The following is a 55,271-nucleotide window of genomic DNA, read 5'->3' on the forward strand; positions in this document are numbered from 1 at the left end:
GGTAATTCATGTGTACGTACCCGGGTTGGGGCGGTTGGCCCCTTTGGCGCGCCCCCCGCCGGCGCCCACCCCGGGCGCGGGGGGGGGGTGCGGCGCGGGGTGGGCCCGCGAAAGGGCTGCGAAGCAGCCCCCAGGTGCTACGGCGTAAATGGAGCCGCCACGGGTGCCTCGAGAATGCGCACATCCGGCAGGTTCATCGCAGCCGCCTCCTCCTGCAAGAACTGACTCAAGCGCCGCAAACGCTCCCCACCCGGCCGCGTCCGAGGCCACACCAGGTAGTAATCCATGCCACTGGGCACAGCCGTCGGCCACGGCAGGCTCAACCGCCCCTGGGCGACATCCTCGGCGACCATCAGCAAGTCGCCCATGGAAATGCCATAGCCACGTGCCGCCGCGATCATGCCCAACTCCAAGGTATCGAACACCTGCCCGCCTTTGAGCGAGACCTTGTCGGCAAGCCCCATGCGCGCCAGCCAGGCACGCCAGTCGCGCTTATCGGGCGTGGGATGCAGCAACTCGATACCCGCCAGGCGCCGTTCGTCCCAGGGCCCGTCCTTGAGCAGGTCGGGCGCCCCCACCGGGATCAACAACTCCGAGAACAGCCGCCGCACTTCCCAGTCGGCCGGGAACACCCCGTCGCTGAGCAGCACCGCGCAATCGAAGGGCTCCTGGTTGAAGTCCACGTGGTCCACATCCATCCAGGCACTGGTCAGTTGCACTTCGTTGCCCGGCTGCTGGTGGCGGAACTGGCTCAGGCGCGCCAACAGCCAACGCATGGTCAGGGTCGAAGGGGCCTTCATGCGCAGGATGTCGTCCTCGCCGCGCAAGGTATCGCAGGCCCGCTCCAGCGCGCTGAAGCCATCGCGCACACCTGGCAGCAGTACCCGCGCCGCCTCGGTGAGCTGCAGGCTGCGCCCGTTGCGTACGAACAGGCGGCAGGCGAAGTGCTCCTCCAGGGTGCGGATGTGCCGGCTGACCGCACTCTGGGTAATGGACAGCTCCTCGCCGGCCCGGGTGAACGAGCTCAGCCGGGCAGCGGCTTCGAATGCGCGCAACGCATACAGCGGGGGAAGCTGACGGGACATTTCGCACCTGCCCTGCGGGAACACCAATGGAATGCAATGGATCATACATACATGAGTTCAACTCATGCCAACGATCGCTTTTATCCTTTTGTGCAAAGTTGACCGAAGCCTCAGAATCGATGCCTCGCTCAACAGGCCCCGGAAAAAGGACACCTCCATGCACGTCGCGCCCACCACCGAACTCAAGGCTCTGCTGCGCCTGGCCGGCCCGCTGATCGCCTCGCAGTTGGCGCACATGCTGATGGTGCTGACCGACACCCTGATGATGGCCCGCATCAGCCCCCAGGCCCTGGCCGGTGGCGGCCTGGGCGCGGCCAGCTATTCGTTCGTGTCGATCTTCTGCCTGGGTGTGATTGCCGCAGTCGGCACACTGGTCGCCATTCGCCAGGGCGCAGGCGATGTGCCCGGCGCGACCCGGCTGGCGCAGAACGGGCTGTGGCTGGCCTGGGGCCTGGCCTTGGGGGCCGGGCTGGTGCTGTGGAACCTGGAGCCGGCCCTGCTGCTGTTCGGCCAGAAGCCGGAGAACGTCGCCTCGGCCATGGAGTTCCTCACCCTGCTGCCTCTGGCCCTGCCCGGCTACCTGACGTTCATGGCCCTGCGCGGCTTCACCAGCGCCCTGGGCCGTTCGACGCCGGTGATGGTGATCAGCCTGGTGGGTACGGTGCTCAACTACCTGTTCAACCACGCCTTGATCGAAGGCATGTTCGGCCTGCCCAAGCTGGGCCTGATGGGCATCGGCCTGGTCACCGCCGTGGTGTCCATGGGCATGGCCATCGCCTTGGCGCTGTATATCCGCTGGCACAAGGCCTATGCCGACTACCCGCTGCGCAAGGGCCTGTCGCGGCCTTCGCTGCCGGCGCTGCGCGAGCTGTGGCGCCTGGGCCTGCCGATCGGCGGCACCTACATGGTGGAGGTCGGCCTGTTCGCCTTCGCCGCCCTGTGCATGGGTGTGCTGGGCAGCACAGAGCTGGCGGCGCACCAGATCGCCCTGCAGATCGTCTCCACGGCGTTCATGGTGCCGACGGGGCTTTCCTATGCCGTGACCATGCGTGTGGGCTTGTACTACGGTGCAGGCAACCTGTTGGCAGCACGAAGTGCCGGGCGGGTGGGAATCGGCTTTGGGGCAATGATCATGTTCGCCTTCGCGGCGCTGTTCTGGCTGCTGCCTGAGGCACTGGTGGCGTTGTTCATCGACCGGAACGACCCAGCCTTCGCGGCGATCTTCCAGCTGGCCGTGAGCCTGTTGATGGTGGCGGCCTGGTTCGAACTGTTCGATGGCATGCAAACCATCGCCATGGGCTCGATCCGTGGCCTGAAGGACGCCAAGACCACCTTCCTCATCGGCCTGTGCTGCTACTGGCTGGTGGGCGCGCCCAGCGCCTGGCTGTTCACCTTCACCCTCGGTGGCGGTGCGGTGGGTGTGTGGTGGGGCTTGGCATTGGGCCTGGCCTGCGCGGCAGTGGCACTGACCATCGGCTTCGAATGGCGGACCCGGCGGTTGCTGGGCAAGGCGCAACGGCGTGAGGGGGCTGTGGCCTCCGCCTGAGCAGATCGCGGGACGAGCCCGCTCCCACAGGTTCTCGATAGCCTCGTGGAAGCGGGTTTAGCCGCGAACGTTACAGGCCTGCGGCCCCGTTGCCCGCTGCAGGTAGTTCACCAGCTCGTCCACCGGCAACGGTTTGCTGACCAGGAAGCCCTGCACCTGATCACAGCCAAACCCTTGCAGCAACGCCAACTGTTCCTGCGTTTCCACCCCTTCGGCGACCACCTCCAGGTTGAGGTTATGCGCCAGGTTGATCATGGCATGTACCAGCTTGCGGTTCTCCTCGCGCAGCTCCATACCGGCGACGAAGCTCCGATCGACCTTGAGCAAGGTGATCGGCAGGCTGTTCAGGTGCACGAACGATGAAAAGCCCGTGCCGAAGTCGTCCAGCGAGAAGCGCACCCCCAGGCGCCCCAGGGCGTCCATGGTCTGCTGTACCAACTCGTTGCGGCGCATCACCGCGGTTTCGGTGAGTTCGAATTCCAGCCAACGTGCGTCGACGCCATGCTCGATGATCAGGCGGCTCAAGGTGGCCAGCAGCTGGCTGTCCTGGAACTGGCGGAAACTCAGGTTCACCGCCATGTGCAGCGGCGCCAGGCCGTCTTCGCTCAGGGCCTGCATATCGCGCAGGGCGCGGGAAATCACCCAGTAGCCCAGCGGTACGATCAAGCCGCTCTGTTCGGCCAGGGGCACGAACTCGCTCGGTGGCAACAGCCCGCGCTCGGCGTGGCGCCAGCGTACCAGGGCCTCGAGCCCGACGATCCGCCCGTCGGCAAGGCTCAGCCGCGGCTGGTAATGCAGCTCCAGTTCGTCGCGGCGCAGCGCTCGGCGCAGCTCGCCTTCCAGGTCGGCCAGGCTGCGTGCGTTGCGGTTGATCCGTTCGTTGAATACATGAAAGGTACACCCCTGGCTGCCCTTGGCCTGGCGCATGGCGATATGGGCATGCCACATCAGCGGGTCGGCGCCGGCCTGGGCGCGGGCGTGGGCCAGGCCCAGGCTGCAACCGAGCAGCAGGCTTTCGCCGTCGATCCAATAGGGCTCGGCCAAGGCCTCGACGATGCGTTCGGCCACCCATTCGGCGCGGTTGGCATCGCGCCGAGTGTCGATCAGCAAGGCGAACTCGTCGCTGCCCAGGCGGGCCAGCTGGTCGCCAGCCTCCAATTGCTGTTTCAGGCGTGCAACCACCTGCAGGATCAGCCGGTCGCCGCCCTGGTGGCCAAGGGCATCGTTGACGTGGCGGAAGTTGTCCAGATCCAGGTGGCCGAGGGCGACACCACGGCCTTCGTTCTGCGCCAGGCGCGCGGTCAACAGGGCCTGGAAGCCCTGGCGATTGGCGATGCCGGTCAACGGGTCCTGCTCGGCCAGGCGCTGCAGCGTAGCCACCAGCACACCTCGTTCGCGAACATGCCGCAGGGAGCGGCGCAGGGCATCGCTGTTCAATTGCCCGCGCACCAGCCAGTCGCTGACCGCTGCCGGCGGCGTCTCGGGCTCGTGGTCGAGCAGCAGGATGGTCGGCAGGTCGCAGCGGCCTGGTGCCGGCTGCAGGGCTGGGGTGGCCAGCACTACAGCCTGGCGATCATGGGCGAACAGGCTGTCGACCGACTCCCAGTTCGGTGCGGTCAGCAATACCGCGCTGCCCGCCAACGGCTGCAAGCACTCGCGCAGCAGGGCGGCCCATTCCGGCTCATCGGCCAACAGCAGCAAACGCAACGGTTCGACAGGCGTGGACAAGCGGGCTCCTCAGGCTTGGACGGTAGAACGGCGAGCGCAGGCATCCCCACCTCATGAGTGAAAATGATTTTTACTCCAGGTGCCATTCCTTGGCCAGCACCCCGACGCATTATGTCGTGCATCCTGCGCGAAACCGACGAAAGCGGCAAATCTGATTCATGCACTGCGTCACACTGTCAGACGGTCGCGCCACAACCGCCCCATGCCTGCTAGAATGCGCGGCTATTTTCTGGTGACCCCCGGTTTCTAGCATGTCCCGACTCAATCCCCGGCAACAGGAAGCCTGTGACTACGTCGGCGGCCCTCTATTGGTGCTCGCCGGTGCAGGCTCCGGCAAGACCAGCGTGATCACACGCAAGATCGCCCACCTCATCCAGAACTGTGGCATCCGTGCCCAGTACATCGTGGCCATGACCTTCACCAACAAGGCGGCGCGCGAGATGAAGGAGCGGGTCGGCACCCTGCTGCGCCCCGGCGAAGGCCGCGGCCTGACCGTGTGCACCTTCCACAACCTGGGCCTGAACATCATCCGCAAGGAGCACGAACGCCTGGGCTACAAGCCTGGCTTCTCGATCTTCGACGAGACCGACATCAAGGCATTGCTGTCGGACATCATGCAGAAGGAATACTCCGGCGACGACGGCATCGACGAGATCAAGAACATGATCGGTGCCTGGAAGAACGACCTGATCCTGCCGGCCGAGGCCCTGGAAAAGGCGCGCAACCCACGCGAGCAGACCGCCGCCATCGTCTACACCCATTACCAGCGTACGCTCAAGGCGTACAACGCGGTGGACTTCGACGACCTCATCCTGCTGCCGGTGAAGCTGTTCGAGGAACACAAGGATGTCCTGGAGCGCTGGCAGAACCGCGTGCGCTACCTGCTGGTGGACGAGTACCAGGACACCAACGCCAGCCAGTACCTGCTGGTGAAGATGCTGATCGGCATGCGCAACCAGTTCACCGTGGTGGGCGACGACGACCAGTCGATCTATGCCTGGCGCGGCGCCCGCCCGGAAAACCTCATGCTGCTCAAGGAGGACTACCCCTCCCTGAAGGTGGTGATGCTGGAGCAGAACTACCGCTCCACCAGCCGCATCCTGCGCTGCGCCAACGTACTGATCGCCAACAACCCCCACGCCTTCGAAAAGCAGTTGTGGAGCGAAATGGGCGTTGGTGACGAGATCCGCGTGATCCGCTGCAAGAACGAGGAAGCCGAGGCCGAGCGTGTGGCCATGGAGATCCTCACCCTGCACCTGCGCACCGACCGGCCCTACAGCGACTTCGCGATCCTCTACCGAGGCAACTACCAGGCCAAGCTGATCGAGCTCAAGCTCCAGCACCACCAGGTGCCCTACCGCCTCTCCGGCGGCAACAGCTTCTTCGGTCGCCAGGAAGTCAAAGACCTCATGGCCTACCTGCGCCTGCTGGTCAACCCGGACGACGACAACGCGTACCTGCGGGTGATCAACGTGCCGCGCCGGGAGATCGGCTCCACGACCCTGGAAAAGCTCGGCAACTATGCCACCGAGCGTGGCGTGTCGATGTATGCCGCCAGCGATGAGCTGGGCCTGGGCGAGCACCTCGATGCCCGCTATACCGAGCGCCTGCAGCGCTTCAAGCATTGGCTCGACGGGGTGCGCCAGCGCGTGGCCCTGGAAGACCCGATCGCCGCCCTGCACGACATGGTCCGCGACATCGACTACGAGAACTGGATCCGCCAGAACACCGCCAGCGACAAAGCCGCAGAGTTTCGTATCAGCAACGTCTGGTTCCTGATCGATGCCCTGAAGAACACCCTCGAGAAGGACGAAGAGGGTGACATGACCATCGAGGACGCCATCGGCAAGCTGGTGCTGCGCGACATGCTCGAGCGCCAGCAGGAAGAGGAAGAAAACGCCGAAGGTGTGCAGTTGATGACCCTGCATGCCTCCAAGGGCCTGGAGTTCCCTTACGTGTTCATCATGGGCATGGAGGAGGAAATCCTCCCGCACCGCTCCAGCATCGAGGCCGACACCATCGAGGAAGAGCGGCGCCTGGCCTACGTGGGCATTACCCGCGCGCGCCAGACCCTGGCGTTCACCTTCGCCGCCAAGCGCAAGCAGTACGGCGAAATCATCGACTGCACGCCCAGCCGGTTCCTCGACGAACTGCCGCCGGACGACCTGGCCTGGGAAGGCCTGGACGATGCGCCAGTCGAGGTGAAGGCCGCTCGCGGCAACAACGCACTGGCCGACATCCGGGCAATGCTCAAACGCTGACCAACCCTTACTCTTTAAACCTTTGTCGCGGCCCTGGCTGCGGCCACCTTTGCTACATCGAGGAATACCACAGTGGAAGCACTGCAGCAGAAGATTCGCGAAGAAGGCATCGTGCTTTCCGACCAGGTTCTCAAAGTCGACGCGTTTCTCAACCATCAGATCGACCCGGCGCTGATGCAGCTGATCGGTGACGAGTTCGCCCGCCTGTTCGCCGATTCGGGCGTGACCAAGATCGTCACCATCGAAGCGTCCGGTATCGCCCCGGCGGTGATGACCGGCCTGAAACTGGGCGTGCCGGTGATCTTCGCCCGCAAGCACCAGTCGCTGACCCTGACCGAGAACCTGCTGACCGCCTCGGTGTACTCCTTCACCAAACAGACCGAGAACACCGTGGCCATTTCGCCACGCCATCTCAACAGCAGCGACCGCGTGCTGGTGATCGACGACTTCCTGGCCAATGGCAAAGCCTCCCAGGCGCTGATCTCGATCATCAAGCAAGCCGGCGCCACCGTTGCTGGCCTGGGCATCGTGATCGAGAAATCGTTCCAGGGCGGCCGTGCCGAACTGGATCGCCAGGGCTATCGCGTCGAGTCGCTGGCCCGGGTGAAGTCGCTGGAAGGTGGCGTGGTCACGTTCATCGAGTGATGACCCTAGGGGCCGCTATGCGGCCCTTTCGCGGCACAAGGTCGCTCCTACAGAAGATCGCGTTTCCTGTAGGAGCGGCCTTGTGCCGCGAAAGGGCTGCACAGCAGCCCCGGCCATTCATCAGGTTGCCGCCAACCCTGCCAGCAACAGCCGCTGGTACAACTCTTCCTTGAGCCCCTGCGGCTGCTCCAACCCCATGCGCGCCAGCTGCGCCGCGTAGGCTTCCGGTGCGGGCGCGTCCAACGCGGCCTTGCCCAGCTCCAGCACTTCGCTCAGCTTGAACTTGCTCTTGAGCCAGTTCAGCGCTCGTAGCAAATCCCGCTCTTCGGCCGTGAAGTCGCACCCCAGTGGATACTCCGGGAACAACCGCCCATGTTGCTCGCGGATCTTCTCCAGGCGCTCGGGCGTGTTGTCGGTGAAGCGCGCATCCAGCTGGAAGTTTTTCGGCAGCTTGCCCGCTGCCTTGGCCTGCTCCATCAATTGCGGCTGGAAGCGTGAGTCGCTGATCGCCAGCAACCTGGCGATCACCTCGCTGTCGGTCTGCCCGCGCAGGTCGGCGATGCCGTACTCGGTCACCACGATGTCGCGCAGATGCCGAGGGATGGTGCAATGGCCGTAGCTCCAGAATAGATTGGAAGTGACCTCGCCCCCTGTCTCGCGCCAGCTGCGCAGCAGCAGGATCGAGCGCCCGCCTTCCAAGGCATGGGCCTGGGCGACGAAGTTGTATTGCCCGCCTACGCCGCTGAGCACCCGACCGTCCTCGAGCTGATCGGCCACGCCAGCCCCCAGCAAGGTCATGCCGAACACCGTGTTGACGAAGCGGGCATCGCGGCGCTGACGGCGCTTGAGCGCTTCCTGGCCATACAGCTCGTTGATGAAGCCGATGCCGGTCATGGCGAAGCGCCTACGTTGCTCGAGGGACATTTCCCGCAAGCGCTGGTAGAACGCCTGCGGGCCCAGGAAGAACCCGCCGTGCACCAGGACCCCGCGCTCATCGGCCGGGCGCCGGATCACCCCTGCCTCGACCAGCGCCAGCAGGCCATTGACGAACATTTCGCTGCAACCGTAGAGCCCCTCGGCGAAGGCATCCAGGCCTCCCTCACGGTCTATCAGAGCCTGCCAAGAGGTGACGTCCAACGCCTGGAGCACTGCACGATAACCGGCGTTGTCCCCCTGGCGGGCCAGCAGCGCGGCAGCCACCGCATCGCCCATGGCGCCGATGCCGATCTGCAGGGTGCCGCCATCGCGTACCAGGGCACTGGCATGCAGGCCGATGCAGTGGTCCTGGGTCGATACCGGCATGTTCGGCGTGGAGAACAACCGCCGCCGCTCGGGCGCCTCGATCAACAGGTCGAAGTCGTCCTCGCCAAGCTCGGCATCGCCAGGCATGTAAGGTAGCTCGGTGTGCGCCTGGCCGAGCAGCAGGATGGTTTCGCCCGCCGCACGGCGGCGGGCCAGCATCGGCAGCAAGTCAAGGGTGATGTCCGGGTTGCAGGCCAGGCTGAGCTGGCCGGGGCGCTCGGGCGTGGTGGCCACCAATTGGGCGACCAGGTTCAAACCCTTGGCGTTGATGTCGCGCGCCGCATGGCTGTAGTTGCTGCTGACGTAATCCTGCTGCGCCGCTTCGCTGTGCAGCAGGCTGCCCGGCTGCAGGAAGAACTGCTCGATGCGGATGTTCGCAGGCAGGGTGTCGTTGCGCAGGTCGGCGAGGTAGTCGAGCTCTTCGTAGTCGGCGAAGACCCGCTCGATGAACGGCTCCAGGAAGCGCCGCTGCAACCCATCGCCCAGCGGCGGTCGGCCGAGGCTGAGAGCGGTATAGATCGTCAGCTGGCGCTCGGGGCATTCGCGTATCCGGGCGTAGAGCGCGTTGACGAAGGCATTGGGCTTGCCCAGGCCCAGCGGCAGGCCCATGTGGATATGGGCTGGCAGGCGGGCGAGGACCTGTTCTACCGCCTGGTCGATGGAAACGCATTGCGTCATCTGAGCCTCCTGTGAACATCCGTGCATACAGGGATTGGACATGGGCTTTGGACAGGTTGCTGAACATGCCGGCCCATCGCGGGACAAGCCCGCTCCCACAGGTTTCGCGCCGCTCTGGAGGGTAGCATTGAACCTGTGGGAGCGGGCTTGTCCCGCGATTGGGCCGGCGAGCCCTAGAATACAAAGCCCGCCATGAAAGGCGGGCTTGCGAATATCAGGCTCGGCTCAAAGCCCCGACATTTTCTTGATGGCGCCCTTGAGCTCTTCATCGGAGCAGTCGGCGCAGGTGCCTTTCGGCGGCATGGCGTTGATGCCGGTGATGGCCTTGGCCAGGATGCCGTCGAGGCCGCCTTGGTGGTCCGCGCGTTCCTTCCAGGCGGCGGTGTCGCCGATCTTCGGTGCGCCGAGCAGGCCGCTGCCATGGCAGGCGTTGCAGTGCTTGGCGATGATCTCGTCCGGTGTCTTGGCGCCGCCGCCCCCTGCAGTGGCAGCCACGGCCATGCCTTTGCATTCCTGGCCCTGGACGCACACCTGGCCGACCGGCTCGAGGCGCTTGGCAAGGTCGTCGTTGGTCGCAGCGGTTGCGCTCATTGCCCAAAGGGCGAATACGGCTGCTGGTACGGCCAGCATCTTCTTGATTTGGTTCACGCGAACACCCTCATGGTGGCTAATCACGCCCGCGGCCACGGATCTGCGAGCGTTTGAAAGTATAGCGGGAACCCAGGGCCCGTGAAACGACCCCACAAGGGAAAGGGATATTGCCGCAACAATGCACTGCGCTGGATCAAAAGTTCGATGGTGTCGCTGCGCTGATCAGCCGGGCAGGCTCGTCGAAGGGGTTGCGAAAACGGTGCGGCCGGGTGCTTTCGAAGTAATAGCTGTCGCCTGCTTCGAGGACGAAGGTCTCGGTACCGACCACCAGCTCCAGGCGCCCTTCCAGCAGGATGCCGGTTTCCTCGCCGTCATGGGTGAGCATTTCCTCACCGGTGTCGGCGCCAGGCGGGTACACCTCATTGAGGAAGGCGATGGCCCGGTTGGGGTGCGACTTGCCCACCAGCTTCATGGTCACCGCACCGTCGGAGATGTCGATCAGCTCGTGGGCCTTGTAGACGATCTGGGTGGGGCTTTCGGGGGCGAGCTCGACAGAAAAGAATTCCACCATCGACATGGGAATGCCACTGAGCACCTTGCGCAGGGAGCTGATCGACGGGCTCACGCTGTTCTTCTCGATCATCGAGATGGTGCTGTTGGTAACGCCCGCGCGCTTGGCGAGTTCACGCTGGGACAGGCCCTTGAGCTTGCGGATGGCTTGCAGTCGTTCACCGACGTCCAAAGCTGGAGCCTCCTGAAACGGTCGAGGTGGGAGCAAAGTGTGAACGATATGATGGCGATGCCGTTCAGTATTTACAACACTTTACCCCGCAGCCTGTCCGCTTCGGCCGCTTATTCGCCGATATAGTCCAGCGGTACGCGCTTGAGGTTGCAGAAGATCTGATACGGGATCATGCCCGCCTGGGCAGCCACCTCGCTGGCCAGCACCTGCTTGCCCCACAGCTCCACCGGGCTGCCGAGGGTCGCCTCGGGCACGTCGGTCAGGTCGATGCAGAGCATGTCCATGGACACCCGCCCGACCAGTTGGCTGCGCTTGCCGGCGACCATCACCGGGGTGCCGGTGGGCGCCTGGCGTGGGTAGCCATCGGCATAGCCCATGGCGACCACGCCGACCCGGGTCGGTCGTGGGGTGATGAACTTGGCGCCGTAGCCCACCGGCTCGCCGGCCGGCAGTTCACGCACGCCGATGACGCGCGATTGCAGGGTCATCACCGGTTGCAGGCGCTCGGCCTGGGGCTGGGAGACTTCGAAGGGCGTGGCACCGTAGAGCATGATGCCCGGGCGTACCCAGTCGCTCGGTACCTGGGGCCAGCCCAGGACCGCGGGCGAATTGCGCAGGCTGCATTCGGCGGCCAGGCCCTGACGGGCGGCTTCGAACACCGCCACCTGCTGCGACGTGGCGTCCGCGTCCAGTTCATCGGCCCGGGCGAAGTGGCTCATGAGCACGATGCGTGCGACCTTGCCGCTGGCCAGCAGGCGCTGGTAGGCCTCCTGGTAGTCCTTCGGGTGCAGGCCGACACGATGCATGCCGGTGTCCATCTTCAGCCAGACAGTCAATGGCTTGTGGACGGTTGTCTGCTCGATCGCCTCCAACTGCCACAGCGACTGCACCACGCACCACAGGTCGTGCTCGGCGATCAGCGCCAGCTCGCTGGCTTCGAAGAAACCTTCTAGCAGCAGCACCGGCGCCTTGATCCCGGCGGCACGCAGCTCGAGCGCTTCCTCGATGCAGGCCACCGCAAAGCCATCGGCTTCGGTTTCCAGGGCCAGGGCACAACGCACTGCGCCATGCCCATAGGCATCGGCCTTGATCACGGCCAGGGCCTTGGCACCGGACAGTTCACGGGCCAGGCGATAGTTGTGGCGAAGGGCTTGGAGGTCGATGAGGGCACGGGCGGGACGCATGGCGGCAGCCTTATGGTGGTTCAGGTTGAAATCGGTTTTTCCTTGTCACCGGCAAACCGGCTCCCACACAGGGTTGGCGTGGGAGCGGCTTGCCGGTGACAGGGCCGGTGAAGCAGGCCAATTACTGATGCACAGGCTCAGCCTGGCCGTGCTTGGCCACTTCCCGGTTGTTGCCGTAACGGGAAATGTCGAGGCCTTCGGCACTGATCTGCGGCTTCTTGCGCGCGATCAGATCGGCCAGCAGGCGACCGGAGCCACAGGCCATGGTCCAGCCCAAGGTACCGTGACCGGTGTTCAGGAACAGGTTGCGGTACGGGGTGGCGCCCACGATCGGGGTGCCGTCTGGGGTGGCCGGGCGCAGACCGGTCCAGAAACTGGCCTGGCTCAGGTCGCCGCCGCGAGGATAGAGGTCATTGACGATCATCTCCAGCGTTTCGCGCCGGCGCGGGTTCAGCGAAAGGTCGAAGCCGGCGATCTCGGCCATGCCGCCCACGCGGATTCGGTTGTCGAACCGGGTGATGGCGACCTTGTAGGTTTCATCCAGAATGGTCGAGGTCGGCGCCATGTCGGCATTGGTGATCGGCACGGTCAACGAGTATCCCTTGAGCGGGTAAACCGGCGCCTTGATACCCAGCGGCTTGAGCATCTGCGGCGAGTAGCTGCCCAGGGCCAGCACGTAGCGGTCGGCGGTTTCCAGCTTGCCGTCGATCCATACACCGTTGATGCGGTCACCAGCGAAGTCCAGGCGCTGGATGTTCTGGTCGAAGCGGAACTCCACGCCCAGCTTGACCGCCATTTCGGCCAGTTTGGTGGTGAACAGCTGGCAGTCGCCGGTCTGGTCGTTGGGCAGGCGCAGGGCACCGGCCAGGATGTTCTTCACCCCGGCCAGGGCAGGTTCGACGCGGGCGATGCCATCGCGGTCGAGCAGCTCGTAGGGCACGCCGGACTGTTCGAGCACGGCGATATCCTTGGCGGCGGCATCCACCTGCGCCTGGGTACGGAACAGTTGGGTGGTGCCCAGGGAGCGGTTTTCGTAGGCGATACCGGTTTCGGCGCGCAGTTCGTCGAGGCAGTCGCGGCTGTACTCGGACAAACGCACCATGCGCTCCTTGTTCACCGCGTAGCGGTTGGCCGTGCAGTTGCGCAGCATCTGCGCCATCCACAGGTACTGGTCGACATCGCCGGTAAGCTTGATAGCAAGGGGGGCGTGGCGCTCGAGCAGCCACTTGATGGCCTTCAGCGGCACGCCAGGGGCGGCCCAGGGCGAGGCATAGCCGGGCGAGATCTGGCCGGCGTTGGCGAAGCTGGTTTCCATGGCCACCGCTGGTTGGCGGTCGACCACCGTCACTTCGAAACCTTGCCGGGCCAGATAGTAGGCACTGGCGGTTCCGATCACACCGCTACCAAGTACCAGAACTCGCATTGTTTATCCCTCGCACGCGGTCAACCGCAGACTTTTGTTGAAATGGCTGGATGGGCGCAGTATATGGAGGAACAGCCAGTGCATTTCACTATATAAAAGCCTATATTTGGCGAGAATTCTCGGCAAAATCGCCTTTCACGGAGGGGCATCCCCTATGAGAACCCAGCACCAGAGCAAACGCGAACTGGACAAGATCGACCGCAATATCCTGCGCATCCTGCAGAACGACGGGCGCATCTCGTTCACCGAACTGGGCGAAAAGGTCGGCCTTTCCACCACGCCTTGCACCGAGCGGGTTCGCCGTCTGGAGCGCGAGGGAATCATCATGGGCTACAACGCCCGGCTCAATCCGCAACACCTAAAGGGCAGCCTGCTGGTGTTCGTCGAGATCAGCCTGGACTACAAGTCCGGCGACACCTTCGAGGAGTTCCGCCGCGCGGTGCTCAAACTGCCCCACGTGCTGGAGTGCCACCTGGTCTCCGGCGACTTCGACTACCTGGTGAAGGCGCGTATCTCGGAAATGGCCTCCTATCGCAAACTGCTTGGCGACATCCTGCTCAAGCTGCCGCATGTGCGCGAGTCCAAGAGCTACATCGTCATGGAAGAGGTGAAGGAAAGCCTCTGCCTGCCGATTCCGGAATAAGGTTCAGACCAGCACCTGGCGGGTGCTGGCGATGAACTGATGCACCAGTTGCTCGGCCTCGGGTTCGATCATCTGTTCGGGCCCCCGCCCCCGCGGGCAGGCCAGGCGTGGCGTGGTGCCGAACAGGCGGCAGATCATCGGGCGCTCTTCGTAGACCGTGCAGCCGTTGGGGCCCAGGTGCACACAGTCCAGGCGCTCCAGCGCAGCATCCTGCTCGGCGCGGGGTTTACGCGGCAGGCGGGCCATCTCTTCGGCCGAAGTGGTGACCGGGCCGCAGCAGTCATGGCAGCCAGGTTCGCATTCGAAGGATGGGATCAGTTCGCGCAGGAAATGGATCTTGTGGCTGTTGCAGGACATGGTCGGGTACAAAGCTGGGAAATTGACGAGATTATATAGCGCCGCTCCTACAGTTGACCGCGTCAACCTGGGTTGCCCACCCCAGAGCCCCGGCTTATCCTCCTCGCCTAGCCCACCTGCCCCAGGACCCAGCCCGATGATCCACAGCGCGCAGCACGCCGCCTCCTACTATGCCGCCAGCAGCGCGCCCCACCCTGACCACGCCTTCCTGCAAGGTGACCATCGCGCCGACGTCTGCATCGTCGGTGGCGGTTATTCCGGCCTCAATACCGCCATCGAGCTGGCCGAGCGCGGGCTTTCGGTGATCCTGCTGGAGGCACGCAAGATTGGCTGGGGCGCCAGCGGGCGTAACGGTGGGCAGTTGATCCGCGGGGTCGGCCATGGGCTGGAGCAGTTCCTGCCGGTCATCGGCGAGGACGGCGTGCGCAGCATGAAGCTCATGGGCCTGGAGGCTGTGGACATCGTCCGCGAGCGCATCGAGCGCCATGCCATCGCCTGCGACCTGACCTGGGGTTACTGCGACCTGGCCAACAAGCCGGGCGAACTGCAAGGCTTTGCCGAAGACGCCGAAGAACTGCGCAGCCTGGGCTATCGCCATGAACTACGCCTGGTGCAGAAGGACGATATCCACAGCGTGGTCGGCTCCGACCGCTATGTCGGCGGCCTGATCGACATGGGCTCGGGGCACCTGCACCCGCTGAACCTCGCACTCGGCGAAGCCGCCGTGGCCAGCCGCCTGGGCGTGGGCCTGTACGAACAATCGGAAGTCGTTCGCATCGACTACGGCCCCGAAGTGACCGTGCATACCGCCCAGGGCCGCGTACGTGCCAAGACCTTGGTGCTGTGCTGCAACGCCTACCACAACGACCTGAACCGCGAACTCGGGGGCAAGGTGCTGCCCGCCGGCAGCTACATCATTGCCACCGAGCCGTTGGGCGAGGAGCGTGCCCGCCAGTTGCTGCCGCAGAACATGGCCGTGTGCGACCAGCGCGTGGCCCTGGACTATTACCGGCTCTCTGCTGACCACCGCCTGTTGTTCGGCGGCGCCTGCCATTATTCCGGCCGCGATCCGCAGGACATCGCCGCCTATATGCGGCCCAAGATGCTCAAAGTATTCCCTCAGCTGACCGACGTGCGTATCGACTACCAATGGGGCGGCATGATCGGCATCGGTGCCAACCGCCTGCCCCAGATCGGCCGCCTGGCCAGCCAGCCGAACGTCTATTACGCCCAGGCCTATTCCGGCCATGGCGTGAACGCCACCCACCTGGCCGCGCGCCTGCTGGGCGAGGCCATCAGCGGCCAGCACAGCGGGCGCTTCGACCTGTTCGCCAAGGTGCCGCATATCACCTTCCCCGGCGGCAAGCTGCTGCGCTCGCCGCTGTTGGCCCTGGGGATGCTCTGGCATCGACTGAAAGAGCTGGCCTGACACCCCTTTGTAGGAGCGGGCTTGCCCCGCTCCTACAGGAGACCGTGTTCAACGTTTCCAGAAGGGTTTGCGTCCTTCCTCCCGCGCCTGCGCCCGACTGAGCCCGATATCCCAAAGCTGGGCATCGTCGAGCTGCAACAAGTGCCTGCGGGTGCGCCAGCGATGCACCATCAAACCCCACCGGCCCAGGCCCGCCGGTGCGCCATAGACCTTGTCCCGCTGCCCGGCGTCCAGTTCCTTGGCCAACAGTTGCAAGCGCACATCGCTCATGCCGTCCATCGCTGCCCTCTCCCGATCAGTTGATACTGTAAGCGAAGCATGCACGTCGGCACCCAAGGCCATACAGATCCAATACGAATTTATTATTTCCATACAGAATTGGCTGAGCGGGCCCTGAATGCTGTATTTTCAGCCGATCTGTACTGGTCTGCATGCCCACTTGACGAAGGAGTATGCCGTGACGCTCTACCTCAACCTCGCCGAACTGCTCGGCGCCCGTATAGAACAAGGCCTGTACCGCCCCGGCCAGCGCCTGCCCTCGGTGCGTGCGTTGAGCCTGGAACATGGGGTCAGCCTGAGCACGGTGCAGCAGGCCTATCGCCTGCTCGAGGACAATGGCCTGGTCTCGCCGCGGCCCAAGTCCGGCTATTTTGTCGCCGAAGACCGCAGCCTTCCTGCCCTTCCCGCCGTCAGCCGCCCGGCCCAGCGGCCGGTGGATATCTCCCAGTGGGAGCAGGTGCTGGAACTGGTGCGCAGCACACCGCAGAAGAATGTCATGCAGCTGGGTCGCGGCATGCCCGACATCGACAGCCCGACCTTGAAACCCCTGCTGCGCAGCCTCGCCCAGCTCAGCCGGCGCCAGGACATGCCAGGGCTGTACTACGACAACATCCACGGCAACCTCGCCCTGCGCGAGCAGATCGCACGGCTGATGCTGGATTCCGGCTGCCGTCTGGGCTCGGCCGACCTGGTGGTGACCACGGGATGTCATGAGGCGCTGTCTACCAGTATCCGCGCCGTGTGCGAGCCAGGCGATATCGTTGCGGTGGAATCGCCCAGCTTCCATGGCGCCATGCAGACCCTCAAGGGCCTGGGCATGAAGGCCCTGGAGATCCCTACCGACCCGCTCCAGGGCATCAGCCTGGAGGCCCTGGAACTGGCGCTGGAGCAATGGCCGATCAAGCTCATCCAGCTCACTCCCAGCTGCAACAACCCCCTGGGCTACATCATGCCGGAGGCGCGCAAGAAAGCCCTGCTGAACCTCGCCCAGCGCTATGACGTGGCGATCCTCGAGGACGATGTCTACGGCGATCTGGCCTACACCTACCCTCGCCCGCGGACCATCAAGTCGTTCGACGAAGACGGCCGCGTGCTGCTGTGCAGTTCCTTCTCCAAGACCCTGGCGCCGGGGCTGCGGGTTGGCTGGGTGGCACCCGGGCGCTACCTGGAGCGGGTGTTGCACATGAAGTACATCAGCACTGGCAGCACGGCCTGTCAGCCGCAGCTGGCCATCGCCGACTTCATCGAGGCCGGGCACTACCACCCCCACGTAAGACGCATGCGCAGCCAGTACCAGCGTGGCCGCGACCAGATGAGCGACTGGGTCACCCGCTACTTCCCCGCAGGCACCCGCGCCAGCCGGCCCCAGGGCGGCTTCATGCTGTGGGTCGAATTGCCGGAAAGTTTCGACACGCTACGCCTGAACCGGGCTTTACTGGAGCAGGGGGTGCAGATTGCGGTTGGCAGCATCTTCTCGGCGTCGGGCAAGTACCGGCACTGCCTGCGCATGAACTTTGCCGCACGGCCCACGCCGCGGATCGAAGACGCTGTGCGCAAGGTGGGCGAAACCGCCCTTCGTCTACTGGAAGCGGACGAAAGCCCAGCGTAACTTTGCGCCGCCCCCCACGGTCCAACCCATAGGCCTTTGCTGTACAGGACGTTCTACCCTTGAGACTCCAGCGAGCTCTGCCTCTCTTGCTGGCGCTGTTGCTTGGCCTGTCGGGCTGCGCCAGCGTCGGCACACCACGCCAGGTCAGCCAGGCGCTGCCGGCCAGCGATTCGGCCTTCGGCCGCTCGGTGCAGCGCCAGGCAGCGCCTTACGAGGGGCGCTCAGGCTTTCGCCTGCTACCCAACAGCAACGAGGCCTTTCGTGCCCGCGCCGAGCTGATTCGCAACGCTCAGGCGAGCATCGACCTGCAGTACTACATCGTCCATGACGGCCTGAGCACCCGCGCCCTGGTGCATGAACTGCTGCGTGCCGCCGACCGCGGTGTGCGGGTACGCATCCTGCTCGACGACACCACCAGCGACGGCCTGGACACGCTGATGGGCACCCTGGCCGCCCACCCGAACATCCATATCCGCGTATTCAACCCCCTGCACCTGGGACGCAGCACGGGGGCCACCCGCGCCGTGGGCCGGCTGTTCAACCTGTCGCGCCAGCATCGGCGCATGCACAACAAGCTGTTCCTGGTGGACAACAGCATGGCCATCGTCGGTGGGCGCAACATCGGCGACGAATATTTCGATGCCGAGCCCAACCTGAACTTCACCGATATCGACCTGCTCGGCGTGGGCCCGGTGGCCGAGCAGCTCGGGCACAGCTTCGACCAGTACTGGAACAGCGCCCTGAGCCGGCCGATCGGCGACTTCCTCTGGCGCCAACCAGACGCCGCCGATCTGCGCGCCAGCCGCAAACGCCTGGAAATCTCCCTGGCCCAGGCACGGGTCAAACACAAAGCGTTGTACGACCGACTGATGGCCTACCAGTCCCGCCCACGCCTGGACACCTGGCGCAACGAGCTGATCTGGGCTCACAGCCAGGCCCTGTGGGACTCGCCGAGCAAGGTTCTGGCTCAGAACGAGCCGGACCCGCACCTGCTGATGACCCAGCAGCTGGCACCGGAGTTGGCCAAGGTACAGTACGAACTGATCCTGGTGTCCGCGTATTTCGTGCCGGGGGAGTCCGGCCTGCTGTACCTCACCAGCCGAGCCGATGCGGGCACCTCGATCAAGCTGCTGACCAACTCCCTGGAAGCCACCGACGTGCCGGCGGTGCATGGCGGCTACGCCCCCTACCGCCGTGCCCTGCTCGAACACGGCGTGCAGCTGTACGAGCTGCGCCGCCAGCCAGGCGACCCCAGTGCCTATCGCAGCCTGAGCTTTCGCGGCAGCTCCGACTCCAGCCTGCACAGCAAGGCAATCGTCTTCGACCGGCGCAAGACCTTCATCGGCTCGTTCAATTTCGACCCGCGCTCCGTGCTTTGGAACACCGAGGTCGGCGTATTGGTGGACAGCCCGGAACTGGCCGAATACACCCGGGAAATGGCTGTCGAAGGCATGGCGCCAGCGTTGAGCTATCAGCCAAAGCTGGTGGGGGACCAACTGGTGTGGGTGACCGAGGACAACGGCAAGCGGCGCATGCTGACGTCTGAGCCTGGCGGCCTGTGGCGGCGCTTCAATGCTTGGATCAGCAAGGCGGTGGGGCTGGAGAAAATGCTGTGAGCCGCCGCCATTCGCGGGTAAACCCGCTCCCACAGGTACAGCGCTGTCATTGAGAGCCCTGCATAACGTGTGGGAGCCGGTTTACCCGCGAATGGGCGCAAATTCCTTATCAGGCCGAAGCAGGCTCGAAGGCATCCCGCCGGCGGGTCAACACCACCAGCCCTGCCGCCCCCGCCGCCATCAGCCAAGGCAGCGCATGCCCGCTGATCCACTGGCTGCCAGCCCCTGCGATGAGCGGCCCCAACAGGCAACCGATCCCCCAGAGCTGCGCCACATGTGCATTGGCGCGCACCAGCTCATCGTCCCGGTAACGCTCGCCGATCAACACCAGCGACAAGGTGAACAGGCCACCGGCACTGGCGCCGAACAGCACCCATACCGGCCAGATCGCAGGCGTGTGCAAGGCCAGCGGAATCGCCAGGCTGGAAACGAGCAAGGCCAGGGCACAGCCACTGAACAGGGTCCGGCGCGACATGCAGTCGGCCAGGGCACCGATCGGCAGCTGCAGCACCGCATCGCCCACCACCACGGTACTGACCATGAACAATGCCACCTCCGCCGTGAACCCTTGCTGCAGGCAGTACACCGGCAACAGAGTCAGGATCATCGCCTCGAACGCAGCGAACAGGGCAATGGCCCAGGCGATCACCGGCAGGCGCCGACAGAAACCGAACAGGTCGCCAAAGGTGACGCTGCACGCTTCGGTGCTCGGCGCACCACCGCGCCTCAACAGCAGCAACGGCGCACACAGCAGCAAGACCGTCGCGACCCAGAAGCCGAAATCGTCGCCCGAGCCCAGCAGCCCCAGCACCAGAGGCCCGGCCAGCTGGCTCAACGCGTAGCTGCTGCCATACAGCGCCACCAGCCGTCCCCGCCACTGCTCGATCACCAGCTGGTTGATCCAGCTTTCGCCAAGGATGAATACCACGGTCAGGGCCATGCCGATCGCCAGGCGCAGCGCCAGCCACAACGGATAGCTGGGCAACAGCGCCACCAGGCCGATCGACAAGGCGCCGCCCCACAGGCACAGGCGCATGGCAGCCGGCACGCCGACCCACCCGGCCAGGCGACTGGCCAGGCTGGCACCGAGCAGCACGCCGAAAGCTGGCATCGCCGCCATCACGCCGATGGCGAACCCACCGTAGCCCCAGCCCTCCAGGCGCAGGGACACCAACGGCATGCTCACGCCGAGCGCGAGCCCAACGCTGAGTACCGAGGCCAGTACGGCAAAGTAGGTTCCCCAACGCATGGCAGCCCTCCTAGGCCCAGTTTTCAGAACCCCATTCGCGGGTAAACCCGCTCCCACAGGTACTACGCCATTGTTAAGGGCGATATGAAACCTGTGGGAGCGGGTTTACCCGCGAAGCGTCCGCGCTGAATTACAGCTTGATCCAGGTCGCCTTCAGCTCGGTGTACTTCTCCAGTGCGTGCAGCGACTTGTCACGGCCATTGCCCGACTGCTTGAAGCCGCCGAACGGCGCGGTCATGTCGCCGCCATCGTACTGGTTGACCCACACGCTGCCAGCGCGCACAGCGCGGGCGGTCTGATGGGCCTTGGAAATGTCCGAGGTCCAGATGCCGGCAGCCAGGCCGTATGGCGTGTCGTTGGCGATGGCCACGGCCTCTTCTGCGGTGTCGAAGGTGATCACCGACAGCACGGGGCCGAAGATCTCTTCCTTGGCGATCTTCATGGCGTTGGTCACGCCGTCGAAGATGGTCGGCTCGACATAGGTGCCGCCGGTTTCCTCCAGAGTGCGCTTGCCGCCAGCCAGCAGCTTGGCGCCATCCTGGTGGCCGGCCTCGATGTAGGACAGCACGGTATTCATCTGCTGGGTATCGACCAACGCACCGACAGTGGTCGCGGGATCCAGCGGGTTGCCCGGCTTCCAGGCCTTCAGGGCCTCGACCACCATCGGCAGGAACTGGTCCTTGATCGAGCGCTCGACCAGCAGGCGGGAGCCGGCAGTGCAGACTTCGCCCTGGTTGAAGGCGATGGCGCTGGCAGCGGCCTCGGCGGCAGCCTTCAGGTCAGGCGCGTCGGCGAACACAATGTTCGGGCTCTTGCCGCCGGCTTCCAGCCAGACACGCTTCATGTTCGACTCGCCCGCATAGACCATCAACTGCTTGGCGATCTTGGTGGAGCCGGTGAACACCAGGGTGTCGACGTCCATATGCAGGGCCAGAGCCTTGCCCACGGTGTGGCCGTAGCCAGGCAGCACGTTCAGCACACCAGCCGGAATACCGGCTTCGATGGCCAGCTGGGCGATGCGGATGGCGGTCAGCGGTGACTTTTCCGACGGTTTGAGCACAATGGAGTTACCGGTGGCCAGGGCCGGGCCGAGCTTCCAGCAAGCCATCAGCAGCGGGAAGTTCCACGGCACGATGGCACCCACCACACCCACCGGCTCGCGGGTGACCAAGCCGAGCTGGTCGTGCGGGGTCGGGGCGACTTCGTCGTAGACCTTGTCGATGGCTTCGGCGGTCCAGTGGATGGCGTTGGCGGCACCTGGGATATCGATGGTGGAGGAGTCACCGATCGGCTTGCCCATGTCCAGGGTTTCCAGCAGGGCCAGCTCTTCGACGTGCTCGCGCAGCAGGCCTGCGAAACGGATCAAGGTGGCCTTGCGCTTGGCCGGGGCCAGGCGCGACCAGACGCCGGATTCGAACACGGCGCGGGCATTCTCGACGGCACGGTTGGCGTCGGCCAGGTCGCAGCTGGCGACCTTGGCCAGGAAGCGTCCGTCCACCGGGCTCAGGCAGTCGAAGGTTTCACCGGATGCGGCGTCGGTGTATTCGCCGTTGATGAAGGCGCGACCTTCGATCTTCAGTTGTTGGGCACGCTGTTCCCAATCCGCACGAGTCAGGGTGGTCATACGAAACTCCTCCTCTTGTTAAGGTGCAACGCCGTACTGAGGACATCACGACGTTGTCGAAAATTCTGACAGGGCGACAAGCGCATACTGGCACCCGACACCCTAAACCAGCCGGGTGAAACTATCAATATATTTGACACGAAAGGCCTAAAAGCCTACTGATGTGCATTTTATTAAACAACAGGAGGACTTCACCATGACCATCAGCAGCATCATCGATTTCGCCCAGGTGCTCACCGAGGCAGAACGCTATCGCCCAGCGGCGGAGAAAATTCTCAAGGGCGAACCCGACCAGGCAGTCTACAACCACTACTCAAGCCCCTGCGGCCAGTTCGCCGCCGGTGTATGGGAAGGTGCGGTCGGCCAATGGACGGTGAACTACACCGAGCACGAGTACTGTGAAATCACCCAGGGTGTCTCGGTGCTGCGCGACCAGGACGGCAATGCCAAGACCCTGCGTACCGGTGATCGTTTCGTGATCCCTGCAGGCTTCAAGGGCACCTGGGAAGTCCTCGAGCCTTGCCGCAAGATCTACGTCATGTTCGAACAAAAGTAATAGTTAACGCAGGCGCAGGCTCCCCTGGCGAGAGGATGGCCCGGCCCATCCGGGCAATCCATCAACCAAGGAGTATCCCCATGACCAATGAAGAAGTCGTGCAAGCGCTGCAACACCTGGTCGGCATTCCCTATGAAGGGTCGATCAAAACTGCCATCACCCAGGTCACCGGTCGCACACGCGTGGTAGGCCCCAATGAAATGTCCACGCGTGAGTTCGACCCCGAACGCGTGCATGTACGTGTCGATGCAAGCGGCGCGGTTTCGGGCTTCGCGTTCAACTGAAGCTGAACGCCGGGCATAAAAAAACCCGCTTCCTCACGGAAGCGGGTTTTTTTTAGGTCGCCGATCAATTACTTGATCTTGGCTTCCTTGTACACCACGTGCTTGCGAACGACCGGATCGTATTTCTTGATCTCGATCTTGTCCGGGGTGGTGCGCTTGTTCTTGTCGGTGGTGTAGAAGTGGCCGGTACCGGCACTCGAAACCAGACGGATCAATTCACGCATGATGTTCTCCCTTAAACCTTGGCGCCAGCGCGACGGATGTCGGCCAGGACGGCATCGATACCGCGCTTGTCGATGATACGCATGCCCTTGGCGGAAACGCGCAGACGCACGAAACGCTTCTCGGATTCAACCCAGAAACGGTGGTGCTGCAGGTTCGGCAGGAAACGACGACGGGTTTTGTTGTTTGCGTGGGAAATGTTGTTCCCGGTTACCGGACCCTTACCGGTAACTTGACAGACTCTCGACATGCCTCAGCCCTCTAAAACCACATGCCCAACCCGGCATGGGTTGGCCGCTTAATCTCTCAGTCTATGGCGCCAGGCGCCGTGTTTCCGGGGTCTTATCGACCGGATCCGCTTGCGCGACAGACCGTGCCCCTAGAAAAGAGCGCTGCTTTATACCAGAAAGACTCGGCCACAACAACAGAAGATGCGTTTCCTGAACGGGCCGAGCGCGCCAGGCCAGCATAGCGACAAGCCCTGCGCGCTGTCGACCGCTCGTCGCCGTACCCATGAAAAAGAGGGTGGTCATTTAGCGATGCGCACACTAGGGTAGGACGTTTCCGACTGCATAGATAGATAAAATGGGCCATCTGGCCAGCCAAGGAGCCACCATGCGTGCCGCCGCCCTTTCGTTGTTGTTCGCTTCCCTGTTCGCCACGGGCCTCGCCCAGGCAGCGCCGCTTGCCGTCTGTACCGAGGCCAGCCCTGAAGGTTTCGACGTGGTCCAGTACAATTCGTTGACCACCACCAATGCCTCGGCAGACGTGCTGATGAACCGCCTGGTGGAGTTCGATGCCAGCCTGGGCAAGGTGGTGCCCAGCCTGGCCGAAAGCTGGACGGTGTCCGATGACGGCACGGTCTACGACTTCAGGCTGCGCAACGACGTGAAGTTCCATACCACGCCCTGGTTCAAGCCCAGCCGCACGCTGGATGCCGACGACGTGCTGTTCAGCTTCCAGCGCATGCTCTACCCTGCCCATGCCTGGCACAAGACCGCTGCGGGCGGCTACCCGCACGCCCAGTCGCTGCAACTGGGCAGCCTGATCAAGCTGATCGAGGCACCGGAGCCGCACACCGTGCGCTTCACCCTGACCCACCCGGACGCCACCTTCCTGGCCACCTTGAGCATGGGCTTCGCCTCGATCTACTCCGCCGAGTACGCCGACAAGCTGCTCAAGGCTGGCACGCCGGAGAAGCTCAACAGCCAACCGGTGGGCACCGGGCCGTTCGTGTTCCAGCGCTTCCAGAAGGACGCCGTGGTGCGCTACCGCGCCAACCCCGACTACTTTGCTGGCAAGCCAACCATCGACCCGTTGATCTACGCCATCACACCAGACGCCAACGTACGCCTGCAGAAAATCAAGCGTGGCGAATGCCAAGTGGCCCTGTCGCCCAAGCCGCTGGATATCGCCGAAGCCGGCAAGGACGGTAGCCTCAAGGTCGCCTCCACCCCAGCCTTCATGACCGCCTTCGTCGCGCTCAACAGCCAGCATCCGCCACTGGACAAGCCCGAGGTGCGCCAAGCGATCAACCTTGCCTTCGACAAGCCCGCATACCTCAAGGCGGTGTTCGAGGGCACCGCCACCGCAGCCAACGGCCCCTACCCACCTAATACCTGGAGCTACGCCAAGGACCTGCCCGGCTACACCCTGGACCTGAAAAAGGCCAAGGCGCTGCTGGCCAAGGCCGGGCTGGCAGACGGCTTCGCCACGACGATCTGGACCCGCCCCTCGGGCAGTCTGCTCAACCCAAACCCGAACCTGGGCGCGCAGATGCTCCAGGCTGACCTTGCCAAGATCGGCATCAAGGCCGAGATCAAGGTCATCGAGTGGGGCGAGCTGATCCGCCGGGCCAAGGCTGGCGAGCATGATCTGCTGTTCATGGGCTGGGCAGGCGACAACGGCGACCCGGACAACTTCCTCAGCCCGCAGTTTTCCTGCGCGGCGGTAAAGTCGGGGACCAACTTCGCGCGCTTTTGCGACAACCGCCTGGATCAGTTGATCAGCGCCGGACGCACCACCAACGACCAGAGCGTGCGCAGCCGCCTGTATCAGCAGGCGCAGACGCTGATCCACCAGCAGGCCCTCTGGTTGCCGCTGGCCCACCCGACTGCGGCCACGTTGCTGCGCCAGGGGGTGGAGGGGTACCAGGTAAGCCCGTTCGGGCGGCTGGACTTCAGCAAGGTCTCCGTCAATCGCTAAAGCCCTGTAGGAGCGGCCTTGCGCCGCAAAAGGGCCGCAACGCGGCCCCAGGGCTCTACTGCCCACCGCGAGGCAAGGGGCGGCTGGGGATAGCTAGGTTACGAGCCACCCCTGCTCGACCATCGACAGCGGCTCCCCGTCGCCAATGATGATGTGATCCAACACCCGCACATCGATCAACGCCAGCCCCCGCTTCAGCGAAACCGTCAGGTGCACGTCATCCTGGCTCGGCTCGCTGTTGCCCGAAGGATGGTTGTGGCACAAGATCAACGCCGCCGCATTGTGCAGCAATGAGCGCCGCACCACTTCACGGGGGTAGACGTCCGCTCGGTTGACCGTCCCTCTGAACAGGATCTCGAACGCAATAGGCCTGTGCTTGGTGTCCAGAAACAGGCAGCCGAATACCTCGCTGACCTCATGGCGCAGCATGGATTTGAGGTAGCGCCGCACAGACGCCGGGCTCTCCAGGGCCGGCTCACGCTCGATGGACTCACCCAGATAACGCCTGCCGATCTCCAGCAAGGCTTGCAACTGCGCGTATTTCACCGGCCCCATGCCTGGCTCTCGCAGTACGGCTTCGCGGCCGGCCTCGAGAAACTGCCTGAGCCCGCCAAAGTGCGCCAACAGCCCGCGCGCAAGGTCCAGCACGTTGCGCCCGGCTACAATACAGCGAGCAATTCGGCATCGGACAGCACGGCCGCACCGCGTTGCAACAGCTTCTCCCGCGGCCGTTCATCCGCCGGCCACTCCCTGATGTTCATACCCCTCCTTGCGTGTTACTGCGGCCCGTTTCGGCCCTGTGTTAATCTATCCCGCTCCGTAGATGCGACGTTCTGCCGCAGGCAGTTGTCGTCGCCGCCCGCTTTCACTGGAAAAAGGCAAGCCTATGCAGCGGCTGTATCGCAAGCGCATCGTTCTCGGCGTGGGTGGCGGCATCGCCGCCTACAAGAGCGCCGAGCTGATTCGCCGACTCCTGGAACACGGCGCGCAGGTGCGCGTCGTCATGACCCGAGGTGGTGCCGAGTTCATCACCCCGCTGACCCTGCAGGCGCTGTCCGGCCACCCGGTGCACATGGATCTGCTCGACCCCGCGGCCGAAGCGGCCATGGGGCACATCGAACTGGCCAAGTGGGCCGACCTGGTATTGATCGCCCCGGCCACCGCCGACCTCATGGCACGCCTGGCCCAAGGCATGGCCGACGACCTGCTGACCACCCTGGTGCTGGCCACCGATGCCACCGTGGCCGTCGCCCCGGCGATGAACCAGGCCATGTGGCGCGACCCGGCCACCCAAGCCAACCTCGAACTGCTCAAGAGCCGCGGTATCCAGGTGTTCGGCCCGGCCTCCGGCAGCCAGGCCTGCGGCGACGTGGGGCTGGGGCGCATGCTCGAGGCCACGGACCTTGCCTGGTGCGCAGCCGAGAGCTTCAAACGCCAGGCACTGACCGGCAAACACGTGCTGATCACCGCCGGCCCCACCCAGGAAAACATCGACCCGGTGCGTTACATCACCAATCATAGTTCGGGGAAGATGGGCTTCGCCCTGGCCGAGGCGGCCGCCGAAGCCGGCGCTCGGGTGACCCTCGTCACGGGTCCTGTGCACCTGCCGACCCCCGACCGGGTCAACCGGATCGACGTGGTCAGCGCACGGGACATGCTCGCGGCGTGCGAGGCGGCCATGCCGTGCGATCTGTTCATCGCCTCGGCCGCGGTCGCGGACTACCGCCCGGAAGTCGTCGCCCCGCAAAAACTCAAGAAAGATCCTACGACCGGTGACGGCATGCTGCTGCAGATGGTGCGCAATCCGGATATCCTTGCGACCATCGCCGGCCGTGCCGACCGCCCGTTCAGCGTCGGCTTCGCCGCCGAAACCGAACACCTGCTCGATTACGCCACGCGCAAGCTCAAGGACAAGAACCTCGACCTGATCGTCGCCAATGATGTGGCCAACCCCAGCATCGGCTTCAACAGCGAGGAAAACGCCCTGACCGTGATCGACCGCCAGCAGCACCAGACCCTCTTCGCGCAGACCAGCAAGGGCAAGATCGCTCGTCAGTTGGTCGCCTTCATCGCCGAACGGCTCAACCAGGTTCAATAAGTTACATGCACGCTCTTCAAGCCAAGATCCTCGACCCTCGCCTGGGCAACGAATTCCCGCTGCCGCAGTACGCCACACCCGGCTCCGCCGGCCTGGACCTGCGCGCCATGCTCAAGGAAGACACCGTCCTGGAGCCGGGCCAGACCCTGCTGATCCCAACCGGCCTGTCGGTCTACATCGGCGACCCGGGCCTGGCCGCCATGATCCTTCCGCGCTCGGGCCTGGGCCACAAGCATGGCATCGTGCTGGGCAACCTGGTCGGCCTGATCGACTCGGACTACCAGGGCGAGCTGATGGTCTCCTGCTGGAACCGCGGCCAGACGCCCTTCACCATCGCCATCGGCGAGCGCATCGCCCAGCTGGTGCTGGTACCGGTGGTGCAGGCGCATTTCGACATCGTCGAGTCGTTCGACGAGAGCCAGCGCGGCGCAGGCGGCTTCGGCCATTCCGGTAGCCACTGAGCCGATAGACCGACCGTTGGGCCATGGATGGCGAACTCTCTGGCAAATGCACCGTCCAAGCGTTCAGTTTGCGCCTGCCCAGAAGCCTTTGATTATTGGAGCACCCCCAGAGATGAACGACATGGCCCACCTGGTACCCGCACTGCCCGAGAGCATCTTCCGCGCCTATGACATCCGCGGTGTGGTCGGCAAGACCTTGACGGGCGAGACCGCCTACTGGATCGGCCGCGCCATCGGCGCCCAGAGCCTGGCCCAGGGCGAACCCCAGGTCTCGGTTGGCCGCGACGGCCGCCTGTCCGGCCCGATGCTGGTGGAACAGCTGATCAAGGGCCTGGCCGATGCCGGCTGCCAGGTCAGCGACGTCGGCCTGGTGCCGACCCCGGCGCTGTACTACGCCGCCAATGTACTGGCCGGCAAGTCCGGCGTGATGCTCACCGGCAGCCACAATCCGCCTGACTACAACGGTTTCAAGATCGTCATCGCCGGCGACACCCTGGCCAACGAGCAGATCCAGGCCCTGCTGACCCGCCTCAAGACCAATGACCTCACCCGTGGCGAAGGCCGCGTCGAGAAGGTCGAGATCCTCCAGCGCTACTTCCAGCAGATCACCGGCGACGTGAAACTGGCCAAGAAGCTCAAGGTCGTGGTCGATTGCGGCAACGGCGCCGCCGGCGTCATCGCCCCGCAGCTGATCGAAGCCCTGGGCTGCGAGGTCATCCCGCTGTTCTGCGAGGTCGACGGCAACTTCCCCAACCACCACCCGGACCCGGGCAAGCCCGAGAACCTCGAGGACCTGATCGCCAAGGTCAAGGAAACCGGTGCCGACATCGGCCTTGCCTTCGACGGTGACGGCGATCGCGTGGGCGTGGTGACCAATACCGGCAACATCGTCTACCCCGACCGCCTGCTGATGCTCTTCGCCCAGGACGTGCTGTCGCGCAACCCAGGCGCCGAGATCATCTTCGACGTCAAGTGCACCCGCCGTCTGACCCCGCTGATCGAACAACACGGTGGCCGCGCCCTGATGTGGAAGACCGGTCATTCGTTGATCAAGAAGAAAATGAAGCAGACCGGCTCGCTGCTGGCCGGCGAGATGAGCGGGCATATCTTCATCAAGGAACGCTGGTACGGTTTCGACGACGGCATCTACAGCGCCGCGCGCCTGCTGGAGATCCTCAGCAAGGCCGGCCAGGACGCTGAAAGCCTGTTCGCTGCGTTCCCGAACGATATTTCCACGCCGGAAATCAATATTGATGTGACCGACGAGAGTAAATTCAGCATCATTGATGCACTGCAACGCGACGCTGCCTGGGGCGATGCCAACCTCACCACCATCGACGGTGTTCGGGTCGACTACGCCCATGGCTGGGGCCTGGTCCGCGCCTCCAACACCACGCCGGTGCTGGTGCTGCGCTTCGAGGCCGACAGCGACGCCGAACTGCAACGTATCAAGGCTGTATTCCGCGAGCAGTTGCTGCGGGTCGAACCAGGCCTGCAACTGCCGTTCTGACGACTATCCGTTCCTTACCTGGAGCCCTGCATGACCCTCGATCGCGATGCCGCTTCCCATGTAGCCGAGGTTTTGTCCGAAGCACTGCCCTACATTCGCCGCTTTGTCGGCAAGACCCTGGTGATCAAGTACGGCGGCAACGCGATGGAGAGCGAAGAGCTCAAGACCGGCTTTGCCCGTGACATCGTGCTGATGAAGGCCGTGGGCATCAACCCGGTGGTCGTGCACGGCGGCGGCCCGCAGATCGGCGACCTGCTCAAGCGCCTGTCGATCGAAAGCCATTTCATCGATGGCATGCGCGTCACCGACTCGGCGACCATGGACGTGGTGGAAATGGTGCTGGGCGGCCAGGTCAACAAGGACATCGTCAACCTGATCAACCGCCATGGCGGTAGCGCCATTGGCCTGACCGGCAAGGATGCGGAACTGATCCGAGCCAAGAAGCTCACCGTCAGCCGCCAGACCCCGGAGATGACCCAGCCGGAAATCATCGACATCGGTCATGTGGGTGAAGTGGAAAGCGTCAACACCGACCTGCTCAATATGCTGGTCAAGGGCGACTTCATTCCGGTGATCGCCCCGATCGGCGTGGGCAAGAACGGCGAATCGTACAACATCAATGCCGACCTGGTGGCCGGCAAGGTGGCCGAGGCACTGAAGGCCGAGAAGCTGATGCTGCTCACCAACATCGCCGGCCTGATGGACAAGCAAGGCACGGTGCTGACGGGCCTGACCACCGAGCAGGTCAACGAACTGATCGCCGACGGCACCATCTACGGCGGCATGCTGCCGAAGATCAAATGCGCCCTGGAAGCGGTGCAAGGCGGCGTGAACAGCTCGCACATCATCGATGGGCGCGTACCGAACGCCGTGCTGCTGGAGATCTTCACCGACAGCGGTGTCGGTACCCTGATCACCAACACCAAGCGTTCCTGAGTCGTCAGCAGCCCCCATCGCCGGCAAGCCGGCTCCCACAGGGGGCAGTGCAATCCTTGTGGGAGCCGCCTTGCCGGCGATGAGGCCGGTACGCACAACGGCTACAAAAAAGGCGACCTCGAGGGTCGCCTTTTTTGCTTGCATTGATCCGGATCAGATCCCGTACTGCGCCCGATAGGCCTCGACAGCCGGCAGGTGCTGCTTGAGCTGCGGGTCGTCGGCCAGGAACTCCAGCACCTGGGTCAGCGACACGATGCTGACCACCGGGATGCCGAAGTCGCGCTCGACTTCCTGGATCGCCGACAGCTCGCCATTGCCGCGCTCTTCGCGGTTCAGCGCGATCAGCACGCCTGCGGCCTTGGCCTGCTGGGCATTGATGATCTGCATGACCTCGCGGATGGCAGTACCGGCGGTGATCACGTCGTCGATGATCAGCACGTCACCGGCCAGCGGGGCGCCGACCAGGCTGCCGCCTTCGCCGTGGTCCTTGGCTTCCTTGCGGTTGAAGCACCAAGGCACGTCGAGCTGGTGCTGCTCGGCCAGGGCCACGGCGGTCGCCGCCGCCAGGGGGATACCCTTGTAGGCCGGGCCGAACAGCACGTCGAACGGGATCTTGCTGTCGACGATGGCCGCCGCATAGCAACGCCCCAGTTGGGCCAGGGCCGAACCTGTATTGAACAGGCCGGCATTGAAGAAGTACGGGCTGGTACGCCCCGATTTCAGGGTGAACTCACCGAAGCGCAGAACCCCGCGATCGATGGCAAAACGAATGAAGTCGCGCTGATACGGCTGCATGAAGAGTCCCGAATACCACGGATTTAGCTAAATGAGTTGAGCTCGGGTATCATACACGCACGAGATTTTTGGGGCCATTTATGCGGATCATCAGTGTGAACGTAAATGGCATTCAGGCTGCGGCCGAGCGTGGACTGCTCAGCTGGCTGCAAGCCCAGAATGCCGACGTCATCTGCCTTCAGGATACCCGCGCCTCGGCCTTTGAACTCGACGACCCAGCTTTCCAGCTCGATGGCTATTTCCTTTACGCCTGCGACGCGGAGGTGCCAGCCCAAGGTGGCGTGGCACTGTATTCGCGGATGCAGCCCAAGGCAGTCATCACCGGCCTGGGCTTCGAGACAGCCGACCGCTACGGGCGTTACCTGCAAGCAGATTTCGACAAAGTCAGTATTGCCAGCCTGCTGCTGCCTTCGGGCATGAACGGCGACGAAGACTTGAACCAGAAGTTCAAGTTGATGGACGACTTCGCCAAGTACCTGGACAAGCAGCGCCGCAAGCGTCGCGAGTACATCTATTGTGGCTCGTTGTACGTGGCGCAGCAGAAGCTGGACATCAAGAACTGGCGCGACAGCCAGCAATCGCCGGGCTTCCTGGCGCCGGAGCGCGCCTGGATGGACGCGATCGTCGGCGACATGGGCTATGTCGATGCCCTGCGCGAAGTCAGCCGTGAAGGCGACCAGTACAGCTGGTGGCCGGACAATGAGCAGGCCGAGATGCTCAACCTGGGCTACCGGTTCGACTACCAGATCCTCACCCCGGGCCTGCGCCGCTTCGTACGCAATGCACGCCTGCCGCGCCAGCCACGCTTCTCCCAGCATGCACCGCTGATCGTGGACTACGACTGGACGTTGACCATCTGACCGTTGGGGCTGCCCTGCAGCCCAATCGCCGGCAAGCCGGCCCCACAGGGATTGTGCAGGCCCCTGTGGGAGCCGGCTTGCCGGCGATTGGAACAACCAGCCTTACTTGATCGGCCGCCAGATCAGCGGATAACGGTAGGGCTTGCCTTCATTGGCCTTGACCCCCGCAACAATGGCCAGGACCAGCACCGCCACCGCCAGGATGGCGAACAGCACGATCCCCACCAGCACGAACATCAGCAGGAAGCAGATGAACCCAGCGATGGTCACGCTGATCTGGAAGTTCAGCGCCTCCTTGCCCTGGGCATCGATGAACGGGTCCAGTTCACGCTTCCAGATCCACATCACCAATGGGCCCAGCAGGTGCCCGAGCGGCACCACCAAGCCAAGCAGCGCCGAGAGGTGGCAGAACATCGCCCATTGCCGGATTTCGGCATTGGGCGGCGTGATCGGCAGATCAGGTTCGTTCATGTTCCACACCTCCTTGGCGTAGCGATCAATCGGCCAGCGAGGCCTTTTGCAGTTCGAAGATTTCGTTCATGCCCTTCTGGGCCAGGGCCAACATGGCGTTGAAGTCTTCCGGCTGGAACGGAGCGCCTTCTGCGGTGCCCTGCACTTCGATGAAGCCTCCGGCGCTGGTCATGACCACGTTCAGGTCGGTCTCGGCGGCGGAGTCTTCCAGGTAGTCCAGGTCGAGCACCGCTTCGCCCTGGTACATGCCCACGGACACGGCAGCGATCATGTGCTTGAGCGGGTTGCCGCCCTTGAGGCCGCCGCGTTTCTTGATCACGGCCAGGGCGTCGCACAGGGCGACCATGGCGCCGGTGATCGAAGCGGTACGGGTACCGCCGTCGGCCTGGATCACGTCGCAGTCGACGTACAGGGTGATATCGCCCAGCTTGCTCATATCCAGCGCGGCGCGCAGCGAGCGGCCGATCAGGCGCTGGATTTCCAGGGTGCGGCCACCCTGCTTGCCACGGCTCGCCTCGCGCTGGTTACGCTCGCCGGTGGAGCGCGGCAGCATGCCGTATTCGGCGGTCAGCCAGCCTTGGCCCTGACCCTTGAGGAAGCGGGGAACACCATTCTCGACGCTGACCGTGCAGACGACCTTGGTGTCGCCGAACTCGACCAGTACCGACCCCTCGGCGTGCTTGGTGTAGTTGCGGGTGATGCGGATCGAGCGGAGCTGATCGGCGGCGCGACCACTTGGACGTTTCATCTGGGATACCTGTACCGGGACTTGAATCTGCGGAGCATTATAAGGCCCGGCGCCCCAGGAGGACATGCCTATTGTCGCGGCCCGGCAGCCTGTCGTCTTTCCCTACACCCGCGCCAGGCTGTCTGTAACATGGGTGGATTGGGCGCCCACGCCGCACTGCGTTACAATCCCGCGCCTTGCAGCCGAAAGGCTTCCCCGTTCATTCAGATTTCGCGAGGTACTCTCCATGGTGCACAGCATGACCGCTTTTGCTCGAGTCGAGCGCGCCGGCAGCCAAGGCACCCTGGCCTGGGAGCTCCGCTCGGTCAACCACCGCTACCTGGAGCCCCACCTGCGCCTGCCCGAGGCCCTGCGCGACCTGGAAGGCGCCGTGCGCGAAGGCCTGCGCCAGGGCCTGTCGCGGGGCAAGGTGGAGTGCACCCTGCGCTTGAGCGAAGACAGCACCGGCAAGCCCTTGCAGGTCGACCGCGAGCGTGCCGCACAGCTGGTGGCCGCTGCGGAAACCGTCGCCGGGCTGATCAAGCAACCGGCACCGCTCAACCCTTTGGAAGTCTTGGCCTGGCCGGGCGTGCTGGTGGGCGATGCCAGCGATCCCCAGGCTCTCAACGCCGAAGCCATGGCCCTGTTCGACGAAGCCTTGGCCGAGCTCAAGGCCGGGCGCCAGCGCGAAGGCCTCGAGCTGGCCCGGCTGATCAACGAACGCCTGGACAGCATGGCTACCGAAGTCACCACCCTACGCGCCCTGGTGCCGCAGATGCTGGCCGCTCAACGCCAGCGTATCCTCGACCGCTTCGCCGACCTGCAGGCCGAGCTCGACCCGCAGCGCCTGGAGCAGGAGATGGTCCTGCTGGCGCAGAAGAGCGACGTCGCCGAGGAACTGGACCGCCTCAGCACTCATATCACCGAAGTGCGCCGGGTGCTCAAGTCCGGCGGCGCCGCCGGCAGGCGCCTGGACTTCCTGATGCAGGAACTCAACCGCGAGGCCAACACCCTGGGCTCCAAGGCGTTCGACCCACGCAGCACCCAGGCGGCGGTCAACCTCAAGGTATTGATCGAACAGATGCGTGAACAAGTACAGAACATCGAGTAAGGCCACCCCTACCATGAACCACAGCAGCGGCACCCTCTATATCGTCTCGGCCCCTTCCGGTGCCGGCAAGACCAGCCTGGTCACCGCATTGACCAAGGACGACCCGAAAATCCGCGTCTCGGTCTCCCACACCACCCGCGCCATGCGCCCGGGCGAGCAGCACGGGGTGAACTATCACTTCGTCCAGCACGAGGCGTTCAAGGCCCTGATCGAGCAAGGCGACTTCCTCGAGCACGCCGAAGTCTTCGGCAACTTCTACGGCACCTCACGCAGCGCGTTGCAGCAAACCCTCGAACAAGGCTACGACCTGATCCTGGAAATCGACTGGCAAGGCGCACAGCAGGTGCGCAAGCTGATGCCCGAGGCGCTGTCGGTGTTCATCCTGCCGCCGAGCCAGCAGGCCCTGCGCCAGCGCCTGGACAACCGTGGCCAAGACAGCGAGGCCATCATCGAAGGCCGCATGAAGGAAGCGGTCAGCGAGATGCAGCACTACGACGAGTACGACTACGTCATCATCAATGATGATTTCGACGTGGCGCTGAAGGAGTTGAAGGCAGTGTTCGTTGCCAACCGCCTGCTGCTGAAGAAACAGCAACAGCGTCATGAAGCACTGCTCAAGCAACTGATCGGCTGAAAGCAAAAGGGGCCGCTTTGCGCCCCAATCGCGGGCCAAGCCCGCTCCCACAAAGCCGTTGACGAATCCTGTGGGAGCGGGCTTGGCCCGCGATTGAGCTGCAAGGCAGCCCCTTTTTCATCACTCCTGCAATCGAAGCTTGGCCTGCTGCTGCAAGGTGGCTCCCAGGAAATAGGCCGGCGCGCGCCAGCGCGACAGCACCATCAGCACGATCCCCAGCGCCGAGATGATCGCCGCGATCACGAACACCAGCCCCAACCCGCCAACATGCGAGCCGCTGCCGAAGTCCGGTGAGGCACTGTCGATCGCGGTGCGCACGAAGATCACCGACAGGATCACCCCACCCACCAGCGGGCACAGGCCACGCATGAAGAAGTGGCGCACGCTGTCGAACAGGCTATCGCGGAAGTACCAGACGCAGGCGAAGGCCGTCAGCGAATAGTAGAAGCAGATCATCATGCCCAGGGCCGTGATGGTGTCGGCCAGCACGTTCTCGCTGAGGGTGCGCATGGTCACGTAGAACACCGCCGCGGCGACACCGGCACAGATGGTGGCGTAACGCGGGGTCTGCGAGCGCGGGCAGACACTGGCGAAACGTTGCGGCACGGCGCCGTAGTAGCCCATGGCAAGCAGCGTGCGAGCCGGCGAGACGAAGGTCGACTGCAAGGAGGCGGCGGTGCTGGCCAGTACCGCGATGGACATCAGGATCGCCAGCGGCCCCATGACCGGGCCGGCCAGGTGGGCGAAGACGTTCTCCTGGATGCGCGGGTTGCCAAGGCCCAGGCCGACATCGCTGATCCCGGCGAATTGCAGGGTGGCGATGGCGGTGACCAGGTAAAGGCCGAGGATCAGCAGCACGGTCCAGGTGGCGGCCTTTCCAGGCACCTCGTCACTGCCGATCGACTCCTCGCTGACCGTCAGGCAGACATCCCACCCCCAGAAGATGAAGATCGACAGCGACAGACCAGCGGCGAACGCCGAGAACGACTCGACGCCGAACGGGTTGAACCAAGACAGGTCGAAGGCCAGCGGTGGCGGCGCAGTGGTCTCGCCGAAGGCGGCGAAGGCAAAGCCGATCAGCACCAGCAACTGCAAGGCGACCAGGCCGTACTGCACGGTCATGGTGGTGCCCATGCCTCGGCAGCAGATCCACACGGCCAGGGCAATGAACACGCAACAGGTCACCACGTTGATCAACAGGTTGTCCGCCAACGCGGCCAACGCCTGTTGCCCAGTGATCTGACCGAGGAACAGATAGAAGAAATCGACGGCCACGCCCGCCAGGTTGGACAGCACGATGGTGGTCGCGACGACCAGCCCCCAGCCACCGATCCAGCCGATCATCGGCCCGAAGGCACGTGCCGACCAGGTGAATGACGTGCCGCTGTCAGGCTCGGCGGCGTTGAGCTCGCGGTAACCAAGGGCCACCAGCAGCATGGGCAAGAAGCCCACGATGAACACTGCCGGCAGGTGGGCGCCCACCTCACGTACGGTCGGCCCGAGGGCGCCGGTCAGGGTATAGACCGGCGCGATGGTGGAAATGCCCAGCACCACGCTGGCCAGCAGGCCCAGGCGGCCCTTTGCCAGGCCCTTGCTGGCGCGCTGGGTGTTGCCTGCGTCGGTCGCCACGTCGGGTGGGCGGCCGGCTTCAGTGTATTCGCTCATGAGTATTTGCCGTAACTATTGGTATTGTTTTCACGGGCCTTGCGAACAAGGCCCGCGTTTCACTCATTGAAAGCTGTTGCAGGGGAACGGGTCATCCGAGACCTTCGGGTAATGACGTCAGAATGCTTCTGCCGTTAACCCTCCCGTGCAGCATGGGCGATGCAGGCCTCGCGGAACGCCTGGAAAAGGCGCCGGGAGACCGGGTTTTCGGCGAAACGCCATTCCGGGTGCCACTGCACCCCGAGCACGAAGCCCGAAGCGCCAGGCATCGACACCGCTTCGATCAGGCCATCCGGGGCCCGCGCCTCGACACGCAGCCCTGGGGCCAGGCGATCGATGCCCTGGCTGTGCAGCGAGTTGACCTCGAACTGCGCAGCCAGGCCCAAACCCTCGAACAACCCGCCCGGCTCGATGGCCACGGGATGTCGAGGGCCGTACTGCACCTCAAGGGGTGCATCCTCAGGTTCTCGGTGGTCCAGGTAGCCGGGCAGTTCCTGCACACGCTGGTGCAGCGAACCGCCAAGGGCCACGTTCAGTTCCTGGAAGCCACGGCAAATGCAGAACACCGGCACGCCGGCGGCAATGGCCGCCTGCAGCAAAGGCAAGGTCAGGCGGTCACGCGCGAGGTCGTGCCGAGTGCCTTCCACGCTGGGGGCGCCATTGTAATGATGCGGCTCGACATTTGAAGGCGAGCCGGTAAAAAGAATGCCATCGAGCCGCGCCACCAGCGCCTGGGGGTCACTGCCCCCGTCGCGCGCCGGCAGGATCAGCGGAAGCCCGGCAAAGCCGGCCGCCTCGACATACTTGTCGCCCACCGTGTGCGACGAGTTCTTCCCCACCTGCTGGCGGCAGGCGCTGACACCGATCAGAGGGACCGCATTTGCGCTCATGGGTTCACACCGTGTGCAGGTACCAGTTGTACTCGAGGTCGGAAATCGACACTTCGAACTCGGCCAGCTCGCTTTCCTTGCAGGCCACGAAGATGTCGATGTAGTCCGAGCTGATGTATTGGTTGAGGACTTCGCTGTCATCCAGTGCGCGCAGTGCATCGCGCAGGTTGTTCGGCAGGCTTTGCTCGAGCTGCTCGTAGGAGTTGCCTTCGATCGGCTCGCCCGGCTCGACCTTGTTGGTCAGGCCGTGGTGAATGCCGGCCAGGATCGCGGCAAGCATCAGGTACGGGTTGGCATCGGCACCGGCCACGCGATGCTCGATGCGCACGTTCTCGCTGCTGTCGGTCGGCACGCGCAGGGCCACGGTGCGGTTGTCCAGGCCCCAGCTCGGCGCATTGGGCACATAGAACTGCGCACCGAAGCGGCGATAGGAGTTGATGTTCGGGCAGAGGAAAGCCATGGATGCCGGCATGGTCTCCAGCACGCCACCGATGGCGTGGCGCAGCGCCTCGCTTTGCAGCGGGTCTGCGCTGGCGAAGATGTTCTTGCCGGTCTTCTTGTCCAGCAGCGAGATATGCACGTGCAGGCCATTGCCCGCCTGGCCCGGGTAGGGCTTGGCCATGAAGGTGGTGTCCATTTCATGGTCGTAGGCGATGTTCTTGATCAGGCGCTTGAGCAGAATCGCATAGTCGCAGGCCTTGAGCGGGTCGGCGACGTGATGCAGGTTGACCTCGAACTGCGCCGGGGCACTTTCCTTGACGATGGCATCGGCAGGAATGCCCTGTTCCTTGGCAGCCTCGAGCATGTCCTGCAGGCAATCGGCGTATTCGTCCAGGTCATCGATCAGATACACCTGGGTCGACTGCGGGCGCTTGCCGGAAATCGGCGAGCGTGGCGGCTGTGGGCGGCCATTGAGGTTGTCCTGGTCGATCAGGTAGAACTCCAGCTCGAACGCCGCGCAGATATCCAGGCCCAATGCGTCGAACTTGCCAACCACCTGGCGCAGCACCTCGCGCGGGTCGGCGAAGAACGGCGCACCGTCCAGCTCGTGCATGGTCATCAGCAACTGGGCGGTGGGGCGCTTCTGCCAGGGCTCGTCGGACAGCGTGCCCGGGATCGGACGGCAGATACGGTCGGCATCGCCGATGTCCAGGCCAAGGCCGGTGCTCTCGACGGTGGAGCCGTTGATATCCAGGGCGAACAGCGACGCCGGCAGGTTGATGCCTTTCTCGTATACCTTGTGCAGGCTCGCGCGCTCGATGCGCTTGCCACGGACCACCCCGTTCATGTCGGAGATCAGCAGATCGACGAACTGCGTATCCGGATGAGCCTCTAGGAATTCATTCATCTCGCTGGCAGAACTGGCGCACGGAGTGACCGACGTCATGGCTGTACATCCTTTGATTCGGGGCGGCGATGTGGAGGGATACGGCTGGCGCCTTGCGGGCGGCGATGGTTGTACTGTTGTTCTTTTCACTGTCCCATCGTGGGGATAGGGTGCGGATCCGGCGCATTGATTACCGGGTGCCGTTCCACTATAAAATGGCACCTACGCAACAGACATTGGCATTACGGCAAACAGAGCGTGCATCGATGCAATACCAGATTACCCATGCGGACCTCTCCCTGGTGCTCGCCCTGGAGCGCGGTCGCTCGCTGGCCAAGGCCGCCGAGCTGCTGAAGGTCGACGTCTCGACCGTGTTCCGCTCCATCCGCCGGCTGGAGTCGGCGCTGGGCACGGCGCTGTTCGTCAAGAGCCGCAAAGGCTACCTGCCTACCGATACCGCCCAGGCCCTGGCCGAACAGGCCGAGCGTGCCGAACAGGCCCTCGATGCCGCGCGTATCGCCCTGACCAGCGGTGAACAGGTGGTCAGCGGCACCGTCCGCCTGACCTGTACCGAGGCGGTGATGCACAGCCTGCTGCTGCCGGCGCTGGCCGACTTCATGTCGAACTACCCGGCCCTGTCGCTGGAGATGGGCACCTCCAATACCTTCGCCAACCTCAGCCGGCGCGATGCCGACATCGCCCTGCGCCTGACCAACACGCCGCCGGAACACCTGGTCGGCCGCTGCCTGGGCTCCACGTCCTATGTGGTCTGCGGCCAACCACAGTGGCGCGAACGCCTGGCCGAGTCGCACAACAACGTGCCGTGGATCGCCCCGGACGACTCCATGCAGGATCACCCCACGGTGGTCTGGCGCAACCAGCAATATCCGGGGCTTAACCCGCGCTACCAGTGCAGCAGCATGTCGACCATCGCCCAACTGGTGAGCACCGGCCTGGGCGTGGCGGCGCTGCCCGACTACATGGTCGACGCCCTGCCGGAAGTCGAGGCCTTGAGCGGCCCCCTGCCGGGCTGCGATACCCAGCTGTGGCTGCTGACCCGCCCGGATTGCCGGGCGCTACGCTCGGTGCAGACGCTGTTCGAGGAGCTGACCCCACGATTGCGTGACGCGATGCTCTGAGGTTATCGTCGGGCTCAGGTATCGAGGGTGTCTGTTCCGGCCCTTTCGCGGCTGAAGCCGCTCCCACTGGGTGCAGTGATGAGCCTGAGGACAATGCTGCCCCTGTGTGGGCTTCAGCCGCGAATGAAGGCAACACAGGGCTTGAAGGTGACCACTCGACAAAACAACCCTTCCCTATTGGCTGGTGATTTTTTAAACTATCGAGTCCGCCTGCCCAATCTGGGCTGCACGCCTACCGCATTTGCTACTGAGGAAGACCATGGCCCGCGTAACTGTTGAAGACTGCCTGGAACACGTGGATAACCGCTTTGAGCTGGTCATGCTCTCGACCAAGCGCGCCCGTCAACTGGCCACCGGCGGCAAAGAGCCGCGGGTAGCATGGGAAAACGACAAGCCGACCGTCGTCGCCCTGCGCGAAATCGCCGAAGGTATCGTCACCCCTGAGTTCATCGCCGCCGAAGAGATCGTCACCGAAGATCCGGTCTTCGCCGCGTTCGAGGACGAAAACAACGAGGCTGTCTGATTCATGCCCGGTCGACGTCGCGCGGCACAAGGCATTCTTCCTCGGCAGGAGGTGACCCCATGCCGGGTATAGAAGCCCTCGCCGAACGGCTGTCGACCTATCTCGGCCCCGACCAGGTCAACCTGGTCCGCCGGGCCTACTTCTACGCCGAACAGGCGCACGATGGCCAACGCCGCCGCAGCGGCGAGCCCTACGTGACCCACCCGCTGGCCGTGGCCAGTATCCTGGCCGACATGCACATGGACCATCAGAGCCTGATGGCCGCCATGCTGCACGATGTGATCGAAGACACCGGCATCGCCAAGGAAGCCCTCTGCCAGCAGTTCGGCGAGACGGTCGCCGAGCTGGTCGACGGGGTCAGCAAGCTGACCCAGATGAACTTCGAGACCAAGGCCGAGGCCCAGGCCGAGAACTTCCAGAAGATGGCCATGGCCATGGCCCGCGACATCCGCGTGATCCTGGTCAAGCTGGCCGACCGCTTGCACAACATGCGCACCCTGGAAGTGCTTTCGGGCGAAAAACGCCGACGCATCGCCAAGGAAACCCTCGAGATCTACGCCCCCATCGCCAACCGCCTGGGCATGCACAACGTGCGCGTGGAGTTCGAGGACCTCGGCTTCAAGGCCATGCACCCGATGCGCTCCTCGCTGATCCACCGCGCAGTCAAGAGCGCCCGTGGCAACCGCAAGGAAATCGTCGCCAAGATCGAGCATTCCCTGGCCAACTGCCTGGCGGCAGACGGCATCGAGGGTGAGGTCAGCGGTCGGCAGAAACACCTCTATGGCATCTACAAGAAGATGCGCGGCAAGCGCCGCGCCTTCAACGAGATCATGGACGTGTACGCCTTCCGCATCATCGTCGACAAGGTCGACACCTGCTACCGCGTGCTTGGCGCCGTGCACAACTTGTACAAGCCATTGCCTGGTCGCTTCAAGGACTACATCGCGATTCCCAAGGCCAACGGCTACCAGTCGCTGCACACCACGCTGTTCGGCATGCATGGCGTGCCCATCGAGATCCAGATTCGCACCCGCGAAATGGAAGAGATGGCCAACAATGGCATCGCCGCCCATTGGCTGTACAAGTCCAACGAGGACGAGCAGCCCAAGGGCAACCACGCCCGCGCCCGCCAGTGGGTCAAGGGTATCCTCGAGCTGCAGCAACGCGCCGGCAACTCCCTGGAGTTCATCGAAAGCGTGAAGATCGACCTGTTCCCGGACGAGGTCTACGTCTTCACGCCCAAAGGCCGGATCATGGAGCTGCCCAAAGGCTCAACCGCCGTCGACTTCGCCTACGCGGTGCATACTGATGTGGGCAACAGCTGCATCGCCTGCCGTATCAACCGCCGCCTGGCGCCTCTGTCCGAGCCGCTGCAGAGCGGCTCGACCGTGGAGATCGTCAGTGCCCCGGGCGCACGGCCGAACCCGGCCTGGCTCAACTTCGTGGTCACCGGCAAGGCACGCACGCATATTCGCCACGCCCTCAAGCAGCAACGCCGCTCCGAATCCATCAGCCTGGGCGAGCGCCTGCTGAACAAGGTGCTCACCGGCTTCGACAGCAGCCTGGAGCAAATCCCCCCGGAGCGCATCCAGGCCATCCTCGCCGAGTACCGCCTGGAGCTGATCGAAGACCTGCTCGAAGACATCGGCCTGGGCAACCGCATGGCTTATGTGGTCGCCCGCCGCCTGTTGTCCGCCGAGGGCGAACAATTGCCGGCCCCCGAGGGCCCGCTGGCCATCCGTGGTACCGAAGGCCTGGTGCTCAGCTACGCCAAGTGCTGCACGCCGATCCCAGGCGACCCGATCGTCGGCCACCTCTCGGCAGGCAAGGGCATGGTCGTGCACCTGGAAAACTGCCGTAACATCAGTGAAATCCGCCACAACCCGGAGAAGTGCGTGCAGCTCTCCTGGGCCAAGGACATCACCGGCGAATTCAATGTCGAGCTGCGCGTCGAGCTGGAGCACCAGCGTGGCCTGATCGCGCTGCTGGCCAGCAGCGTCAACGCCGCCGACGGCAATATCGAAAAAATCAGCATGGACGAACGCGACGGCCGTATCAGCGTGGTCCAACTGGTGGTCAGCGTGCGCGACCGCGTGCACCTGGCCCGCGTGATCAAGAAGTTGCGTACCCTGACCGGCGTGGTCCGCATCACCCGCATGCGTACGTAGTCCGTCAACCAAGGAGTCATCATGACCAAGACCGTCATCAACAGCGACAAGGCCCCAGCCGCTATCGGCACCTACTCCCAGGCGATCAAGGCCGGCAACACCGTGTACATGTCCGGCCAGATCCCGCTGGATCCGAAGACCATGGAACTGGTCGAAGGCTTCGAAGCCCAGACCGTCCAGGTCTTCGAAAACCTCAAGGCCGTGGCCGAGGCTGCCGGTGGTTCGTTCAAGGACATCGTCAAGCTGAACATCTTCCTCACCGACCTGAGCCACTTCGCCAAGGTCAACGAGATCATGGGCCGTTACTTCGAACAGCCCTACCCGGCCCGTGCCGCCATCGGCGTTGCCGCGCTGCCGAAAGGCTCGCAGGTCGAGATGGACGCGATCCTGGTCATCGAGTGATGCCCATGGTGACGGGCTGCCCGCCCGTCACCTTCCCTTCCCCAAGGTTCCAGCACCATGCGCCACGCCCTTTCCCTTGCACTGGCAGCCCTGCTTCTGGGCGGCTGTGCCAGCCACAAGCCCGAAGACTACAACGGCACCTGGATCAATCAGGACGCCATCGATGCCGCCGATGGCGGCAGCCTGCACCAGGCCCTGAGCGAGCACGGGCCGGTACTCGAATGGAAGATCGACGTCGCCAACCAGCAGGCCAGCTACAGCAATGGCTTCGAGGCGGTCGACGGCTACCTCAGTGCCAAGGAAGACCAATGGCAAGCCAGCTTCTCTGGCGGCCAGACCGAGCAATTGAACCTGGACGGCGACACCCTGCGCACCACCTCGCAGGCCGGCGAAAAGCAAACGTTCGTACGGGTCAAGGCCGCACCCGCCAACGCCCCGCTGGGCGGCAGTTTTGAAAAGGCTCTGTACAAGGCCTACCTGGGCGGCGACTGGAAGATCATTGAAGGCCCCGGCAAGGGGGCGGTGGTGCGCTTTGCCGAGAACGGCAGGGTGACCGGCCTGCCCAACCTCGACCGCTACGCCCTGTGCCTGGCCGGCGATTGCGCCGACATGGGCGGCGACAACGACAGCCTGTGGCTGGAGCGCGACCGGCGCGGGGCACCCTGGATTTTCAAGCGTGATGACGACACGCTGGAGATCCTTCAGGCCGTCAACCGCGCGCAACCTGACGAGAAGCCGCAACTGGCGCCAGGTGCTCGGCAATGGGTGCTGGAGCGCGACTGACCTTTATCGGTTTCGATGACCCAATCGCCGGCAAGCCGGCTCCCACAGGTGCGGCAGGCATCACCTCTGTGGGAGCCGGCTTGCCGGCGATTGGGCACTGAAGCCTACCCCTTCAGGATGGCCGCATAGCCGTCCTTGTAGCCCGGGTACTGCGGCATCCAGCCCAACGCCCTGGCCCGCGCATTGCTGCACCGCTTGCTGCCGGTGCGGCGCACCCGCTGCTCGTCCGACCACTCGGTGACCCCCATGTACTGGCGCAACCAGGCCACCACATCGGCCAGCGGCGCCGGGTCGTCGTCCACGCCGATATAGCAGTCATCCAGCGCCACACCCTGCGCATCGGCCTGCAGCAGGAACGCGATCAACCCTGCGGCATCCTCGGCATGGATGCGATTACCGTACAGTGGTGGCTCCTCGGCCACGCGGTAACCTTGGCGTACCTGACTGAGCAACCATTCGCGCCCCGGGCCATAGATGCCGGTCAGGCGCACGATGGAGGCCGGCAGCCCACTGTGCAGTGCCAATTGCTCCGCCTCCAGCATTACCCGCCCCGAATAGCCCTGGGGCTCGGTGACCGCGCGCTCGTCGATCCATTCGCCATCGGCCTGGCCATACACGCTGCTGCTGGACACGAACAGCACTCGTCGCGGCCGCTGCCCACGCTCCGCCAACCAACCCAGCACATGGCGCAACCCCTCGACATAGGCCTGTCGGTAGCCCGCCTCGTCGTGCTGGCTGGCCGCCACGCAATACACCAGGTAGTCCGGCGACCGTGCCGGCCAGGCCGCTGGAATCGTCGGCTCGGCCAGGTCGGCGGCGATCGGCCATACGCCAGCCGGAAGGTGCTCGACAGAACGCCGCAAGCCGCTGACCTGCCAGCCCTGGGCAAGCAGTTGTCGCGCCAGACGGCCACCTACATCGCCACAGCCTACGATCAACACGGATGGTTCCGACATCTCCAAACTCCCAAGGCCAAAGGTTCAGGCTAGCCGGATTAATCGATGGGCGGCTAGACGTTGGTTAAAAAAGGCAACTTTATTACTTCTGCTAACAAGAATTACTTGCAATAATGGCGCCCTGTCTGTTCTCGGCCTGTCTCGAGGCCGTGGGGAACATCAATCTTTTTCTTCATCAGGTCCGGCCAGCATGACACGTACTCAACCCTCCGCTTCGCCAACCACGTCGCGCGCCTGGCGCGCCATCGCCGCGCTGACGCTCAGCCTGGTGCTGGCCCCGACCGCCATGGCCGATGAGCCTGTCGCACCCGCCACCAACGCCCCGGCAGCCGCCGCAGCCCCTGCGGCTCCCATGCAGGCGCCGGCAGCCGATGCCAAGGCGCCAGCCGACGCCGCCAACGTCGCCAACGCCGCTGCCGCACCGGCCGGCGCCCAAGCTGCAGGCGACGAGAACGTCCAGGCCCTGGTCGAGGACACCTCCCTGGGCATGGCCCACGACCTGTCTCCATGGGGCATGTACAAGAACGCCGACGTGGTCGTCAAAGCCGTGATGATCGGCCTGGCCATCGCCTCGCTGATCACCTGGACCATCTGGATCGCCAAGGGCTTCGAGCTGATGGGCGCCAAGCGTCGCCTGCGTGGTGAAATCGCACTCCTGAAGAAGGCCGCCAGCCTCAAGGAAGCCAGCGACGCCGCCAACAAGCCAGGCACCCTGGCCCACACCCTGGTCCATGATGCCCTGGATGAAATGCGCCTGTCGGCCAATGCTCGCGAAAAGGAAGGCATCAAGGAACGCGTGAGCTTCCGCCTGGAGCGTCTGGTCGCCGCCAGCGGCCGTAGCATGAGCAGCGGCACCGGCATGCTTGCCACCATCGGCTCCACCGCACCCTTCGTGGGCCTGTTCGGCACCGTGTGGGGCATCATGAACAGCTTCATCGGCATCGCCAAGACCCAGACCACCAACCTGGCCGTGGTCGCCCCCGGCATCGCCGAAGCCCTGCTGGCCACTGCCCTGGGCTTGGTCGCGGCGATTCCTGCCGTGGTCATCTACAACGTCTTCGCCCGCTCCATCGCCGGCTACAAGGCCCAGGTCTCCGACGCTTCGGCGCAGGTCCTGCTGCTGGTCAGCCGCGACCTGGACCACCAGGGCAGCGAGCGCGTCGCCCCGCACGTGGTCAAAGTGGGGTAAGCCATGGGCCTGCATCTCAACGAAGGTGGCGACGACCTCGCCGAAAACCACGAAATCAACGTCACACCCTTCATCGACGTGATGCTGGTGCTGCTGATCATCTTCATGGTCGCGGCACCACTGGCCACTGTCGATATCAAGGTCGACCTGCCTGCCTCCAGCGCCAAGCCGGCACCAAGGCCCGAGAAGCCGGTGTTCGTCAGCGTCAAGACCGACAAGAAGCTGTTCGTCGGCGATGACGAGGTGGCCCAGCGTGACCAGCTGGGTGCGATGCTCGACGCCAAGACCAAGGGCGACAAGGAAACCACCATCTTCTTCCAGGCCGACAAGGGTGTTGACTACGGCGACCTGATGGATGTGATGAACACCATGCGCGCGGCCGGCTACCTCAAGGTCGGCCTGGTCGGCCTCGAAACGGCAGCCAAGCAATGACGAACACACGGTCCAACCTGGCGCGCTACGGCGTCAGCCTGGCGATCGTGCTGGGCGTGCACGCCCTGGCGGTACTGCTGATGCTGAACTGGTCGGTACCCCAGGCCATCGAGTTGCCGCCGGCAGCTATGATGGTCGAGCTGGCGCCACTTCCTGCGCCAGCCCCACCGCCACCGCCCAAGGCTGCGCCGAAGCCTCCGGCCCCGGTCGAAGAGCCACCGCTGCCCAAGCTGGTGGAAGCGCCCAAGCCGAAGATCGCCGTTCCCAAGCCGCCCAAGCCGAAGGCCAAGCCGCAGCCACCCAAGCCCGAGAAGAAGCCTGAGCCGCCGAAGGACCTGCCGCCGGCCAAGGAAGAAGTCGTCGATACGCCGCCAAGCAACACGCCACCGCAGAAGTCGGCAGCACCGGCACCGAGCGTCGCGGCCAACAGCAAAGCCTTGCCGACCTGGCAGAGCGACCTGCTGCGCCACCTGGCCAAGTACAAGCGCTACCCGGAAGACGCACGCCGTCGCGGCCTGCAAGGCATCAACCGGCTGCGTTTCGTGGTCGATGCCGATGGCAAGGTACTGTCGTTCGCCCTCGCCGGTGGTTCGGGCAGCGCGGCGCTGGACCGGGCGACCCTGGAGATGATCCGCCGGGCGCAGCCTGTACCCAAGCCGCCGAAGGAGCTGCTGAACAATGGCCAGATCGAGGTGGTAGCGCCGTTCGTCTACTCGCTGGACCGCCGCTGAGGCGTTTGCTTCTGTCACAAAACGGCAAGTCTGATAACGTGCGTCTATCGATTGCAGCCGCTATGCTGGGGCCGCAACTTCATGGACGCACGTTATGACCCTCACAGAATTACGCTACATCGTCACACTCGCCCAGGAGCAGCATTTCGGCCACGCCGCCGAGCGTTGCCATGTCAGCCAGCCGACCCTGTCGGTCGGGGTGAAGAAGCTCGAGGACGAGCTCGGTGTACTGATCTTCGAACGCAGCAAGAGCGCGGTGCGCCTGACCCCGGTCGGCGAAAGCATCGTCGCCCAGGCCCAGAAGGTGCTGGAACAGGCCCAGGGCATCCGTGAGCTGGCCCAGGCCGGCAAGAACCAGCTGACCGCGCCGCTGAAGGTCGGGGCCATCTATACCGTCGGCCCCTATCTGTTCCCCCACCTCATTCCCCAGCTGCACCGGGTCGCCCCGCAGATGCCGCTGTACATCGAGGAAAATTTCACCCACGTACTGCGCGAGAAACTGCGCAACGGCGAACTGGATGCAGTGATCATCGCCCTGCCGTTCAACGAGGCCGACGTGCTGACCCTGCCACTGTACGACGAGCCCTTCTACGCGCTGATGCCAGCCGACCACCCCTGGACCGCCAAGAAGACCATCGACACGGCCATGCTCAACGACAAGAGCCTGCTGCTGCTAGGCGAAGGCCACTGTTTCCGCGACCAGGTGCTCGAGGCCTGCCCAACCATCAATAAGGGCGGCGAAGGCTCCAAGCACACCACGGTCGAGTCCAGTTCGCTGGAAACCATCCGCCACATGGTCGCCTCGGGCCTGGGTGTGTCGATCCTGCCGCTATCGGCTGTCCATAGCCACCATTACGCCCCTGGTGTGATCGAAGTGCGCCCACTGACGCCGCCCTCGCCGTTCCGCACCGTGGCCATCGCCTGGCGCGCCAGCTTCCCGAGGCCGAAGGCCATCGAGATCCTCGCCGACTCGATCCGCCTCTGCTCGGTCGCCAAGCCGCCCGCGGACAAATCGGCCTGAGCCCATGACCGAGCTGTCGAACGTCCCGGTCACCGCCCTCAAGGGCGTGGGCGATGCCATGGCCGAGAAACTGGCCAAGGTTGGCCTGGAGAACCTGCAGGACCTGCTGTTCCACCTGCCCCTGCGCTACCAGGACCGTACCCGCGTAGTGCCCATCGGTGCCTTGCGCCCGGGCCAGGACGCGGTGATCGAGGGCGTGGTCAGCGGTGCCGACGTGACCATGGGCAAGCGCCGCAGCCTGGTGGTGCGGCTGGGTGACGGCACCGGCGTGCTGAGCCTGCGTTTCTACCATTTCAGCAATGCCCAGAAGGAAGGCCTCAAGCGCGGCACCCACCTGCGCTGCTACGGCGAGGCCCGCCCCGGTGCCTCGGGGCTGGAGATCTACCACCCGGAATACCGCGCGCTCAATGGCAGCGAACCGGCACCACCGGTGGAGCAGACCCTGACGCCGATCTACCCCACCACCGAAGGCCTGACCCAGCAACGCCTGCGTCTGCTCTGCCAGCAGAGCCTGGCCATGCTCGGTCCGCGCAGCCTGCCCGACTGGCTGCCTGCGGAACTGGCCCGGGACTACCAATTGGCGCCGCTGGACGATGCCATCCGCTACCTGCACAACCCTCCGGCCGACGCCGACCTGGAGGAGCTCGCCGAGGGTCAGCACTGGGCCCAGCACCGCCTGGCCTTCGAAGAGCTGCTGACCCACCAGCTTTCCCAGCAACGCCTGCGTGAAAGCCTGCGCACCCTGCGCGCCCCGGTCTTGCCCAAGGCCAGTCGCCTGCCGGCTCAGTACCTGGCCAACCTGGGGTTCAACCCCACCGGCGCCCAGCAACGGGTCGCCAACGAGATCGCCTACGACCTCAGTCAGCCTGAGCCGATGATGCGCCTGGTCCAGGGCGATGTCGGGGCTGGCAAGACGGTCGTCGCCGCCCTCGCCGCGCTCCAGGCCCTGGAGGCCGGCTACCAGGTGGCGCTCATGGCGCCCACGGAGATCCTCGCCGAACAGCATTACCTGACCTTCAAGCGCTGGCTCGAGCCCCTGGGCATCGAAGTGGCCTGGCTGGCCGGCAAGCTCAAGGGCAAGGCCCGCGCCAGCGCCTTGGAGCAGATCGCCAGTGGCGTGCCGATGGTAGTGGGCACCCATGCCCTGTTCCAGGAGGAAGTGAAGTTCCGCCACCTGGCCCTGGCGATCATCGACGAACAGCACCGTTTCGGCGTCCAGCAGCGCCTGGCCCTGCGCCAGAAAGGCGTGGCCGGCCAGCTGTGCCCACACCAGTTGATCATGACCGCCACGCCGATCCCGCGCACGTTGGCCATGAGTGCCTACGCCGACCTGGACACCTCGGTGCTCGACGAGCTGCCGCCTGGCCGTACCCCGGTCAATACCGTGCTGGTGGCCGACAGCCGCCGCTTCGAGGTGGTCGAGCGGGTACGCGCTGCCTGCGCCGAAGGGCGCCAGGCGTACTGGGTGTGTACCTTGATCGAGGAGTCCGAGGAGCTGACCTGCCAGGCGGCCGAAAGCACCTTCGAGGAGCTCGGCAGCGCGCTGGGCGAGCTGCGCGTGGGCCTGATCCACGGGCGCATGAAACCGGCCGAGAAAGCCGCAGTGATGGCTGAATTCAAGGCCGGCAACCTCCAGCTGCTGGTCGCCACCACGGTCATCGAGGTGGGGGTGGACGTGCCCAACGCCAGCCTGATGATCATCGAGAACCCCGAGCGTCTGGGTCTGGCCCAGTTGCACCAGTTGCGCGGCCGTGTGGGTCGGGGCAGCGCCGTCAGCCATTGCGTGCTGCTCTACCACCCGCCTTTGTCGCAGATCGGCCGCGAACGGCTGGGCATCATGCGCGAAACCAACGACGGATTCGTGATTGCCGAAAAAGACCTGGAGTTGCGCGGGCCCGGGGAAATGCTGGGAACCCGCCAGACCGGCCTGCTCCAGTTCAAGGTGGCCGACCTGATGCGCGACGCCGACCTGCTCCCGGCAGTGCGCGATGCCGCCCAGGCGCTGCTGGCACGCTGGCCGGACCACGTCAGCCCGCTGCTCGACCGCTGGTTGCGCCATGGCCAGCAGTACGGGCAGGTTTGACGGCAAGCCGGCTCGTTCTGATGTTGTCCGCCTTCCTGTAGGAGCGGGCTTGCCCCGCGATTGCGGCAGTGAGCCAACATCGTAATCGCGGGACAAGCCCGCTCCCACAAGGGGAACCCTATTCGTTCTGAAACAGAATGGATCCAGCCCCGGCCCAGGCTGGTTATACTTCGCGTTTAAAGAAAACCGTGGACACAGACCATGACTGAAGTTGCCCTGGACACCGCAACCCCACACGCACCGTCTGTCATCCGGCTGCTGCTCGACAAGCTTGGCGTGCCCTACCGCGAAGTACCCGAGCATACGCAACTGCCGGCCAGCGCACGTGTCCAGGCGATTCTCCTAGACGACGAGGTCGGCGCCCTGATGGTGCTGTTCCCGCAGGACCAACTGCTGGACCTCAACCGCCTGACCGAGCTGACCGGGCGCAAGCTGGTAGCCGTGCCGGTGGCGCGCCTCAAGCATATGCTCGACAAACACGCCCTCAAGACCCTGCCCGGGATCCCGGCCCTGACCAGCTACCCCTGCCTCTACGAAGCCAGCCTGCTGCAGGCCGACAACCTGCTGATCCAGTCCGGCGAGCGCGGCCTGCTGCTTGAGATCCCACGTGAAGACTTCAAGCGCATGCTGGCCAAGGCAAGCGCCGGCCATTTCGGGGAACAGATCGAGGCCATTCGCCCGAATTTGGACCGCCCCGACGACGACTCCAAGGAAATCAGCCGCGCCGTCCAGGCCTTTACCGCTCGCCGTATCCAGCAACGCCTGGAACAGACCATCGAGATCCCGCCGCTGGCCGACACGGCGCAGAAGATCATCAAACTGCGCGTCGACCCCAATGCCAGCATCGACGACATCACCGGTGTGGTGGAAACCGACCCGGCCCTGGCGGCCCAGGTGGTCAGCTGGGCGGCATCGCCCTACTACGCGTCTCCCGGCAAGATCCGCTCGGTGGAAGACGCCATCGTCCGTGTGCTGGGCTTCGACCTGGTGATCAACCTGGCCCTGGGCCTGGCGCTGGGCAAGACCTTGAGCCTGCCCAAGGACCACCCGCAGGAAGCCACGCCGTACTGGCAACAGTCGATCTACACCGCCGCGGTGATCGAAGGCCTGACCCGGGCCATGCCCCGTGCCGAGCGCCCCGAGGCAGGCCTGACCTACCTGGCTGGCCTGCTGCACAACTTCGGCTACCTGTTGCTGGCCCACGTCTTCCCGCCGCACTTTTCACTGATCTGCCGCCACCTCGAGGTCAACCCACACCTGTGCCACACCTTCGTGGAACAACACCTGCTGGGCATCAGTCGTGAACAGATCGGCGCCTGGTTGATGAAGCTGTGGGACATGCCGGAAGAGCTCTCCGCCGCGCTGCGCTTCCAGCACGACCCGAGCTATGACGGCGAATATGCAGCCTTCCCCAACTTAGTATGCCTGGCGGTACGCCTGTTACGTGCCCGTGGCATCGGCACCGGGCCCCAGGAAGAGATTCCGGACGCCTTGCTCGAACGCCTGAGCCTGACCCGGGAGAAAGCGGAGGATGCAGTGACCAAGGTGCTGGAGGCCGAGACGCTGCTGCGCGAGCTGGCTTCGCAGTTCCACGCGCCGCATTGAGCCGCGCGGGTAGACCTGTATCGCCTGCTGCGCCCCATCGCCGGCAAGCCGGCTCCCACCTGCCCTGCGCTGTTTTCAGAGACGCCGCCTACCTGTGGGAGCCGGCTTGCCGGCAGATTGGGCCCGAGCAGGCGCCCTATCGGCCTTTTTTCTTCGGCTTCAGGTATTTCATCAGGCCCTGGAACCAGATGACCAGTGCCGGGTTGCCCTTGATCTGGATGCTCTTGTCCTGGATCCCTTGCATGAAGGCCAGCTGCTTGTTGCCAGCCTGCAGAGTGTTGAAGCCGTAGGCCGCGTCCTTGAAGGCGATGGCGAAGGCCGGCTGGGGATGGAGGCCGCCCTTGCTGCTGATGCGCTCGCCACTGACGATGAAGTGCCGGCCCACCTTGCCGTCGAGGGTCTGCATCTGGAAGACCAGGTCCTTGTCCCGCAATTGTTGCTGAAACGCCGGGTTGTTGCGGCTGGCCCGAGCCATCAGCAGCCCCATGGCCCAGAGCAGGAAGCGAAACTTCATCTACACGCCTCGACTAAAAAGTGACTGAGCCGCGCAGTTTATCCTTTTATCGGACGTGGAATGCAACTCTGCTGTTTCGGGCTTTTCCGTTTCCCAGAATGCACAACGGGCGCCCAGGGCGCCCGTTCGGATAACGTGATTATCGAAAACCGATCACTTGCCTTTCTTTGCTGGCTTGGCAGGTTGGTTGACGCTGTCGCGCAGGTTCTTGCCAGGCTTGAAAGCGACGGTATTGCTGGCCTTGATCTTGACCGGCTGGCCGGTCTGCGGGTTCTTGCCGGTGCGAGCACCACGATGACGTTTTTCAAAGGTACCGAAACCGACCAGGGTGACGGTGTCCTTGTCCAGCGCACCGGTGATGCTGTCGAGGATGGCATTCAAGACCTGGTTGGCCTTTTCCTTGGTCAGATCGGCCTTTTCGGCGATAACAGCGGCGAGTTCTGGTTTACGCATAGTGAAGCCTCTTGGACGGGATTTCTTGTTGTTATTGCCGTGCTGCCGTGTGAAGCAGCGTTCAAAGGCACCGCAGGCTCTAATCTGCGGCAGACGGAAGTGAGGATGGCACGCCCACCGAAGGCGCGCCAGTGCCAGGGCGGCCATTGTCGCGCCAAGGACAGGCCATACCCGACAGAGCACCCGCTATTTATGCCATCAAGGGTGGCAACTGCCGATTCAGCGCCAGCTTCTCCATCACCGCCGTGCCGGTTAACGCGTAACCCAGCAGTTTCCCGTCGCCCGCATGGCAGAGCACCTTGAGGTCGGCGCCCTGCCCCTCCACCTGCCAGACACCTTCATGGCCCGGCGGTGGGGGCGAAACCACCAGCGGGCAGGCCGGGGTCTTGACCGTGACCGGCATGGGCCCGTAGGCCACGGCGGTGGGGTTGCCGACCAGGGTTTGAGCCAGGGCACGCGCGCAGGTCATCAGCGGCATGACATACAGCAGGTTGACCCCATCGACCTCGGCGCAGTCACCCAGGGCGAAGATATTGCCGTGGGAGGTACGCAACTGGCGATCCACCACCACGCCACGATTGACCTGCAGGCCAGCAGCGGCAGCCAGGTCGGTGCGGGGACGCAGGCCGATGGCCGACACCACCAGGTCGCAGGCGATCACGCTGCCATCGGACAGATGCGCCTCGAGGCCGTCGTCAGCATGTTGCAGCCGGGTCAATACGGGCCCCAGATGGAAGCGCACGCCCAGGCCTTCCAGGCCGGCCTGCACAGCGCTGGCCGCGGCGGGATGCAGCAGGGTCGGCATCACCTGTTCGCAAGGCGCGACCACATCGATTTCGTAGCCGCCCAGGCTCATGTCGTTGGCGAATTCGCAACCGATCAGGCCGGCCCCGAGGATCAGCACACGGCGCTTGCCTGCCGCTGCGGCACGAAAGCGCGCGTAGTCTTCCAGGTCATTGATGGGAAACACCAGGTCGCCGCCATCGCCTTCGATCGGCACCTGCACCGTCTGTGCACCCCAGGCGAGCACCAGGTCACGGTACTCGACCGCTTCCTCGCCAATCCACAGGCGCTTGTGCCCCGGGTCGATGCCGCTGATGCGGGTGTGCGTGCGGATCTCGGCCTTGAGCTGCTCGGCCATGGCGCCCGGCTCGGCCATGCACAGGCCGTCGGCATCCTTGTGCTTGGCAAAGCCCGTGGAGAGCATGGGCTTGGAGTAGGAACGACCGTCGTCGGCGGTGATCAGCAGCAGCGGCGTCTGGTCGTCGAGCTTGCGAAACTCGCGGGCCAGGTTGTAACCGGCCAGGCCGGTACCAATGATCACCACAGGGGACGTCATGTCGTGCTTCCTCTCGTTGAATGGGTTGCGATCAGCCGATGGCGATCATTTCGAAGTCGCTCTTGCCGACACCGCAGTCGGGGCACAGCCAGTCTTCCGGCACGTCTTCCCAACGGGTGCCTGGGGCGATGCCGTCGTCCGGCCAGCCCTCGGCTTCGTCGTAGATCAGGCCGCAGACAATACATTGCCACTTTTTCATGGGGTTGGTTTTCCTCGTCTTTAATGTGCTGACTGCCTGTAGGGGCGGCCGCCATTATGCAAGCAGTCGGGGCAATCATGCTAAGCTCGCGGCCTCTCTGGCTGTAACAAGCATATCGACGTGTCGTACGAATCCCCGCAAGCAGCCGCTGTCGCGTGGCTGCCGTATTCACAGCTGGCAACCGATGTCGACCAGCCGACCCTCGGCTGGCTGTTCGATGAAGGCTCCCTGACCCGCCGGCTGATCCATCTGTCCCAAAGCCATTTCGCCGTCGACCCGCTGTTCGAAGGCTGGCAACCGCTGCGTGATGATGAATGCCAAGCGCTGGGCCTCGCGCCAGGTGCCGAAGGTTGGGTGCGCGAGGTGTACCTGCGCGGGCATGGCCAACCATGGGTATTCGCCCGCAGCGTGGCCAGCCGTAGCGCCCTGGAACGGGGCGGCCTGGACCTGGAGACGCTGGGCAGCCGCTCGTTGGGCGAACTGCTGTTCTGCGACCAGGCGTTCATTCGTCATCCTATCGAGGTTTGCCGCTATCCACGGGGTTGGTTGCCGCTCGACGTGGTCCATGACGATTTGTGGGGGCGGCGCTCGCGCTTCGAACGTGACAACCTCGACGTCCTGGTGGCCGAGGTGTTCCTGCCAGAGCTGTGGCGCGTGGCCAAGGAGGAAAACCGCTGATGTACCTGCACTTGCTCAAGTCGTTCAACCGCCTGCACCCTCGGGCCTGGGACTTCATCCAGCTCAGCCGCATGGACCGCCCGATCGGCATCTACCTGCTGCTGTGGCCGACCTTGTCGGCGGTATGGATCGCCGGCAACGGCTCGCCGACCCTGGCCAACGTACTGATCTTCGGCCTGGGCGTGGTGCTGATGCGCGCAGCCGGTTGCTGCATCAATGACTTCGCCGACCGCAAGGTGGACGGCCACGTCAAGCGTACGGCTGACCGACCGCTGGCCAGTGGCCGGGTGAAGCCCCGCGAAGCGCTGATGCT

General features: G+C 64.3%; 53 protein-coding genes and 2 pseudogenes (1 of these 55 running past the window's edge). 30 read left to right on the forward strand and 25 right to left on the reverse strand.

Annotated features, from left to right (window positions below; all coding sequences use genetic code 11):
* Positions 1-137 precede the first annotated feature (137 nt).
* Positions 138-1,085: a LysR substrate-binding domain-containing protein gene (locus tag ACNFCI_RS03830; protein WP_084855364.1), complete on the reverse strand. Its 948-nt coding sequence runs from the start codon at positions 1,083-1,085 to the stop codon at positions 138-140.
* Positions 1,086-1,242: 157 nt separating this feature from the next.
* Here ACNFCI_RS03830 and ACNFCI_RS03835 point away from each other — a divergent pair, with 157 nt between their 5' ends.
* A complete protein-coding gene (locus ACNFCI_RS03835) occupies positions 1,243-2,631 on the forward strand; it encodes a NorM family multidrug efflux MATE transporter (RefSeq protein ID WP_084855363.1) in 1,389 nt (462 codons plus the stop codon).
* A 57-nt stretch (positions 2,632-2,688) separates the two neighbouring features.
* Here the strand turns inward: ACNFCI_RS03835 and ACNFCI_RS03840 are convergent, their stop codons facing one another.
* Positions 2,689-4,359, reverse strand: a complete 1,671-nt coding sequence (locus ACNFCI_RS03840; protein ID WP_368828749.1) for a putative bifunctional diguanylate cyclase/phosphodiesterase — start codon at positions 4,357-4,359, stop codon at positions 2,689-2,691.
* Positions 4,360-4,610: 251 nt separating this feature from the next.
* Between ACNFCI_RS03840 and rep the strand changes: the two genes are divergently transcribed.
* Entirely contained in the window at positions 4,611-6,620 is a 2,010-nt protein-coding gene (gene rep / locus ACNFCI_RS03845) for a DNA helicase Rep (RefSeq protein WP_368828748.1), read from the forward strand.
* A 72-nt stretch (positions 6,621-6,692) separates the two neighbouring features.
* Complete coding sequence (xpt, locus tag ACNFCI_RS03850) at positions 6,693-7,265, forward strand: xanthine phosphoribosyltransferase (RefSeq protein WP_084855360.1); 573 nt, start codon at positions 6,693-6,695, stop codon at positions 7,263-7,265.
* Positions 7,266-7,385: 120 nt separating this feature from the next.
* On the opposite strand, the gene ACNFCI_RS03855 is transcribed toward xpt, so the two are convergent.
* From ACNFCI_RS03855 to dadA, 5 genes are all read right to left on the reverse strand, one after another.
* Entirely contained in the window at positions 7,386-9,245 is a 1,860-nt protein-coding gene (locus ACNFCI_RS03855; RefSeq protein ID WP_368828747.1) for an acetyl-CoA hydrolase/transferase C-terminal domain-containing protein, read from the reverse strand.
* Positions 9,246-9,470: 225 nt separating this feature from the next.
* Positions 9,471-9,875, reverse strand: a complete 405-nt coding sequence (locus ACNFCI_RS03860) for a c-type cytochrome (protein WP_084855423.1) — start codon at positions 9,873-9,875, stop codon at positions 9,471-9,473.
* A 154-nt stretch (positions 9,876-10,029) separates the two neighbouring features.
* Entirely contained in the window at positions 10,030-10,578 is a 549-nt protein-coding gene (locus ACNFCI_RS03865; protein ID WP_084855358.1) for a cupin domain-containing protein, read from the reverse strand.
* Positions 10,579-10,688: 110 nt separating this feature from the next.
* Positions 10,689-11,762, reverse strand: a complete 1,074-nt coding sequence (gene alr, locus ACNFCI_RS03870) for an alanine racemase (protein ID WP_368828746.1) — start codon at positions 11,760-11,762, stop codon at positions 10,689-10,691.
* 121 nt (positions 11,763-11,883) lie between these two features.
* The gene (gene dadA / locus ACNFCI_RS03875) at positions 11,884-13,185 is read right to left on the reverse strand and encodes a D-amino acid dehydrogenase (protein ID WP_084855356.1); all 1,302 of its coding nucleotides are present in this window, start codon (positions 13,183-13,185) and stop codon (positions 11,884-11,886) included.
* A 154-nt stretch (positions 13,186-13,339) separates the two neighbouring features.
* On the opposite strand from dadA, the gene ACNFCI_RS03880 reads away from it, so the two are divergent.
* Entirely contained in the window at positions 13,340-13,828 is a 489-nt protein-coding gene (locus ACNFCI_RS03880; protein WP_084855355.1) for an Lrp/AsnC ligand binding domain-containing protein, read from the forward strand.
* A gap of 3 nt (positions 13,829-13,831) precedes the next feature.
* Here the strand turns inward: ACNFCI_RS03880 and ACNFCI_RS03885 are convergent, their stop codons facing one another.
* On the reverse strand, positions 13,832-14,185 hold the full coding sequence (locus ACNFCI_RS03885) for a YkgJ family cysteine cluster protein (protein ID WP_084855422.1): 354 nt from the start codon (positions 14,183-14,185) through the stop codon (positions 13,832-13,834).
* A gap of 136 nt (positions 14,186-14,321) precedes the next feature.
* On the opposite strand from ACNFCI_RS03885, the gene ACNFCI_RS03890 reads away from it, so the two are divergent.
* Complete coding sequence (locus ACNFCI_RS03890; RefSeq protein ID WP_368828745.1) at positions 14,322-15,614, forward strand: NAD(P)/FAD-dependent oxidoreductase; 1,293 nt, start codon at positions 14,322-14,324, stop codon at positions 15,612-15,614.
* Positions 15,615-15,662: 48 nt separating this feature from the next.
* On the opposite strand, the gene ACNFCI_RS03895 is transcribed toward ACNFCI_RS03890, so the two are convergent.
* Entirely contained in the window at positions 15,663-15,893 is a 231-nt protein-coding gene (locus ACNFCI_RS03895; protein WP_084855353.1) for a DUF1127 domain-containing protein, read from the reverse strand.
* A gap of 178 nt (positions 15,894-16,071) precedes the next feature.
* Here ACNFCI_RS03895 and ACNFCI_RS03900 point away from each other — a divergent pair, with 178 nt between their 5' ends.
* Both ACNFCI_RS03900 and ACNFCI_RS03905 read left to right on the forward strand, forming a co-directional pair.
* Positions 16,072-17,502, forward strand: coding sequence for a PLP-dependent aminotransferase family protein (locus tag ACNFCI_RS03900; RefSeq protein WP_172402958.1), 1,431 nt, complete (start codon positions 16,072-16,074; stop codon positions 17,500-17,502).
* A gap of 59 nt (positions 17,503-17,561) precedes the next feature.
* Positions 17,562-19,118 (forward strand): phospholipase D family protein, encoded by a 1,557-nt coding sequence (locus ACNFCI_RS03905; RefSeq protein ID WP_368828744.1) that lies wholly within the window; start codon positions 17,562-17,564, stop codon positions 19,116-19,118.
* Between the two features lie 109 nt (positions 19,119-19,227).
* On the opposite strand, the gene ACNFCI_RS03910 is transcribed toward ACNFCI_RS03905, so the two are convergent.
* Positions 19,228-20,367: an MFS transporter gene (locus ACNFCI_RS03910; protein ID WP_368828743.1), complete on the reverse strand. Its 1,140-nt coding sequence runs from the start codon at positions 20,365-20,367 to the stop codon at positions 19,228-19,230.
* A gap of 130 nt (positions 20,368-20,497) precedes the next feature.
* Positions 20,498-21,991: an aldehyde dehydrogenase gene (locus ACNFCI_RS03915; protein ID WP_084855349.1), complete on the reverse strand. Its 1,494-nt coding sequence runs from the start codon at positions 21,989-21,991 to the stop codon at positions 20,498-20,500.
* Between the two features lie 196 nt (positions 21,992-22,187).
* Between ACNFCI_RS03915 and ACNFCI_RS03920 the strand changes: the two genes are divergently transcribed.
* Positions 22,188-22,547 carry a cupin domain-containing protein gene (locus ACNFCI_RS03920; protein ID WP_368828742.1) on the forward strand — a complete coding sequence of 120 codons (360 nt, stop codon included), beginning with the start codon at positions 22,188-22,190 and terminating at the stop codon, positions 22,545-22,547.
* 80 nt (positions 22,548-22,627) lie between these two features.
* A complete protein-coding gene (locus ACNFCI_RS03925; RefSeq protein WP_084855347.1) occupies positions 22,628-22,831 on the forward strand; it encodes an I78 family peptidase inhibitor in 204 nt (67 codons plus the stop codon).
* Positions 22,832-22,899: 68 nt separating this feature from the next.
* Here ACNFCI_RS03925 and rpmG read toward each other — a convergent pair whose 3' ends face one another.
* Positions 22,900-23,055 carry a 50S ribosomal protein L33 gene (gene rpmG, locus ACNFCI_RS03930; RefSeq protein ID WP_003253507.1) on the reverse strand — a complete coding sequence of 52 codons (156 nt, stop codon included), beginning with the start codon at positions 23,053-23,055 and terminating at the stop codon, positions 22,900-22,902.
* An 11-nt stretch (positions 23,056-23,066) separates the two neighbouring features.
* Complete coding sequence (gene rpmB / locus ACNFCI_RS03935) at positions 23,067-23,303, reverse strand: 50S ribosomal protein L28 (protein ID WP_043212989.1); 237 nt, start codon at positions 23,301-23,303, stop codon at positions 23,067-23,069.
* 365 nt (positions 23,304-23,668) lie between these two features.
* Between rpmB and ACNFCI_RS03940 the strand changes: the two genes are divergently transcribed.
* Positions 23,669-25,258: an ABC transporter substrate-binding protein gene (locus ACNFCI_RS03940; protein ID WP_084855421.1), complete on the forward strand. Its 1,590-nt coding sequence runs from the start codon at positions 23,669-23,671 to the stop codon at positions 25,256-25,258.
* Positions 25,259-25,351: 93 nt separating this feature from the next.
* On the opposite strand, the pseudogene radC reads toward ACNFCI_RS03940, so the two are convergent.
* Positions 25,352-26,019 (reverse strand): annotated as a pseudogene (gene radC / locus ACNFCI_RS03945) (RadC family protein).
* 125 nt (positions 26,020-26,144) lie between these two features.
* Here radC and coaBC point away from each other — a divergent pair.
* The 4 genes and pseudogenes from coaBC (at position 26,145) to argB (ending at position 30,263) form a co-directional block, all read left to right on the forward strand.
* Positions 26,145-27,356, forward strand: a complete 1,212-nt coding sequence (gene coaBC, locus ACNFCI_RS03950; protein WP_084855345.1) for a bifunctional phosphopantothenoylcysteine decarboxylase/phosphopantothenate--cysteine ligase CoaBC — start codon at positions 26,145-26,147, stop codon at positions 27,354-27,356.
* Positions 27,357-27,361: 5 nt separating this feature from the next.
* Positions 27,362-27,817: a dUTP diphosphatase gene (gene dut, locus ACNFCI_RS03955; RefSeq protein WP_084855344.1), complete on the forward strand. Its 456-nt coding sequence runs from the start codon at positions 27,362-27,364 to the stop codon at positions 27,815-27,817.
* A 136-nt stretch (positions 27,818-27,953) separates the two neighbouring features.
* Positions 27,954-29,327, forward strand: a pseudogene (locus ACNFCI_RS03960) (phosphomannomutase/phosphoglucomutase); the annotation flags it as partial.
* 30 nt (positions 29,328-29,357) lie between these two features.
* Positions 29,358-30,263 carry an acetylglutamate kinase gene (gene argB, locus ACNFCI_RS03965; RefSeq protein WP_084855342.1) on the forward strand — a complete coding sequence of 302 codons (906 nt, stop codon included), beginning with the start codon at positions 29,358-29,360 and terminating at the stop codon, positions 30,261-30,263.
* Positions 30,264-30,416: 153 nt separating this feature from the next.
* On the opposite strand, the gene pyrE is transcribed toward argB, so the two are convergent.
* A complete protein-coding gene (gene pyrE, locus ACNFCI_RS03970) occupies positions 30,417-31,058 on the reverse strand; it encodes an orotate phosphoribosyltransferase (protein WP_011536401.1) in 642 nt (213 codons plus the stop codon).
* 80 nt (positions 31,059-31,138) lie between these two features.
* On the opposite strand from pyrE, the gene ACNFCI_RS03975 reads away from it, so the two are divergent.
* Complete coding sequence (locus ACNFCI_RS03975) at positions 31,139-31,918, forward strand: exodeoxyribonuclease III (protein WP_084855341.1); 780 nt, start codon at positions 31,139-31,141, stop codon at positions 31,916-31,918.
* A gap of 102 nt (positions 31,919-32,020) precedes the next feature.
* On the opposite strand, the gene ACNFCI_RS03980 is transcribed toward ACNFCI_RS03975, so the two are convergent.
* Entirely contained in the window at positions 32,021-32,389 is a 369-nt protein-coding gene (locus ACNFCI_RS03980; protein WP_084855340.1) for a DUF4870 domain-containing protein, read from the reverse strand.
* 25 nt (positions 32,390-32,414) lie between these two features.
* Positions 32,415-33,137, reverse strand: a complete 723-nt coding sequence (gene rph / locus ACNFCI_RS03985) for a ribonuclease PH (RefSeq protein WP_084855339.1) — start codon at positions 33,135-33,137, stop codon at positions 32,415-32,417.
* A gap of 226 nt (positions 33,138-33,363) precedes the next feature.
* Between rph and ACNFCI_RS03990 the strand changes: the two genes are divergently transcribed.
* Together ACNFCI_RS03990 and gmk are read left to right on the forward strand one after the other, a co-directional pair.
* Positions 33,364-34,227 carry a YicC/YloC family endoribonuclease gene (locus ACNFCI_RS03990; protein WP_084855338.1) on the forward strand — a complete coding sequence of 288 codons (864 nt, stop codon included), beginning with the start codon at positions 33,364-33,366 and terminating at the stop codon, positions 34,225-34,227.
* Between the two features lie 13 nt (positions 34,228-34,240).
* A complete protein-coding gene (gmk, locus tag ACNFCI_RS03995) occupies positions 34,241-34,861 on the forward strand; it encodes a guanylate kinase (protein ID WP_084855337.1) in 621 nt (206 codons plus the stop codon).
* A gap of 120 nt (positions 34,862-34,981) precedes the next feature.
* Here gmk and ACNFCI_RS04000 read toward each other — a convergent pair whose 3' ends face one another.
* The 3 genes from ACNFCI_RS04000 to ACNFCI_RS04010 all read right to left on the reverse strand — a co-directional run bounded on the left by ACNFCI_RS04000 (position 34,982) and on the right by ACNFCI_RS04010 (position 38,803).
* Positions 34,982-36,526, reverse strand: a complete 1,545-nt coding sequence (locus tag ACNFCI_RS04000) for an APC family permease (RefSeq protein ID WP_084855336.1) — start codon at positions 36,524-36,526, stop codon at positions 34,982-34,984.
* A 134-nt stretch (positions 36,527-36,660) separates the two neighbouring features.
* On the reverse strand, positions 36,661-37,416 hold the full coding sequence (locus tag ACNFCI_RS04005) for a gamma-glutamyl-gamma-aminobutyrate hydrolase family protein (RefSeq protein WP_084855335.1): 756 nt from the start codon (positions 37,414-37,416) through the stop codon (positions 36,661-36,663).
* A gap of 4 nt (positions 37,417-37,420) precedes the next feature.
* The gene (locus ACNFCI_RS04010; RefSeq protein WP_368828741.1) at positions 37,421-38,803 is read right to left on the reverse strand and encodes a glutamine synthetase family protein; all 1,383 of its coding nucleotides are present in this window, start codon (positions 38,801-38,803) and stop codon (positions 37,421-37,423) included.
* Positions 38,804-39,009: 206 nt separating this feature from the next.
* On the opposite strand from ACNFCI_RS04010, the gene ACNFCI_RS04015 reads away from it, so the two are divergent.
* The 5 genes from ACNFCI_RS04015 (at position 39,010) to ACNFCI_RS04035 (ending at position 43,758) form a co-directional block, all read left to right on the forward strand.
* Positions 39,010-39,882, forward strand: a complete 873-nt coding sequence (locus tag ACNFCI_RS04015) for a LysR family transcriptional regulator (protein WP_084855333.1) — start codon at positions 39,010-39,012, stop codon at positions 39,880-39,882.
* A 259-nt stretch (positions 39,883-40,141) separates the two neighbouring features.
* On the forward strand, positions 40,142-40,405 hold the full coding sequence (rpoZ, locus tag ACNFCI_RS04020) for a DNA-directed RNA polymerase subunit omega (protein WP_008091595.1): 264 nt from the start codon (positions 40,142-40,144) through the stop codon (positions 40,403-40,405).
* A gap of 59 nt (positions 40,406-40,464) precedes the next feature.
* Positions 40,465-42,573: a bifunctional GTP diphosphokinase/guanosine-3',5'-bis pyrophosphate 3'-pyrophosphohydrolase gene (spoT, locus tag ACNFCI_RS04025; RefSeq protein ID WP_084855332.1), complete on the forward strand. Its 2,109-nt coding sequence runs from the start codon at positions 40,465-40,467 to the stop codon at positions 42,571-42,573.
* A 21-nt stretch (positions 42,574-42,594) separates the two neighbouring features.
* Positions 42,595-42,975, forward strand: coding sequence for a RidA family protein (locus ACNFCI_RS04030; RefSeq protein ID WP_043209898.1), 381 nt, complete (start codon positions 42,595-42,597; stop codon positions 42,973-42,975).
* A 57-nt stretch (positions 42,976-43,032) separates the two neighbouring features.
* On the forward strand, positions 43,033-43,758 hold the full coding sequence (locus tag ACNFCI_RS04035; RefSeq protein WP_084855331.1) for a hypothetical protein: 726 nt from the start codon (positions 43,033-43,035) through the stop codon (positions 43,756-43,758).
* Positions 43,759-43,862: 104 nt separating this feature from the next.
* On the opposite strand, the gene ACNFCI_RS04040 is transcribed toward ACNFCI_RS04035, so the two are convergent.
* The gene (locus ACNFCI_RS04040; RefSeq protein WP_416767466.1) at positions 43,863-44,714 is read right to left on the reverse strand and encodes an SDR family oxidoreductase; all 852 of its coding nucleotides are present in this window, start codon (positions 44,712-44,714) and stop codon (positions 43,863-43,865) included.
* Between the two features lie 190 nt (positions 44,715-44,904).
* Between ACNFCI_RS04040 and exbB the strand changes: the two genes are divergently transcribed.
* The 6 genes from exbB to ACNFCI_RS04070 all read left to right on the forward strand — a co-directional run bounded on the left by exbB (position 44,905) and on the right by ACNFCI_RS04070 (position 51,775).
* A complete protein-coding gene (gene exbB / locus ACNFCI_RS04045; protein WP_416767467.1) occupies positions 44,905-45,903 on the forward strand; it encodes a tonB-system energizer ExbB in 999 nt (332 codons plus the stop codon).
* A 3-nt stretch (positions 45,904-45,906) separates the two neighbouring features.
* Positions 45,907-46,335, forward strand: a complete 429-nt coding sequence (exbD, locus tag ACNFCI_RS04050) for a TonB system transport protein ExbD (RefSeq protein ID WP_084855328.1) — start codon at positions 45,907-45,909, stop codon at positions 46,333-46,335.
* Positions 46,332-47,066 (forward strand): energy transducer TonB, encoded by a 735-nt coding sequence (locus ACNFCI_RS04055; RefSeq protein WP_084855327.1) that lies wholly within the window; start codon positions 46,332-46,334, stop codon positions 47,064-47,066. Before exbD ends, ACNFCI_RS04055 begins: the two co-directional genes overlap by 4 nt.
* A gap of 94 nt (positions 47,067-47,160) precedes the next feature.
* Positions 47,161-48,087 carry a hydrogen peroxide-inducible genes activator gene (locus ACNFCI_RS04060; RefSeq protein ID WP_084855326.1) on the forward strand — a complete coding sequence of 309 codons (927 nt, stop codon included), beginning with the start codon at positions 47,161-47,163 and terminating at the stop codon, positions 48,085-48,087.
* Positions 48,088-48,091: 4 nt separating this feature from the next.
* On the forward strand, positions 48,092-50,170 hold the full coding sequence (gene recG, locus ACNFCI_RS04065) for an ATP-dependent DNA helicase RecG (RefSeq protein ID WP_084855325.1): 2,079 nt from the start codon (positions 48,092-48,094) through the stop codon (positions 50,168-50,170).
* Between the two features lie 201 nt (positions 50,171-50,371).
* Positions 50,372-51,775 carry an aminoacyl-tRNA deacylase and HDOD domain-containing protein gene (locus tag ACNFCI_RS04070; RefSeq protein WP_084855324.1) on the forward strand — a complete coding sequence of 468 codons (1,404 nt, stop codon included), beginning with the start codon at positions 50,372-50,374 and terminating at the stop codon, positions 51,773-51,775.
* 136 nt (positions 51,776-51,911) lie between these two features.
* On the opposite strand, the gene ACNFCI_RS04075 is transcribed toward ACNFCI_RS04070, so the two are convergent.
* From ACNFCI_RS04075 to ACNFCI_RS04090, 4 genes are all read right to left on the reverse strand, one after another.
* Positions 51,912-52,289: a helicase gene (locus tag ACNFCI_RS04075; RefSeq protein WP_084855323.1), complete on the reverse strand. Its 378-nt coding sequence runs from the start codon at positions 52,287-52,289 to the stop codon at positions 51,912-51,914.
* 153 nt (positions 52,290-52,442) lie between these two features.
* On the reverse strand, positions 52,443-52,742 hold the full coding sequence (locus ACNFCI_RS04080) for an HU family DNA-binding protein (RefSeq protein ID WP_043209915.1): 300 nt from the start codon (positions 52,740-52,742) through the stop codon (positions 52,443-52,445).
* 190 nt (positions 52,743-52,932) lie between these two features.
* A complete protein-coding gene (locus ACNFCI_RS04085) occupies positions 52,933-54,081 on the reverse strand; it encodes an NAD(P)/FAD-dependent oxidoreductase (RefSeq protein WP_084855322.1) in 1,149 nt (382 codons plus the stop codon).
* A 31-nt stretch (positions 54,082-54,112) separates the two neighbouring features.
* Positions 54,113-54,280 carry a rubredoxin gene (locus ACNFCI_RS04090; protein WP_011536423.1) on the reverse strand — a complete coding sequence of 56 codons (168 nt, stop codon included), beginning with the start codon at positions 54,278-54,280 and terminating at the stop codon, positions 54,113-54,115.
* Positions 54,281-54,400: 120 nt separating this feature from the next.
* On the opposite strand from ACNFCI_RS04090, the gene ACNFCI_RS04095 reads away from it, so the two are divergent.
* Together ACNFCI_RS04095 and ubiA are read left to right on the forward strand one after the other, a co-directional pair.
* The gene (locus tag ACNFCI_RS04095; RefSeq protein ID WP_084855321.1) at positions 54,401-54,958 is read left to right on the forward strand and encodes a chorismate--pyruvate lyase family protein; all 558 of its coding nucleotides are present in this window, start codon (positions 54,401-54,403) and stop codon (positions 54,956-54,958) included.
* On the forward strand, positions 54,958-55,271 hold the beginning of the coding sequence (ubiA, locus tag ACNFCI_RS04100; protein ID WP_084855320.1) for a 4-hydroxybenzoate octaprenyltransferase. 577 nt of this gene lie beyond the right edge of the window; the window shows 314 of its 891 coding nt (coding positions 1-314); it begins with the start codon at positions 54,958-54,960; its stop codon lies beyond the right edge, outside the window. The genes ACNFCI_RS04095 and ubiA overlap by 1 nt, the downstream gene beginning before the upstream one ends.

Source organism: Pseudomonas sp. NY15356 (genome assembly GCF_048068175.1).
GTDB classification, from domain to species: Bacteria; Pseudomonadota; Gammaproteobacteria; order Pseudomonadales; family Pseudomonadaceae; genus Aquipseudomonas; species Aquipseudomonas putida_K.

Excerpts from the sequence above, each read along its gene's own strand:
- ACNFCI_RS03830 (WP_084855364.1), bottom strand. The coding sequence starts at position 1,085 with ATGTCCCGTCAGCTTCCCCCGCTGTATGCGTTGCGCGCATTCGAAGCC.
- ACNFCI_RS03835 (WP_084855363.1), top strand. The coding sequence starts at position 1,243 with ATGCACGTCGCGCCCACCACCGAACTCAAGGCTCTGCTGCGCCTGGCC.
- rep (WP_368828748.1), top strand. The coding sequence starts at position 4,611 with ATGTCCCGACTCAATCCCCGGCAACAGGAAGCCTGTGACTACGTCGGC.
- ACNFCI_RS03855 (WP_368828747.1), bottom strand. The coding sequence starts at position 9,245 with ATGACGCAATGCGTTTCCATCGACCAGGCGGTAGAACAGGTCCTCGCC.
- ACNFCI_RS03860 (WP_084855423.1), bottom strand. The coding sequence starts at position 9,875 with ATGCTGGCCGTACCAGCAGCCGTATTCGCCCTTTGGGCAATGAGCGCA.
- alr (WP_368828746.1), bottom strand. The coding sequence starts at position 11,762 with ATGCGTCCCGCCCGTGCCCTCATCGACCTCCAAGCCCTTCGCCACAAC.
- dadA (WP_084855356.1), bottom strand. The coding sequence starts at position 13,185 with ATGCGAGTTCTGGTACTTGGTAGCGGTGTGATCGGAACCGCCAGTGCC.
- ACNFCI_RS03880 (WP_084855355.1), top strand. The coding sequence starts at position 13,340 with ATGAGAACCCAGCACCAGAGCAAACGCGAACTGGACAAGATCGACCGC.
- ACNFCI_RS03885 (WP_084855422.1), bottom strand. The coding sequence starts at position 14,185 with ATGTCCTGCAACAGCCACAAGATCCATTTCCTGCGCGAACTGATCCCA.
- ACNFCI_RS03890 (WP_368828745.1), top strand. The coding sequence starts at position 14,322 with ATGATCCACAGCGCGCAGCACGCCGCCTCCTACTATGCCGCCAGCAGC.
- ACNFCI_RS03895 (WP_084855353.1), bottom strand. The coding sequence starts at position 15,893 with ATGGACGGCATGAGCGATGTGCGCTTGCAACTGTTGGCCAAGGAACTG.
- ACNFCI_RS03910 (WP_368828743.1), bottom strand. The coding sequence starts at position 20,367 with ATGCGTTGGGGAACCTACTTTGCCGTACTGGCCTCGGTACTCAGCGTT.
- ACNFCI_RS03915 (WP_084855349.1), bottom strand. The coding sequence starts at position 21,991 with ATGACCACCCTGACTCGTGCGGATTGGGAACAGCGTGCCCAACAACTG.
- ACNFCI_RS03920 (WP_368828742.1), top strand. The coding sequence starts at position 22,188 with ATGACCATCAGCAGCATCATCGATTTCGCCCAGGTGCTCACCGAGGCA.
- ACNFCI_RS03925 (WP_084855347.1), top strand. The coding sequence starts at position 22,628 with ATGACCAATGAAGAAGTCGTGCAAGCGCTGCAACACCTGGTCGGCATT.
- rpmG (WP_003253507.1), bottom strand. The coding sequence starts at position 23,055 with ATGCGTGAATTGATCCGTCTGGTTTCGAGTGCCGGTACCGGCCACTTC.
- rpmB (WP_043212989.1), bottom strand. The coding sequence starts at position 23,303 with ATGTCGAGAGTCTGTCAAGTTACCGGTAAGGGTCCGGTAACCGGGAAC.
- ACNFCI_RS03940 (WP_084855421.1), top strand. The coding sequence starts at position 23,669 with ATGCGTGCCGCCGCCCTTTCGTTGTTGTTCGCTTCCCTGTTCGCCACG.
- coaBC (WP_084855345.1), top strand. The coding sequence starts at position 26,145 with ATGCAGCGGCTGTATCGCAAGCGCATCGTTCTCGGCGTGGGTGGCGGC.
- dut (WP_084855344.1), top strand. The coding sequence starts at position 27,362 with ATGCACGCTCTTCAAGCCAAGATCCTCGACCCTCGCCTGGGCAACGAA.
- argB (WP_084855342.1), top strand. The coding sequence starts at position 29,358 with ATGACCCTCGATCGCGATGCCGCTTCCCATGTAGCCGAGGTTTTGTCC.
- pyrE (WP_011536401.1), bottom strand. The coding sequence starts at position 31,058 with ATGCAGCCGTATCAGCGCGACTTCATTCGTTTTGCCATCGATCGCGGG.
- ACNFCI_RS03975 (WP_084855341.1), top strand. The coding sequence starts at position 31,139 with ATGCGGATCATCAGTGTGAACGTAAATGGCATTCAGGCTGCGGCCGAG.
- ACNFCI_RS03980 (WP_084855340.1), bottom strand. The coding sequence starts at position 32,389 with ATGAACGAACCTGATCTGCCGATCACGCCGCCCAATGCCGAAATCCGG.
- rph (WP_084855339.1), bottom strand. The coding sequence starts at position 33,137 with ATGAAACGTCCAAGTGGTCGCGCCGCCGATCAGCTCCGCTCGATCCGC.
- ACNFCI_RS03990 (WP_084855338.1), top strand. The coding sequence starts at position 33,364 with ATGGTGCACAGCATGACCGCTTTTGCTCGAGTCGAGCGCGCCGGCAGC.
- gmk (WP_084855337.1), top strand. The coding sequence starts at position 34,241 with ATGAACCACAGCAGCGGCACCCTCTATATCGTCTCGGCCCCTTCCGGT.
- ACNFCI_RS04000 (WP_084855336.1), bottom strand. The coding sequence starts at position 36,526 with ATGAGCGAATACACTGAAGCCGGCCGCCCACCCGACGTGGCGACCGAC.
- ACNFCI_RS04005 (WP_084855335.1), bottom strand. The coding sequence starts at position 37,416 with ATGAGCGCAAATGCGGTCCCTCTGATCGGTGTCAGCGCCTGCCGCCAG.
- ACNFCI_RS04010 (WP_368828741.1), bottom strand. The coding sequence starts at position 38,803 with ATGACGTCGGTCACTCCGTGCGCCAGTTCTGCCAGCGAGATGAATGAA.
- ACNFCI_RS04015 (WP_084855333.1), top strand. The coding sequence starts at position 39,010 with ATGCAATACCAGATTACCCATGCGGACCTCTCCCTGGTGCTCGCCCTG.
- rpoZ (WP_008091595.1), top strand. The coding sequence starts at position 40,142 with ATGGCCCGCGTAACTGTTGAAGACTGCCTGGAACACGTGGATAACCGC.
- spoT (WP_084855332.1), top strand. The coding sequence starts at position 40,465 with ATGCCGGGTATAGAAGCCCTCGCCGAACGGCTGTCGACCTATCTCGGC.
- ACNFCI_RS04030 (WP_043209898.1), top strand. The coding sequence starts at position 42,595 with ATGACCAAGACCGTCATCAACAGCGACAAGGCCCCAGCCGCTATCGGC.
- ACNFCI_RS04035 (WP_084855331.1), top strand. The coding sequence starts at position 43,033 with ATGCGCCACGCCCTTTCCCTTGCACTGGCAGCCCTGCTTCTGGGCGGC.
- ACNFCI_RS04040 (WP_416767466.1), bottom strand. The coding sequence starts at position 44,714 with ATGTCGGAACCATCCGTGTTGATCGTAGGCTGTGGCGATGTAGGTGGC.
- exbB (WP_416767467.1), top strand. The coding sequence starts at position 44,905 with ATGACACGTACTCAACCCTCCGCTTCGCCAACCACGTCGCGCGCCTGG.
- exbD (WP_084855328.1), top strand. The coding sequence starts at position 45,907 with ATGGGCCTGCATCTCAACGAAGGTGGCGACGACCTCGCCGAAAACCAC.
- ACNFCI_RS04055 (WP_084855327.1), top strand. The coding sequence starts at position 46,332 with ATGACGAACACACGGTCCAACCTGGCGCGCTACGGCGTCAGCCTGGCG.
- ACNFCI_RS04060 (WP_084855326.1), top strand. The coding sequence starts at position 47,161 with ATGACCCTCACAGAATTACGCTACATCGTCACACTCGCCCAGGAGCAG.
- recG (WP_084855325.1), top strand. The coding sequence starts at position 48,092 with ATGACCGAGCTGTCGAACGTCCCGGTCACCGCCCTCAAGGGCGTGGGC.
- ACNFCI_RS04070 (WP_084855324.1), top strand. The coding sequence starts at position 50,372 with ATGACTGAAGTTGCCCTGGACACCGCAACCCCACACGCACCGTCTGTC.
- ACNFCI_RS04075 (WP_084855323.1), bottom strand. The coding sequence starts at position 52,289 with ATGAAGTTTCGCTTCCTGCTCTGGGCCATGGGGCTGCTGATGGCTCGG.
- ACNFCI_RS04080 (WP_043209915.1), bottom strand. The coding sequence starts at position 52,742 with ATGCGTAAACCAGAACTCGCCGCTGTTATCGCCGAAAAGGCCGATCTG.
- ACNFCI_RS04085 (WP_084855322.1), bottom strand. The coding sequence starts at position 54,081 with ATGACGTCCCCTGTGGTGATCATTGGTACCGGCCTGGCCGGTTACAAC.
- ACNFCI_RS04090 (WP_011536423.1), bottom strand. The coding sequence starts at position 54,280 with ATGAAAAAGTGGCAATGTATTGTCTGCGGCCTGATCTACGACGAAGCC.